This is a genomic window from Neolewinella lacunae, from assembly GCF_014349155.1.
Classification (GTDB): Bacteria; Bacteroidota; Bacteroidia; order Chitinophagales; family Saprospiraceae; genus Neolewinella; species Neolewinella lacunae.
Genome location: NZ_JACSIT010000050.1, coordinates 60172 through 116097, shown reverse-complemented (window position 1 = coordinate 116097; position 55926 = coordinate 60172). Strand labels below are relative to the sequence as shown.

Annotated in this window: 58 protein-coding genes (2 of these 58 cut by a window edge); 45 read left to right on the top strand and 13 right to left on the bottom strand. The window is 58.8% G+C overall.

Annotated features, from left to right (window positions below; all coding sequences use genetic code 11):
• Nucleotides 1-1045: the 5' end (the start) of a caspase family protein gene (locus H9S92_RS02960; protein WP_187465233.1), read on the bottom strand. Its footprint begins 2333 nt before the window's first position; 1045 of the gene's 3378 nt are visible here — the first part of the coding sequence; it begins with the start codon at nucleotides 1043-1045; the stop codon falls past the left edge of the window.
• A 316-nt stretch (nucleotides 1046-1361) separates the two neighbouring features.
• Here H9S92_RS02960 and H9S92_RS02955 point away from each other — a divergent pair, with 316 nt between their 5' ends.
• The 7 genes from H9S92_RS02955 (at nucleotide 1362) to H9S92_RS02925 (ending at nucleotide 10096) form a co-directional block, all read left to right on the top strand.
• Entirely contained in the window at nucleotides 1362-2216 is an 855-nt protein-coding gene (locus tag H9S92_RS02955) for an OmpA family protein (protein WP_187465232.1), read from the top strand.
• A gap of 31 nt (nucleotides 2217-2247) precedes the next feature.
• Nucleotides 2248-3228, top strand: coding sequence for a helix-hairpin-helix domain-containing protein (locus H9S92_RS02950; RefSeq protein ID WP_187465231.1), 981 nt, complete (start codon nucleotides 2248-2250; stop codon nucleotides 3226-3228).
• 202 nt (nucleotides 3229-3430) lie between these two features.
• On the top strand, nucleotides 3431-4222 hold the full coding sequence (locus H9S92_RS02945) for an alpha/beta hydrolase (protein ID WP_187465230.1): 792 nt from the start codon (nucleotides 3431-3433) through the stop codon (nucleotides 4220-4222).
• A gap of 204 nt (nucleotides 4223-4426) precedes the next feature.
• On the top strand, nucleotides 4427-6310 hold the full coding sequence (gene yidC, locus H9S92_RS02940) for a membrane protein insertase YidC (RefSeq protein WP_187465229.1): 1884 nt from the start codon (nucleotides 4427-4429) through the stop codon (nucleotides 6308-6310).
• A gap of 238 nt (nucleotides 6311-6548) precedes the next feature.
• Complete coding sequence (locus H9S92_RS02935) at nucleotides 6549-7307, top strand: DUF6438 domain-containing protein (protein ID WP_187465228.1); 759 nt, start codon at nucleotides 6549-6551, stop codon at nucleotides 7305-7307.
• 773 nt (nucleotides 7308-8080) lie between these two features.
• Nucleotides 8081-9016, top strand: coding sequence for a fasciclin domain-containing protein (locus H9S92_RS02930; RefSeq protein WP_187465227.1), 936 nt, complete (start codon nucleotides 8081-8083; stop codon nucleotides 9014-9016).
• A 285-nt stretch (nucleotides 9017-9301) separates the two neighbouring features.
• A complete protein-coding gene (locus H9S92_RS02925) occupies nucleotides 9302-10096 on the top strand; it encodes a glucosaminidase domain-containing protein (RefSeq protein WP_187465226.1) in 795 nt (264 codons plus the stop codon).
• Between the two features lie 204 nt (nucleotides 10097-10300).
• Here the strand turns inward: H9S92_RS02925 and fbp are convergent, their stop codons facing one another.
• The 3 genes from fbp to rfaD form a co-directional block, all read right to left on the bottom strand.
• Nucleotides 10301-11311, bottom strand: coding sequence for a class 1 fructose-bisphosphatase (fbp, locus tag H9S92_RS02920; RefSeq protein ID WP_187465225.1), 1011 nt, complete (start codon nucleotides 11309-11311; stop codon nucleotides 10301-10303).
• A 178-nt stretch (nucleotides 11312-11489) separates the two neighbouring features.
• The gene (locus H9S92_RS02915) at nucleotides 11490-11870 is read right to left on the bottom strand and encodes a DUF3703 domain-containing protein (protein WP_187465224.1); all 381 of its coding nucleotides are present in this window, start codon (nucleotides 11868-11870) and stop codon (nucleotides 11490-11492) included.
• A gap of 191 nt (nucleotides 11871-12061) precedes the next feature.
• Complete coding sequence (rfaD, locus tag H9S92_RS02910) at nucleotides 12062-13033, bottom strand: ADP-glyceromanno-heptose 6-epimerase (protein ID WP_187465223.1); 972 nt, start codon at nucleotides 13031-13033, stop codon at nucleotides 12062-12064.
• A 252-nt stretch (nucleotides 13034-13285) separates the two neighbouring features.
• Between rfaD and H9S92_RS02905 the strand changes: the two genes are divergently transcribed.
• Nucleotides 13286-13924, top strand: a complete 639-nt coding sequence (locus tag H9S92_RS02905; protein WP_187465222.1) for a response regulator transcription factor — start codon at nucleotides 13286-13288, stop codon at nucleotides 13922-13924.
• 202 nt (nucleotides 13925-14126) lie between these two features.
• Here H9S92_RS02905 and H9S92_RS02900 read toward each other — a convergent pair whose 3' ends face one another.
• From H9S92_RS02900 to H9S92_RS02880, 5 genes are all read right to left on the bottom strand, one after another.
• Nucleotides 14127-15236, bottom strand: coding sequence for an amidohydrolase family protein (locus tag H9S92_RS02900; protein WP_246463601.1), 1110 nt, complete (start codon nucleotides 15234-15236; stop codon nucleotides 14127-14129).
• Between the two features lie 417 nt (nucleotides 15237-15653).
• The gene (locus H9S92_RS02895; protein WP_187465221.1) at nucleotides 15654-17267 is read right to left on the bottom strand and encodes an ArnT family glycosyltransferase; all 1614 of its coding nucleotides are present in this window, start codon (nucleotides 17265-17267) and stop codon (nucleotides 15654-15656) included.
• Nucleotides 17268-17399: 132 nt separating this feature from the next.
• Complete coding sequence (locus tag H9S92_RS02890) at nucleotides 17400-17762, bottom strand: hypothetical protein (RefSeq protein WP_187465220.1); 363 nt, start codon at nucleotides 17760-17762, stop codon at nucleotides 17400-17402.
• A 248-nt stretch (nucleotides 17763-18010) separates the two neighbouring features.
• Nucleotides 18011-18670, bottom strand: a complete 660-nt coding sequence (fsa, locus tag H9S92_RS02885; RefSeq protein WP_187465219.1) for a fructose-6-phosphate aldolase — start codon at nucleotides 18668-18670, stop codon at nucleotides 18011-18013.
• Nucleotides 18671-18767: 97 nt separating this feature from the next.
• On the bottom strand, nucleotides 18768-19781 hold the full coding sequence (locus H9S92_RS02880; RefSeq protein ID WP_187465218.1) for an NHL repeat-containing protein: 1014 nt from the start codon (nucleotides 19779-19781) through the stop codon (nucleotides 18768-18770).
• Nucleotides 19782-20218: 437 nt separating this feature from the next.
• Between H9S92_RS02880 and rpsP the strand changes: the two genes are divergently transcribed.
• Nucleotides 20219-20863: a 30S ribosomal protein S16 gene (rpsP, locus tag H9S92_RS22770; protein WP_187465217.1), complete on the top strand. Its 645-nt coding sequence runs from the start codon at nucleotides 20219-20221 to the stop codon at nucleotides 20861-20863.
• Nucleotides 20864-20938: 75 nt separating this feature from the next.
• Here the strand turns inward: rpsP and H9S92_RS02870 are convergent, their stop codons facing one another.
• Entirely contained in the window at nucleotides 20939-22024 is a 1086-nt protein-coding gene (locus H9S92_RS02870) for an NAD(P)/FAD-dependent oxidoreductase (protein ID WP_290283585.1), read from the bottom strand.
• Between the two features lie 264 nt (nucleotides 22025-22288).
• On the opposite strand from H9S92_RS02870, the gene H9S92_RS02865 reads away from it, so the two are divergent.
• A complete protein-coding gene (locus H9S92_RS02865) occupies nucleotides 22289-23473 on the top strand; it encodes a class I SAM-dependent rRNA methyltransferase (protein WP_187465216.1) in 1185 nt (394 codons plus the stop codon).
• A 168-nt stretch (nucleotides 23474-23641) separates the two neighbouring features.
• On the opposite strand, the gene H9S92_RS02860 is transcribed toward H9S92_RS02865, so the two are convergent.
• Complete coding sequence (locus tag H9S92_RS02860; RefSeq protein ID WP_187465215.1) at nucleotides 23642-26665, bottom strand: DNA polymerase III subunit alpha; 3024 nt, start codon at nucleotides 26663-26665, stop codon at nucleotides 23642-23644.
• Nucleotides 26666-27173: 508 nt separating this feature from the next.
• Between H9S92_RS02860 and H9S92_RS02855 the strand changes: the two genes are divergently transcribed.
• The 30 genes from H9S92_RS02855 to H9S92_RS02710 all read left to right on the top strand — a co-directional run bounded on the left by H9S92_RS02855 (nucleotide 27174) and on the right by H9S92_RS02710 (nucleotide 47709).
• Nucleotides 27174-28193, top strand: coding sequence for a hypothetical protein (locus tag H9S92_RS02855; RefSeq protein WP_187465214.1), 1020 nt, complete (start codon nucleotides 27174-27176; stop codon nucleotides 28191-28193).
• Between the two features lie 310 nt (nucleotides 28194-28503).
• Nucleotides 28504-28740, top strand: coding sequence for a hypothetical protein (locus H9S92_RS02850; RefSeq protein WP_187465213.1), 237 nt, complete (start codon nucleotides 28504-28506; stop codon nucleotides 28738-28740).
• A 28-nt stretch (nucleotides 28741-28768) separates the two neighbouring features.
• A complete protein-coding gene (locus H9S92_RS02845) occupies nucleotides 28769-28906 on the top strand; it encodes a hypothetical protein (protein ID WP_187465212.1) in 138 nt (45 codons plus the stop codon).
• A gap of 78 nt (nucleotides 28907-28984) precedes the next feature.
• Nucleotides 28985-30130 (top strand): Gfo/Idh/MocA family protein, encoded by a 1146-nt coding sequence (locus H9S92_RS02840; RefSeq protein ID WP_187465211.1) that lies wholly within the window; start codon nucleotides 28985-28987, stop codon nucleotides 30128-30130.
• A gap of 310 nt (nucleotides 30131-30440) precedes the next feature.
• Nucleotides 30441-30815: a 30S ribosomal protein S12 gene (gene rpsL / locus H9S92_RS02835; protein ID WP_187465210.1), complete on the top strand. Its 375-nt coding sequence runs from the start codon at nucleotides 30441-30443 to the stop codon at nucleotides 30813-30815.
• A gap of 72 nt (nucleotides 30816-30887) precedes the next feature.
• Nucleotides 30888-31364, top strand: coding sequence for a 30S ribosomal protein S7 (gene rpsG / locus H9S92_RS02830; RefSeq protein WP_187465209.1), 477 nt, complete (start codon nucleotides 30888-30890; stop codon nucleotides 31362-31364).
• Between the two features lie 58 nt (nucleotides 31365-31422).
• Complete coding sequence (fusA, locus tag H9S92_RS02825) at nucleotides 31423-33555, top strand: elongation factor G (protein ID WP_187465208.1); 2133 nt, start codon at nucleotides 31423-31425, stop codon at nucleotides 33553-33555.
• 117 nt (nucleotides 33556-33672) lie between these two features.
• On the top strand, nucleotides 33673-33981 hold the full coding sequence (rpsJ, locus tag H9S92_RS02820) for a 30S ribosomal protein S10 (RefSeq protein ID WP_068216020.1): 309 nt from the start codon (nucleotides 33673-33675) through the stop codon (nucleotides 33979-33981).
• 165 nt (nucleotides 33982-34146) lie between these two features.
• Nucleotides 34147-34767 (top strand): 50S ribosomal protein L3, encoded by a 621-nt coding sequence (gene rplC, locus H9S92_RS02815; protein WP_187465207.1) that lies wholly within the window; start codon nucleotides 34147-34149, stop codon nucleotides 34765-34767.
• A 66-nt stretch (nucleotides 34768-34833) separates the two neighbouring features.
• A complete protein-coding gene (gene rplD, locus H9S92_RS02810; protein WP_187465206.1) occupies nucleotides 34834-35457 on the top strand; it encodes a 50S ribosomal protein L4 in 624 nt (207 codons plus the stop codon).
• 12 nt (nucleotides 35458-35469) lie between these two features.
• Nucleotides 35470-35766, top strand: a complete 297-nt coding sequence (rplW, locus tag H9S92_RS02805; protein WP_187465205.1) for a 50S ribosomal protein L23 — start codon at nucleotides 35470-35472, stop codon at nucleotides 35764-35766.
• A gap of 90 nt (nucleotides 35767-35856) precedes the next feature.
• A complete protein-coding gene (gene rplB / locus H9S92_RS02800) occupies nucleotides 35857-36693 on the top strand; it encodes a 50S ribosomal protein L2 (RefSeq protein WP_187465204.1) in 837 nt (278 codons plus the stop codon).
• Between the two features lie 3 nt (nucleotides 36694-36696).
• On the top strand, nucleotides 36697-36969 hold the full coding sequence (gene rpsS / locus H9S92_RS02795) for a 30S ribosomal protein S19 (RefSeq protein WP_187465203.1): 273 nt from the start codon (nucleotides 36697-36699) through the stop codon (nucleotides 36967-36969).
• A 355-nt stretch (nucleotides 36970-37324) separates the two neighbouring features.
• Complete coding sequence (rplV, locus tag H9S92_RS02790; protein WP_187465202.1) at nucleotides 37325-37714, top strand: 50S ribosomal protein L22; 390 nt, start codon at nucleotides 37325-37327, stop codon at nucleotides 37712-37714.
• A 2-nt stretch (nucleotides 37715-37716) separates the two neighbouring features.
• Nucleotides 37717-38541, top strand: a complete 825-nt coding sequence (gene rpsC / locus H9S92_RS02785) for a 30S ribosomal protein S3 (RefSeq protein ID WP_187465201.1) — start codon at nucleotides 37717-37719, stop codon at nucleotides 38539-38541.
• A 402-nt stretch (nucleotides 38542-38943) separates the two neighbouring features.
• Nucleotides 38944-39363, top strand: coding sequence for a 50S ribosomal protein L16 (gene rplP, locus H9S92_RS02780; RefSeq protein WP_187465200.1), 420 nt, complete (start codon nucleotides 38944-38946; stop codon nucleotides 39361-39363).
• A gap of 68 nt (nucleotides 39364-39431) precedes the next feature.
• A complete protein-coding gene (gene rpmC, locus H9S92_RS02775) occupies nucleotides 39432-39692 on the top strand; it encodes a 50S ribosomal protein L29 (protein WP_187465199.1) in 261 nt (86 codons plus the stop codon).
• 7 nt (nucleotides 39693-39699) lie between these two features.
• Nucleotides 39700-40086: a 30S ribosomal protein S17 gene (rpsQ, locus tag H9S92_RS22765; protein WP_187465198.1), complete on the top strand. Its 387-nt coding sequence runs from the start codon at nucleotides 39700-39702 to the stop codon at nucleotides 40084-40086.
• Between the two features lie 24 nt (nucleotides 40087-40110).
• Complete coding sequence (gene rplN / locus H9S92_RS02765) at nucleotides 40111-40479, top strand: 50S ribosomal protein L14 (protein WP_187465197.1); 369 nt, start codon at nucleotides 40111-40113, stop codon at nucleotides 40477-40479.
• 88 nt (nucleotides 40480-40567) lie between these two features.
• Nucleotides 40568-40927, top strand: coding sequence for a 50S ribosomal protein L24 (gene rplX, locus H9S92_RS02760; RefSeq protein ID WP_187465196.1), 360 nt, complete (start codon nucleotides 40568-40570; stop codon nucleotides 40925-40927).
• Nucleotides 40927-41490, top strand: a complete 564-nt coding sequence (rplE, locus tag H9S92_RS02755; RefSeq protein ID WP_187465195.1) for a 50S ribosomal protein L5 — start codon at nucleotides 40927-40929, stop codon at nucleotides 41488-41490. The genes rplX and rplE overlap by 1 nt, the downstream gene beginning before the upstream one ends.
• A 1-nt stretch (nucleotide 41491) precedes the next feature.
• Nucleotides 41492-41761: a 30S ribosomal protein S14 gene (rpsN, locus tag H9S92_RS02750; protein ID WP_187465194.1), complete on the top strand. Its 270-nt coding sequence runs from the start codon at nucleotides 41492-41494 to the stop codon at nucleotides 41759-41761.
• 163 nt (nucleotides 41762-41924) lie between these two features.
• A complete protein-coding gene (gene rpsH / locus H9S92_RS02745; protein ID WP_187465193.1) occupies nucleotides 41925-42335 on the top strand; it encodes a 30S ribosomal protein S8 in 411 nt (136 codons plus the stop codon).
• A gap of 87 nt (nucleotides 42336-42422) precedes the next feature.
• Complete coding sequence (gene rplF / locus H9S92_RS02740; RefSeq protein ID WP_187465192.1) at nucleotides 42423-42980, top strand: 50S ribosomal protein L6; 558 nt, start codon at nucleotides 42423-42425, stop codon at nucleotides 42978-42980.
• 38 nt (nucleotides 42981-43018) lie between these two features.
• Entirely contained in the window at nucleotides 43019-43372 is a 354-nt protein-coding gene (rplR, locus tag H9S92_RS02735; RefSeq protein ID WP_187465191.1) for a 50S ribosomal protein L18, read from the top strand.
• Between the two features lie 11 nt (nucleotides 43373-43383).
• Nucleotides 43384-43989 (top strand): 30S ribosomal protein S5, encoded by a 606-nt coding sequence (gene rpsE, locus H9S92_RS02730; protein ID WP_187465190.1) that lies wholly within the window; start codon nucleotides 43384-43386, stop codon nucleotides 43987-43989.
• A gap of 32 nt (nucleotides 43990-44021) precedes the next feature.
• A complete protein-coding gene (gene rpmD, locus H9S92_RS02725) occupies nucleotides 44022-44201 on the top strand; it encodes a 50S ribosomal protein L30 (RefSeq protein ID WP_187465189.1) in 180 nt (59 codons plus the stop codon).
• A 141-nt stretch (nucleotides 44202-44342) separates the two neighbouring features.
• The gene (gene rplO, locus H9S92_RS02720; protein ID WP_187465188.1) at nucleotides 44343-44789 is read left to right on the top strand and encodes a 50S ribosomal protein L15; all 447 of its coding nucleotides are present in this window, start codon (nucleotides 44343-44345) and stop codon (nucleotides 44787-44789) included.
• Nucleotides 44790-44801: 12 nt separating this feature from the next.
• Nucleotides 44802-46172 carry a preprotein translocase subunit SecY gene (gene secY / locus H9S92_RS02715; RefSeq protein ID WP_187465187.1) on the top strand — a complete coding sequence of 457 codons (1371 nt, stop codon included), beginning with the start codon at nucleotides 44802-44804 and terminating at the stop codon, nucleotides 46170-46172.
• A 148-nt stretch (nucleotides 46173-46320) separates the two neighbouring features.
• Entirely contained in the window at nucleotides 46321-47709 is a 1389-nt protein-coding gene (locus H9S92_RS02710; RefSeq protein ID WP_187465186.1) for an MATE family efflux transporter, read from the top strand.
• 112 nt (nucleotides 47710-47821) lie between these two features.
• Here H9S92_RS02710 and trxA read toward each other — a convergent pair whose 3' ends face one another.
• Entirely contained in the window at nucleotides 47822-48148 is a 327-nt protein-coding gene (gene trxA / locus H9S92_RS02705) for a thioredoxin (RefSeq protein ID WP_187465185.1), read from the bottom strand.
• 92 nt (nucleotides 48149-48240) lie between these two features.
• On the opposite strand from trxA, the gene H9S92_RS02700 reads away from it, so the two are divergent.
• Nucleotides 48241-49341 (top strand): DUF3810 family protein, encoded by a 1101-nt coding sequence (locus tag H9S92_RS02700; protein WP_187465184.1) that lies wholly within the window; start codon nucleotides 48241-48243, stop codon nucleotides 49339-49341.
• A gap of 183 nt (nucleotides 49342-49524) precedes the next feature.
• Here H9S92_RS02700 and H9S92_RS02695 read toward each other — a convergent pair whose 3' ends face one another.
• Nucleotides 49525-52968: a DEAD/DEAH box helicase gene (locus tag H9S92_RS02695; RefSeq protein ID WP_187465183.1), complete on the bottom strand. Its 3444-nt coding sequence runs from the start codon at nucleotides 52966-52968 to the stop codon at nucleotides 49525-49527.
• 201 nt (nucleotides 52969-53169) lie between these two features.
• Here H9S92_RS02695 and H9S92_RS02690 point away from each other — a divergent pair, with 201 nt between their 5' ends.
• The 4 genes from H9S92_RS02690 to H9S92_RS02675 all read left to right on the top strand — a co-directional run.
• On the top strand, nucleotides 53170-53391 hold the full coding sequence (locus H9S92_RS02690; protein WP_187465182.1) for a CcmD family protein: 222 nt from the start codon (nucleotides 53170-53172) through the stop codon (nucleotides 53389-53391).
• A complete protein-coding gene (locus H9S92_RS02685; RefSeq protein WP_187465181.1) occupies nucleotides 53384-54808 on the top strand; it encodes a Glu/Leu/Phe/Val family dehydrogenase in 1425 nt (474 codons plus the stop codon). Before H9S92_RS02690 ends, H9S92_RS02685 begins: the two co-directional genes overlap by 8 nt.
• A gap of 96 nt (nucleotides 54809-54904) precedes the next feature.
• A complete protein-coding gene (locus H9S92_RS02680) occupies nucleotides 54905-55393 on the top strand; it encodes an Lrp/AsnC family transcriptional regulator (protein ID WP_187465180.1) in 489 nt (162 codons plus the stop codon).
• A gap of 57 nt (nucleotides 55394-55450) precedes the next feature.
• A protein-coding gene (locus H9S92_RS02675; protein ID WP_187465179.1) for a carbon-nitrogen hydrolase crosses the window boundary here: on the top strand, nucleotides 55451-55926 show its 5' portion. Its footprint extends 415 nt past the window's final position; only the first 476 of its 891 coding nucleotides appear in the window; the start codon lies at nucleotides 55451-55453; its stop codon lies off the right edge, out of view.

Here is a 55926-nt window from a genome sequence, read left to right as displayed (position 1 = left end):
GGCGGGGACCGAGCTGGCCCACCACGCGGTGGTCGCGGCGACTGAGGCGCGAAATGCCCGTGTCTTCGTCCAGTCCGCCCAGCAGCAGCGTCTCGCCGTCGGCCACCGCCACGGCAAAGGGCTTTTCGATGCTTTCCACCCGGCCGCTGCGCAACAGTATGCCGGTGGCGGTTTGGAGCTCCGTCAGGAATTTGCTGCCAACGCTGATGAAAACCGAGGTGGCATCCGCGCTGATCATGCCCTGGTAACCGGTCAGAAAGATCGTTTCGCCGTAGTCGGCCGTCCGTTCCCAGACGAGGCTGCCCTGCGGGGTTTTGGCGGCGAAGTGCAGGGCGGTGGCCGAACTGGCCTGGCAGTAGAGGATGTTGCCGTTGGGGAGGAACTTTCGGGCACCCGTGAGCAGCTGGGCCGGGGCGGTGCTGCTGAGGTCAAACAACAGGGCTTGCTTTTGGGTGCCGGCCACGAGCAGGTACTTGCCGTCCGGGGAAAGGCTCATCAGATCAACCGAGCCGAAGTTGCCTACGTCAACCAGAATATTGCGGTGGACCAGAATTTTGGGCGAGGGCATCAGGTAGTCGAGGTAGCGCAGGCGGATGGTGTCGTTGCCCCGGGGCGCTCCGGTTTGGCAGGTGGCCATTTGCGCAAGGTAGAGGCGGTCTTCGGTGGGGCTGAAGGCCAGGCGCTCGGCCTTGGTGTAGTCGATGGCCCAGGCCACGGTGCCTTTTTCGGCGTTGATGAGGCCGAATTGCTGGTGGGTGAGGTAGGCCAGAAAGCGGTCGTTGCGGGCAAAATCGATGTCCTTGAATTGTCGCTGGACGGGAAGGTTGAGCAGTTCCTTACCAGCGGGGTAGGTGCGGAGTTTGAGCAGGTAATCATTGCCGGCGGTAGCGACGATTTTGCCGGCCGGCGAGAGCAGCACCTCCCGGACGGGTAGGCCGTGGCCGGAGGGAATGACCAGCGTGGCTCCTTGTCCAAACCCCGGCACCTGCGCCAGCGCCCAGACAAAAAAAAGCAGCAACGGAAGACGAAAGCCGGAGAGTTTCATGGTAAATCAAATTACGGGATGCGGGACCGGCGGCGAAGATAAGGCGGAAGCGGGACGGGGGCGGTGGCACCGGAGAAGTTCGGGTGGCGGGGACCGGAAGCGGAAAGTGAACGAAAACCCACCCAACACCCTAAAAAAAGGGCGCTTACGCTTGCAAATTCCCGCCATATGACTAAATTGGCGGGGACAATGGCCGCTCTTTTCGCCCGCTGCCACCTGCGGGCGTTCATGCCGGACTGGCCGGTCCTCAGCGTCATCCACCGAACGCGGTAGGTTGGTACACCCATCGAGTCATTTAACAACCACACTATACTGTATGTCCAATATCATGAAATTTTTCGTGATGGCGTTGGCGTGGTTGCTCTTTTTCCTGATCACCTTCTATACGTGCGTGAAACCCACGTGTTGTCCGGAAGGTGGTGGGGATGGTGCCGTGGCACCGACGGAGCAACCTGCGACACCCGCCGTCACCAATGATTACGCCATTGCCTCCACGCTCGGGGATGCTACGGTGCTGACCGGGGACCTGTGGCCAGCCCTGCGGGATTCGCTGGTGCGGGCCTACGGGGCCAGTCCTGACCAGCTCCTCAACGTCTACGGCTACTACTACGGCAGCGAACCGGCACCCCCTGGTTTTGAAAACATGGGCCTGATGCGGGCCCAGGCGATCAAAGACCTGGTGGTGCGCGAAACGGATATTCCGGCCGACCGCATCCTCACCCTGGCTGAGCGCCTCGACGGAGAACCGGCGGCTTCGCCCTGGATTGCCGGCCAGTTTGGACTCCGGGCCGCCCCCAAAACGGAAGATGCCCCCGAGATTGTCCAGCTCGACAAGGATGAGATCGACGTCCTTTTCCCCTTCAACAGTGCCCAGAAAGACATTGACCCCGCCATCGATGCCTATCTGGAGAAACTCGCCGAGCGCCTGAAGCAGACCAACGAAAGGGTGGTGTTAACGGGCCATACCGACAACGTGGACACCGACGAGTTTAACCTCAAACTCGGGCAGCGCCGGGCCGACTTCGTCAAGGACATTCTGGTGCGCAACGGGGCTCCGGCCGATCGCATTACGACCCGCTCCGAAGGGGAATCCAACCCCCGCGCCAGCAACGCCACGCCCGATGGTCGCCGACAAAACCGCCGCACCAACGTCAAGCTCAGTGCCCAGTAACCACATCCATCTAACGTAACATTCCATTATCATGACTTATATCCTTCTCGACGCCGGCGACCACTTTTTCTGGGCCCATTGCCCCTGGTACTGGCTCTGGACCCTGGGCGCCTTCCTGCTGGGCTCCCTTTTGACCTGGCTGCTGACCCGCGGCGGAGACACCAAAGTGGACGTTGAAGCCATTGAACGCGACCGCGACCGCTACCACGCGGCGGCCACCAAGTGGGAAACCGACTACCAGAGCCTGAAGTACCAACTCGACGAAAGCCACAAGCTGGAAGCCGACCTGCGGACCTCCCTGCAACGCTGCGAAGCCGATAAGCAAACCCTCAAATTTGCCGCCGAGCAGGCCGCCGAAGCAACGGCCCTGGGCATTGCCGCGATGGGCGCAGGCGGGGATGGCAGCGCCACCGGCTCCCTCTACGCTGGCTTGTTCGAGCCCGATAACTTCCAGATCATCGAAGGCGTTGGCCCGAAGGTTAACGACGTTCTCCTCGCGGCGGGTTACCGCAACTGGTCTGAACTGGCCGTCGCCGACCCCAACGACCTGCGGGCCCACCTTGACGCGGCGGGCAAGAACTTCGCCATCTGCGACCCCACCAGCTGGCCCCACCAGGCCAGCCTCGCCGCCGCCGGCGAGTGGGAGGAACTCATCCGCTACCAGAAATTTACCGACGCGGGTCGGGAGACGGTGGGCGACTTTGAGACCGACTCCAAGTTCGAAAAGCTGGCCGCCCGCAAGCTGGGCTTCGGCAGCTCTAACCCCAACGACCTGAAGGTGATCGAAGGCATCGGGCCCAAGATCGAAGGACTGCTCAAAGCCGATGGCATCAACACCTGGTCGGAGCTGGCCGTGGCCGACGTAGCCCGCATCCAGGCGATCCTGGACGGTGCCGGCCCCCACTTCAAGCTCGCCGACCCCAGCACCTGGCCCCAGCAGGCCGCGCTGGCCGCCTCCGGCGAATGGGCCGCGCTCAAAGCCCTCCAGGATAGCCTGGACGGCGGAAGATAGATTGCTGAGGTTGACCTGATTGACCTCAAGGTTTTCCGGCCCCGCTTCCCTCCTGGGAGGTGGGGCTGATTTTTTTGGGCTTCCATGCTTGGGGTACGCACGGCCCTGCTTTCCTTTTTCTTAACGTTGCTTCCCGCAAACCGCCTGGTCTCCAGCGCGTTACTATGGGCCTGCCCTCAGGGAAGGAAAGCGCGCAATGCTTATGAAATGGATCCGTCGGTTATTGATTGTTGGCCTGGGGCTGTACCTTCTCGTGGGGGTGGGCCTGTATTTCTGGCAGGAATCCTTGCTCTTTCATCCCCGGGTACTGGCAGCGGACGCTACCTACGGGGAGCACCCTGAAACCTGGGTGGAGCTCCCCGACGGCCAGCGCATCCACGCCCTGCACCTGCGTTCCGCGCCCTCCAAAGGCGTCTTCCTCTACCTGCACGGCAACGTAGGCAACAACGGCCGCAGCCTGCACCAGACGCGCAGCATCCAGCAACTGGGCTATGACCTGTTCCTCGTGGATTACCGGGGCTTTGGCAAAAGCAGCGGCCAAATCGCGGAGGAGCGGCACCTGACGGAAGATCTGCAAGCCGTCTACGACCACCTGAAAAGCCAGTACGCCGAAGACCGGATCTTCCTCCTCGGCTATTCCCTGGGCACGGGGCCGGCCAGCTATTTGGCGGCCAATAACGCGCCCGGCGGCGTGGTGCTGGTAGCGCCCTACACCAGCCTGCGGGCCATGAAAAACGAATTTTTTCCCTTTTTTCCGGACTTCCTGATGAAATACGACCTCGACAATGCCCGCCACCTGGCCGCATCCCGCGCGCCGGTGACGATCCTGCACGGTGGAGAAGACGAACTCATTCCCCTGGCCATGGGCCAGCAACTCGCGGCCATTGACCCCGCCAGAATCCGCCTCGTGGAACTGCCCGGCGTGGGGCACCGGCGGGCCATCCTCGACGAGCGCTTCGGGGCCGCCGTGCGGGAAATGATCGGGCGCGAATGAGGATACTTTCCCGCCCAATAGATCGTAGTGACTCCGCTGGCCCTGGAAAGTCCTTTAGATTGGTCGAAGGAAAACGTTTGCCAGTCGAGACAGATGAATTAACATCTCCGGGGCTTGCGTACCTTTGCGGCGCGGAGCGCTGCCCTGCGCGGTGTACCAGTGGTGCCGGTGTGGTACCGAACAAATAGATAAAGTGAGATAGTTATGGAAATGGACAGAAAGAGCATCGTCGGTTTGGTGCTGATTCTCATCATTTTTGCCGTCTGGCAGGTGGTGATTGCCCCGAGCCCCGAAGAGCTTGCTGCCCAGCAGCATTACCAGGATTCCATCCGCGCCGCCAACCAGGTGGAAATGACGGAGGCTTCCATCGTGGAAGACCCCTTCACTCCCGGTGAAGTGGAGGGCATGACGGATTCCGCCCGGCTGGCGCGCTTCGCCACCGCCTTCGGTGGTTTCGCTACCGCCGCCGCCGGAACGGCCGAAGAGGTCACTCTGGCCAATGACCTGATGACGGTCACCTTCAACACCAAAGGCGGCACCATCAAACGCGTGGAACTTTCCAACTACGCTAAAGTAGTGGAAGACCCCAAGGGCAACGAAATCCACCTGCCCCTCTACCTCCTGGAAGACGCCAAAAACCGCTTTGAGTACATCCTGCCCGTCAATGGCGTCAGCGGGGAGGGCATCCGGACGGGCGACCTCTACTTCACCCCCCAGGTGCAGGGCAATACCCTCGTGCTGCGGGCCCCCACCAGCGGCGGCGGCTACTTCGAGCAACGCTACACCCTGAGCGAAGACAATTACCTGCTCGACTACGACATCCGCTTCGAGGGCCTCAACCAGGTGCTGACCAACCAGGGCGCCGGCGTGAAACTGGTGTGGGACAACTACATGGATAAGATCGAGAAGAACAGCCAGTACGAGGCGAATTACTCGACCCTCTACTTCAAACCCGTCGATGAAAGCACCGATTACTGCTCCTGCACCAGCTCCGATACGGAAACCCTGGGCGAAGAGCGGCTGAAGTGGGTGGCCGGCTCGCAGCAGTTCTTTACGGCTGCGCTCATTGCTGACGAAAGCTTCGCCCCCGGCAGCGTCCTGGCCACCGAGACCTTCGGCGACGTTGACGCCGCCGAAGACCTCAAGAAAGTATCGGCAACCCTGAACATCCCCCTCGGCGGCTCCAGCTCCGAAACGGTAGGAATGCAGTTTTACGTCGGTCCCAATGATTTTGACCGCCTCCGGGCCGTGGGGCACGAGCTGAGCGACGTCATTTCCTTCGGCAACTCCATCTTCGGGGCCATCAACCGCTGGGTGATCCGCCCGATGTTCAAATTCCTCTCCGGCTTCATCAGCAACATGGGTATTGCCATTCTGGTCCTTACCCTCATCGTTAAGTTGCTCCTGTATCCCCTGACCTACAAAATGCTGGTGAGCAACATGAAAATGCAGGTCCTGAAGCCCGAATTGGAAAAGATGAAGGCCAGGTTCAAAGACGATCCCCAGGCCCAGCAAATGGAGCAGATGAAAATGTACCAGGAGTACGGGGCCAGTCCGCTGGGCGGCTGTCTGCCGATGCTTTTGCAGATGCCAATCTGGTTTGCCCTCTACCGTTTCTTCCCGGCCTCGATCGAGTTCCGGCAGGAAAACTTCCTCTGGGCCAACGACCTGAGTACCTACGACGTGCTGACAAAAATCCCCGAATGGATTCCCTTCATGCAGGGCCACATCAGCCTCTTCGCCGTGCTCTGGGCCATCACCACCGTCATCTACGCCTACTACAACAGCCGGCACATGGACTACAGCGCCCAGCCCATGATGAAGTACTTCCAGTACGTGATGCCCATCCTCTTCCTCGGCTTTTTCAACAGCTTCGCCTCCGGCCTTACGGCCTACCTGTTCTTCTCCAACACGCTCAATATCCTGCAGACGATCGTGACCAAGAACTTCCTGATCGACGAAGACAAGCTGCTGGCCAAACTCCAGGAAAACAAGAAGAAACCCAAGAAAAAAAGTGGCTTCACCGCCCGCTTCCAGGAGGCTTTGGCCGAACAGCAGCGGCAGCAGGCTAAGAAGGGACAGAAATAAGGGGCGCGGCCGCAGGTGCTCCCCCCCGACCCCCCGAAGGGGGGAGTTGGGACATTGAGCAATGGGAAGGACCATGCCAGCGCTGGTTTAACCCGCTTCCGTCGGAAAAACTACCGGCCTTGTCTGCCCCTCGACCGAAGAGTGGGCGTTACTTCCCGACGCAAACAGCGTCAAATGCGTAATTTTGCCTCTCCGTGACTTGTTTCTGCGGCGACAAGTCTCAAAATACCCCTATCCGATGCGTTACTTCTTTGTGTTGCTTCTCCTTGTATTTCTTTGCTTCTCCTGCAACCGCGATCTGACCGACGGTAGCGGGACCGCCGGACCGGCTTTTGCCCAGCCGACGCCCAATACCACGGCGGGCCTGCGCGCCGGGCAAAAGACGCCCGAGGCATTGGCCGGGAGCCCCGAACGGGAAATGACCGAAACACCCGCCGCCGCCTCCCCCGAAGAACTGCCCGACCCCGCCGAAGCCAAACGCATGGGCCCCGGCCGCACCACCCCCGTTGTCCGTGACCGCAGTGCCACCACTGCTCCCCAGGCAGGGCAGAAAAGCAACACCGGAACCGCTCCGGTCGGCGGTGGAGCCGTTGTCGTCAGCAAAATCCAGGCCCCCCAGGTCTTCGAAGTGTACACCACCCCCTGCTACGGCAACTGCCCCGAGTATACCCTTCGCCTGTTTGAAGGAGGCCTGCTGGTGCTCGACGCCAAAAAGGGCCTGCGCCAACAAGGCTTGCATACCCAGCAATTGCAGTTTTTTCAGTACAGCGACCTGGTAGAGCAATTCAACCGCCTGGCAGCCGCAGATCTGGCTCCGGTTTATCCCACCACGGAAATCCCGACCGATATCCCCGCCACCGTACTGCGCTACACCGACGCCAAAGGCAAGGAGCAAAAAATCAAAGTCTACGTCGACGCCCCCGAAGCATTGGCCAGTTTTCTGGCCGAAGTAACCCAACTGCCTAAGGAAGGGATCTGGGATCCCGCCAAGGAATAATCCCCGACCAGGCTGCCTCGGGCGGGGGGGGCGAACAGGGAATTATTACTGAACTGGAGCGATTTGCGTTGCAGTAGTTCGTGCACCCCGTTTAGTCATTTCGAGGGTATCACCTTGCTATAACCAAGGGGAAACCCTCCTCTCCTGGCTCCGGAAGCTAACCTGGCAAAATAAAATTTTGCTTTTTACCGAAATTTAGAGCGTGTCTAAAATTTTTAAGAACTGATAATCAATGACTTATGGTTCTGGCTAGACAAAAAATTGCGCGCATAGTGGACTACGTAAGCCATTTTTTGTGACGCCAGGTTCATAGCACGAAGTACTGCGTAGCAAACTGCTTGGTTATCAGGAAGTAAAAATTTTGACACGCTCTTAACTCGAAAGGTCATCCCTCTCCCTTGGAGAGGGACCGAGGGAGAGGGATTAAAGACTAAACTGAGAATCACTATTGACCTGGCTTTTGGAGTACTTTCAGCAAGACGCTCCGTCGGGTTCAGTGGCAGCGGCCCTCTGCCGCAGAATGGTTTTGGCCAATTTTTTTCAACGAATATTTGCTCTGTCGCAACGGGGACGTCTCTGCTGCGCTGGTCGATTTGTGCGGGTACTGTCCGCTAAAAGCCCCGCTCGAGCGCCCCTTTGTTGCAAATAAAACGTAAGGATTTGGTCATTTAACGGTCGTAGGCAAGGCTGCGGACCTAGCAGGCTTTTGGGTTCAACCTAGTGGTACGGACTTGAGTTAGGGCGGAAGTCTTCACCAACTAAAACCATTCATTATGTTCCGAAAACCATTCTTTTATCTCTTCGTCTGCATCACCTTTTTGGGCATTTCCGCCTGTGACGACGACGACGACAACGTCATCCCCACGACCGAGCAAACCATTGCCCAGATAGTTGCCGGGGACGCCCAGTTCTCCATCCTGCTGGAAGCCCTCGAACTGGCCGATCTGGACGCTACCCTGGCGGGTACTGGTCCCTTCACCGTTTTTGCCCCCACCAACGCGGCCTTCACCGCTGCGGGCATCAACCTGAGCACGATTTCCCAGGCTGACCTGCGCGAAGTGCTCCTTTACCACGTCATCGGTGGTGCCGCGCTGCAGTCCACCGACCTGGCGGAGGGACAAACCTACGCCACCACGGCGGCCACCACGGGCCCGGGCAACGCCCAGCTCTCCGTGCTGGTAGAGCGCACGGGCAACAACGTTACAGTCAATGGCAACAGCAACGTTACCCAGGCCAACATTGTCGCCAACAACGGTGTCATTCACGTGGTCAACACGGTGCTGACGCCGCTGGATATTGTAGGCCACGCCCAGGCCAACAGCAACTTCACCAGCCTGGTCGGCGCGCTGGGTGCGGCCGATGGCGGGCTGGTCTCAGTGCTGCAAGGGGATGGCCCCTTCACCGTCTTCGCCCCGCTGAACAGCGCGTTTACGGCCATTCAAAGCACCGTTGACGGACTTACGACGGAACAGCTGTCTAAGGTTTTGCTCTACCACGTAGTTTCCGGTGCCAATGTCCGTTCATCTACGCTGGCGGTTGGTCCGGTCACCACTGCTAACGCTGGTACCACCTTCCAGGTAAACTCCATCAGCCCACCCCAGATTACGGACGCTTCCGGCAACCAGATCGACATCGTCCTGACCGACGTCCAAGCCACCAACGGCGTAATCCACGTGGTAAGCGAGGTGCTGGTTCCCAATAACCTCTAGCCCGCAATTTGCGCTGAACCAAATTAGACAATGGCCTCCGGACCCGTAGTGGTTCGGGGGCCATTGTCTTTTGTGGACTTCCTTAACCTTCGCTACGGTTGGGGGGGGCTCAATGCCGTCGCTGGTGCGGGATACCGTTTTACCGGCACGACACCGGCCTACACGAGGACTCGTGGCGAGAAATGTTTGAAGAAAAAAATAAAACAAAAACTTGTTTTTAATTTTAAAGATGCCTACTTTTGTTTCATCTGCCGTTGCTGGCAGCTGGTTGCAAAAGTTACGTCTATGTCCTCCACAAAATCCAAACCCGCCGCCCGGCGCGGCAATGACCGGGTACTTACCATCGATTGGTCGCTTCTCTGGCGGCGTGCCAGAATCCGGATCGGGCAACTCTTCACTTCCCTGCGCCATCGGGCCGGCCGTACCGAATACATTCCCCCGGCCTGGCTGGGGCGTTTTCGCTTCAGCTGGTTCCGCTTGGGGTTGATGGCTTTGGCCTTGTTCATCTTTACCCAGCGGCAGGTGGACTTTACCGTCAGCGTGGGCCGCGAAGGACTGGCAATGGGTACCTCGCAGGGCCGGCACATGGCGGTCAGGGGCGATGGCGCGGCGGCCACTAAATCAACTGCGCATACCATGAGTCTTTTACCACTGGCCGAGGCCGGTGCGCACCCGGTGCAGCCTTCCTGGAGTGTGGAAGCACTTGATCCCCAGGCGGTGCGGCAGTACATTGGCCGCTTTGAGAAAGTTGCCAAGGGCGAAGAGGAGAAGTACAGCATTCCTGCCCCCGCGAGCATGGCCCTGGCCATCCTCTTCAGCGACGCCGGACAGAGTCCCCAGGCCAAGCGCAGCAACAACCACTTTGCCCTGGCTGGAGACGACACCTACTACGACAATGCCTGGATGAACTGGCGGGCCCACAGCGACTTGATCCGCAAGCACTATCCCCAGCTGGCCCACGAATCCGTCAACTACCAACAGTGGATCGCCGCCCTGGCCAAAACCAACTACAGCAGCGATAAGCAGCTGGCCGGTAAGGTGATGGACATCGTTGAGAAATTCGGACTGGAACGGCTCTGAGGCAACGGCAATCTCCCTGCTCTTTCCTGCCACCCATCTCTGATCAATCCCCGGAACAACCCATAGCCCCAAGCGTGGTCGCTGGCACGGCCAGTTGCTGTCACGCAAAAATATTTTTTCTCTAAGTGGTTTTCTCAGCCGCTCTGCTACGGTGGGGCGGCGTTTTTTTTTATGGGTGCTGCCGGGCCGGTGGGGCGGCTAAATCTATCCTTCGGTCGCCAGGAAAGCCTCTGCCTTTTTCACCATCTCAACGCTGCCCCCGAAGAAAGGCGTCCGTTGGTGAATTTCGGTGGGCTTGAGGTCCAGAATGCGCTGGAAGCCATCCGTCGCGCGTCCACCGGCTTGTTCCAGTAGAAAGGCCACGGGGTTGCTTTCGTAGAGCAGGCGAAGCTTGCCCGCCTCCCGTCCGGAGCTTTTGGGGTACATGTAGATGCCGCCCTGCAATAAGGTCCGGTGGATATCAGCCACCATGCTGCCTACGTAGCGGCTGGTGTAGGGGCGGTCCCCTTCCTCGGCCTGGCAGTATTTAATGTAGCGCTTGACGCCCTCGGGGAAGTGCACGTAGCCGCCCTCATTCACGCTGTAGATGCGGCCCGTCTCCGGCACTTGAATGTTGGGGTGGGAGAGGTAGTAGGTGCCGATGGCAGGGTTGAGCGTGAAGCCATTGACGCCGTTGCCCGTGGTGTAGACCATGATGGTAGACGTACCGTAGGCGATGTAGCCCGCCGCTACCTGCATATTGCCGGGTTGGAGAAAATCCTCCAGCGTAACGGGCGTACCGATGGGCGAAACCCGGTGGTAGATCCCGAAAATGGTGCCGACGGTGATGTTGACGTCGATATTGGAACTGCCGTCCAAAGGATCCATCACCACCACGTACTTGTTGCGGTTGCGGTTGTCAGCCCCACTGATGTGAATGGGGGCATCGTTTTCTTCGGAGACGATGCCGCAGACGATGTCGCGGTTGGTCAGGGTATTGATGAAGGCCTCGTTGGCAAAGACGTCAAGCTTCTTTTGTTCCTCGCCCTGCACGTTGGTCGTGCCCATGGTGCCGGTGATGTCTACCAGCCCGGCCCGGTTGATTTCGTGCCCCACTACCTTGCCGGCCAGGCGGATGGCGTTGAGCAGGCGGCCGAGTTCCGCATTTTCGTATTCGAAGTCGCCGGGCCGGCCGATAAGAAATTCGCCGAGGGTGAGGGTACGCTGTGTCGCCATGTTACGCCGTGATTGAGGAATTTGGGAGTCGGTGAGGCGGGCAACCCAAATGCGCTCGTTAGCGGGGCGGCCTGCTTCTCGCCAAAGGTACGGAGGCCGGGGCAAAGGCGTGCGGCCGAGACCCCGTACCCTCCGGTGGGGCCGACGCAAAGGCTCATTAAGTAAGCACCAACGACCACTAGGCTCCTAATCCAACCCCCGCTTGGGCAAAAATATCCTGCAATTCTTTTTCAATGGGAAAGGGCTGAAGCGGGGGAACGTTCGCTCCTCCAGGATTACCAATCGGCACTGTGCCCACGAAAGATTTAACGCCCCCGAAAAGCAAGCGGGGGATTTGCCCCAAAATCTCTTTCCCGCTTTTTATCCCGAACCCGAATTGCAGCATTTTCCAATGGACGAAAGTATGCGCGAAGGGATACCGTTGGCCGAGGATGTGGGCCCTTTCCAGGTGCTTCCAGGCTACTTGTAAGCTCCCCTGCCCGTAGGCCGTGCGGTACTGTTCCAGTTCTTTCCGGTAAAAGGGTTGCAGGCTTTCCGGAAGGCGGGTGTAGAATTTCATGACTGTTTGAAGCTGGGTATTTGCCCATGCCGGGCGGTTTAAAAGTCTACCAAAGCTACCTCGCCGGGGCCGAAAAAGCAAGGCCTCCCGGCGGTGGCTCTCCGTGCCAGGTGTCTACCTTCGGTGGGGTACTTCCCTTGCTTCATATCCGGGAGCATGCACCTGCGACTGCGCCCAGTTATACTGAAGGCTTACCAGTAATTCCCCGGTAAAAGGTATTCCCGCACGTATTCCCCGACCCCTTCTTCAAGACTGGCAAAGGGGGCGGTATAGCCCGCGCGGCGAAGTTTTCCCATGTCGGCCTCCGTAAAGTACTGGTATTTATCGCGGATATCGGCCGGCGTATCGATGAAACTGATGGCGGGCGTGTGGCCCATCGCGGCGAAAGTAGCCGTGGCCAGATCGAGGAAAGTCCGGGCCTGCCCCGTGCCCAAATTGTACAGCCCGCTGGGTTCGGGCAGTTGCGTTAGCAGCCAGTGGTTGACGCGGCAGAGGTCTTTGACGTAGATGAAGTCGCGGCTTTGGTGCCCGTCGGCAATCCCGGGGTGATGGCTGCGGAACAACTGCATTTTTCCGCTGGCTTTCACCTGCCGGAAGGTGTGCCAGATGACGCTGGCCATGCGGCCTTTGTGGTACTCGTTGGGGCCGTAAACGTTGAAAAACTTAAGCCCGTACCAGTGGGGTGGGGCACTTGTTTGGGCCAGCGCCCAGGCGTCGAAATCGTTTTTGCTGCGGCCGTATTCGTTCAGCGGCGTAAGTTGGGAGACGATGTCGTGGCGGTCTGCGTAGCCCAGTTCGCCCAGGCCGTAGGTGGCGCCGCTGCTGGCGTACACCAGTGGAATGCCGAAGCGGGTGCAACGCTCCCACACTTCCTTAGAATAGCTGCGGTTCAGGCGGTCAAAAATGGCCGTGTCCTCCAGCGCCGTATCCGTCCGGGCGCCCAGGTGGAAAACGCCGCGCAGAGGCCACTGCTCCGCGTCCCACACCGCAAACAGGGCGTCGCGCTCCACCTTGCGGAGGAATTTTTTACCCTCCAGATTTGGCGTTTTATCCTGGTAGTGTAAGAAGTCGTCCACCAAAATCAGGTCTTCTATCCCGTTTTCGTTGAGGTGGGCGGTCAGGGCGCTGCCGATGAATCCGGCGGCTCCGGTAATGATGTACATGGCGCTGGGCGATAGATTGGGGGGTAAAGGTAGGGTTTTGCCGCAGGAGTTGCGGGCGGCTAATGACGCAGGGCTGCCGGCAAGGCCAGAAGCCCCGAAAGGGGAAGCAGGGATACGGAGCAGGTTTCCCCCAGCTAGAGAAAGCGGCCGCTCTTACCGGAATAAAATGGCCATCTTTAAGCCGTTTGAACGCCCGCCCGCCAACGAGCGTTGCACTTGGGCCGCAACTCCCCATTTCAATCCCCCCCAACCATGATCCACCTCGGTATTATCGAAGACGAACCCATCATGCTGGCCAGCATCGAAGAATGTTTTGAAGCTTCGCGCGACGTCCGCGTGGAACTCGCCGTCACCAGCGTCGAACGCTTTCTGGAAAACATCCCCGCCGGTAACCCCCTCAACACACTCTTGCTCGACATCATGCTGCCGGGCATGAATGGCATCGTCGGTATCCCCCGCCTGCTGGATCGCTTCCCGGAGTTGGACATCATCATGCTTACCAATTCCGATGATTCCGATAACATCTTCCGCGCCCTCCAGGCCGGTGCCGTAGGGTACATTTCCAAAAAAAGGATAAACCCCAACATCATCCGCGATGCCGTCTACACCGTCCACCGCGGCGGCTCCTACATGAGCCCCAGCATCGCCCGGCAGGTCGTTGCCTTCCACAACCAGCAACGCAAAAAAAGCGTCGACCCGGCCGATGAACTCACCACCCGCCAACTCGACATCGTCCAGGGCCTGGTCGATAACCTCAGCTACCGGGAAATCGGCGAACGGCTCGACATCAGCATCGAAACCGTCCGCGACCACATCAAAAACATCTACCGCAAGCTCCGCGTCAACTCCAAAATGGAGGTGGTAAGCAAGAAACTCAAGGGAGAGATTTGAACCTGATTTCAGCAGGGAAGGGGGCAACGCAAATATTCGCTGATTTTCAGGTGGTCAGTTCCCAATGGTTTTGTGGTCCGCAAGCAAGGCATTTTCCACTATCGAACTACCGAACTACAGAACTACCGAACTACCGAACTACCGAACTATCTCCCAAAAAACATTGAGCCCCAACCAGCTATAATTACTGCCAGGGCTCAACCTACTCCATCTTCAGCCCCGGCACGATACGCTGGGCGTTTTTGTAGTAGAGTTTTTCCAGGATGGGCTTGGGCAAATCCAGGCCGTACATCCGCCAGAAGGCGTGGTAGCGCTTGTAGTAGGGGAAGTACTCGTCGTCCGTCTCCAGCACGCGAAAGTAGGTGGCGTATTCGGCTGGCACGTAGGAGTCTTTGCCAAACAGCACCCGGTCCTGGTAACGCGTAAAAAAGCGTTGGGCGGCGCGGGGCTGGCGACCGAGTTCGGCGATGACGGCCCCGATTTCGACGTTGACGTTGGGGTATTTATCGAGGAAGGTGCCGAGGTATTCCAGGTCATTGGCAAACCAGGCCATGTGGGCGGCGATGAAGGTAGTGTTGGGGTTGCTGGCGAAGAGGTCGTGCGCCTCGGCGGCAATGGTTTCCCAGGGGGCCGGGTTATCGGCGTCGCGTTTGCGGCCGGGGCGGAGTTTCAGCTCCAGCCAGCGCTCGTTGTTGGCATCGTGGGGTTGCCAGAATTGTTTGGGGTCGGCGTAGTGGATCAACACCGGCCACTTGAACTCGCCCGCGAGGGCAAAAATGGGCTGCAGGCGCTTGTCATTGATGGCAATGCGGTTGCCGGCTTTGTCCTTGTTGTCCATGCCTTGCGACTTGTAAATCTTCAGTCCCCGCGCCCCGATGGAGTGGTCGTAACGCAACTGTTCGAGCGTAGCGCTGAGGAAGTCCGGGTCGTCAATGCTCTGGATATTGATGTTGGTGAAGCACAGGATGCGGTCCTGGTAACCGTGCTTATTGATGTTGTCCATCATGCCTTTCAGCGCCGCGCCGCCCCGGCCACTGAGGTTTACGACCACGCGCATGTTGAGGCTGTCCATTTCGCGGATGAGCTTATCGAGGTCCTGCTCGGCCATGCGCCAGTGGTGGCTGTGGATGTCTACGAAGGGAATACTGGCCGCCGTCAGCGGGTGCTCCGGAACCACCAGGCTGCTGGGCGGGTCGTAGTCTTCAAAACTGATGGTCAGGCTGGAGTCGATCGGGGTGCGTTGGCCATTCGCCAAGCTGCTCACCAGAAGCAAGGCCAGCAGGGGCAGGGAGCGGAACATGATTTTTTGCATGGCCCTAAGGTCGGTTTTATTTCGGAATTGGTAAGGGGCGCGGCCGCAGGTGCAGAGCGGGGATAAGGAGCTGGTGGGCCAACCAGTGAGTATCGTTACATTAAGTCGACGTCAGCGCCGCGCTGGCTAGACCTGGGAGGAACAGGACTAGCTGCCTGTCCTACTAGGCCTAGGGGGGCTAATCTAAGGGATTTAACCCGTACGCGCTTTAGGGGCCTGCCTAGGTTGAGACCCTCAGGGTCGATCCAACTAAGCACAGTGGCGTATTCTCCTACGACCCAGAGGGTCTCGACCTATTAAGCGCTTGAGCCTTCCCCGGTTGATCTGGAATTGAGCCCCCAACGAACGGGCCAAATTGAGTACGGCTGCGGCCTAGCTAATTAGACAGCCTACCACCAGGCCCGCGTCCGGCCACCGCTACTCCTCCTGCGGTTTCGCGGGCACCTTGAGGTTATAAATGCCAATGGTGAGGTTGCCACTGGGGCGGAGTTCCACGGCGGGGTAGGCGTAGTGGTCTATCCGGTCGCGGACGTAGTAGCGCGTCCCCGGCCAAATGAAGTGCGTAGCCAGGTAGTCCGCCAGGTGCCACTTGTCTTCCCACACCAGTTTTTTGCGGGCTTCCGGGGGGAGGGCCAGCAGGTTGTCCTTGCACGGCCAGGTTTCGCATTTGATGCGCCTGACTTCCCCCTCCGGCACCTGCCGGGCAAGCTGAAGAAAGGCGTCGCGGAAGCCCACGCCCCAGTAATCCATGTCGAAGCGCACGTTCAATGGCTCCCCCTGGATGGCGGCGTTGAAGTAGACGTGCTGGTGCGGATGGTCGTACACCATCTGCACGGCCGTCAGGGCCATCCCTGCTCCCAGTACCCAGCTTTGCACCTGCGGCCGCGCCCAATGTTGCCTGCCGTACTCCACCCCCACCATCAGGAGAAAGACGAGGCTGGGGTACACAAAATGCAGGTGGCGCCAGCCGTTGTACAGCGTGGAACCCAGCAAGATGACCACCAGAATGGGCCCCACCGCCAAGCCCAGCTGCGCAAAATCCAGTAAGCCCGGGCCATCCTGCCACAACCGCCCCTTCTTCAAGGCTCCCACCGTACGGCGGAGCGCCGCGTAGCCCCCCACGAACAGAAAAAGGAGATAAATGATGGGCGTAGTGATCAGGATCCAGGCCGGAATGTAGTAGGCCGGCACGTCGAGCGCAAAGAGCTGCTGGCCAAAAAGCCAGACGTAGTCTTCCCAGGCAAAGTCCGACATCTCCGAGAACGCCGCCCAGAGCCGCCGGAAAGTATCCTCCCACAAGTAAGGGAAAAAAGGCACCAGAAAGACCACCGAAAGCGGCAGATAAGCGCCGATCCACCACAAATTCTGCCGGGAAAACGGCCGCTCCCGCAGCATCTCCCAGCTCAGAATCAGCACGGTAGTGAGGGGCACAATCAGTGCGGGCAGGCGGGTATTGAGCGCCAGCCCCGTCGCCAGGGCATGCCAGAACAGGTTGGACCAGCTCCGACGGTCCAGAAAACGGAGCAGGGTGTAAACGTTGATGAGGTAAAAGACCAGCAGGATGTGGTCTTTAGGATTGAAAAAAGCGTGGGCAAAGATGCGCGGACTCAATACCAACACCAGCGTACCGACCAACGGATACCAGTCGCGCGCCGGGAAGCGCAGACGCAGGGTCCGGTAGAAAAAATAACAGGCCAGCCAGAACAGGAAAAAATTGAGGTAGTGCCGCAGGCGGTAGTACTGGTAAGGGTCGTCTTGCCAGCCGAACTGGAGTTCCAGTAGGTTGGCCGTCAGCTGGTAGAGCATCCCGTAATTCGCCCACTGGTAGTCTTCCAGGTGCCAATCGGGCTCCAGGGCCGGAGGGGGCAGCCCCAGCTTTTCCGCCGCGTAATCAATGGACACCCGGCCGTGCCGACGCTGGATGGCTTCGTCCCAGCTAATGCCATAGTCGTCCACCACCCACAAACCCACCAGCAACAGGAGCCCAAAGAACAGGCGCGGATACCAGGGAGAAAAAGTAGGAACGGACATTGGCTAGAAACTTACTGCGCTAGAGGAGGCCGTCTCCCCGCAATGCATGTACCGCACTACAGCAGGCAGGCTACTGTGGGTTACGGACCCGGGGTGCGGTAGACGACACGAAGGCGAGGGAGAAAACGCCCGCTAGTCTTCGTCTTCGCCGCCAACGTCGTCGTCGGCAATTTCGTCGGGGTCGATGTCGGCTGCGTCGAAGTCATCGTCGTCGTCATACTTGCCGGCGTACTCTTCCCGCACTTCGTCCAGCAGGTTGCCATCCTCGTCGTAGTCGTCGTCGTCGGCAATAATTTCGACTGCCTCCGACTTGGTCATCCGGATGAGGTAATATTTTTCTTCGGTTTCGAAGGGCAAGGCACTGGAAAGGCGGCCGTTCACGTCGGTAAAACGGATCAGGTGGCTGGCGAATCCTTCCGGATACTTTAACTTGATCTGCTCAAGTAGTGCCTCATCGACCTTTTCGTAGTTCTTGATTACGCGTGGTTTGGACATGGGAGATAATATGTGTCAGGTATAGACGCCAAATATGAGGTAATAGGTACCAGAAAAGCACCCGCTGTTGAAAAAAAATGCAAAGTCGCCCCCCGGAATTGGCAGCCGGTGGGCGCATTTGGCTGGAAAACCCGGCGAAAGGCCACACCCAAGCCCCCCATTCCACTGGGGGAGCGGGGGCTTGGGCGTGGCTTTACGGGGTAAAGGGAAGGGGGCGTCCGCAGGACTTTCGCTCTCCCGCAGGTCCTTTATTTTCCGCTTCCCATGGCGTGGTCGGCCAGGAATTTCTCCAGGCCAATGTCCGTCAGCGGGTGCTTGAAGAGGCTCTCAAAGCTGCTCAGGGGGCAGGTCACCACGTCGGCACCGGCTTTGGCGGCGTCGACGATGTGCTTGCCGGAGCGGACGGAAGCGGCCAGGATTTCGGTTTCGTAGCCCTGGATGGCGTAGATCTCCGCGATGTCGCTGATCAGGGACATGCCGTCCCAGCCAATGTCGTCGATCCGGCCGATGAAGGGGCTCACGTAGGTCGCACCCGCCTTAGCCGCCAGGATGGCCTGGCCGGCGCTGAAGACCAAAGTGCAGTTGGTCCGGATGCCCTGCGAAGTGGCCCAGGCCAGGGCCTTGACGCCTTCCCGGATCATGGGGATTTTCACGACGATGTTGTCCGCAATCTTAATCAGCTCGCTGGCTTCGCGCTTCATGCCTTCCAGGTCGGTGCTGATCACCTCGGCACTCACGTCTCCGTCCGTGAGATCACAAATTCTCTTGTAGTGCTCGAGTACGGCCTTTTCGCCACTGATTTTTTCTTTAAACATCAGGCTGGGGTTGGTCGTAACCCCGTCCAGAATGCCGAGGGAGGCGGCTTCGGCGATGTCCTGAAGATTGGCGGTGTCGATGAAAAACTTCATGTCGGGTGGTTTTTTGAGTGGAAAGAAGGCCGAGCCTGGCCTCCGTGCTGCAAACATACGAACTGCCGGGATGTTTGCCATTGCTTCCGCCTTTGCGCTATACCCGCCGGAGCCGGATGGGGTAGGTTTTTCCGCTGTACCACTGGGGTACGTAAAAATTGCCGTCGGCGTCGGGGCAAACGTCGTGGGGGTTCATAAAGGTCTGGTTGTCGTACACCACGTCTTCAAAGTGCTGCTGGTTGGTTGGCGCGCTGCCCCCCGGCAGAGAAACAACGTCGAAATTGCGGTCCAGAACTGCCAGCATACCGTCGTAAGACCACCAGCTTTTGGTCACCAGAACAGCGAAGAGGGTGAAGTCCCCGTAAACGACGGGCCGGCAAATCTGCAGGCCGGGCAATTTGCGGGTGCTCAGGTACTTGCCATCCGTCGTCCAGCGCTGGAATTCCTGGTCGGCCCGGCTGGTGATGAGCAATTCCTCCCGGCCGTTGCGGCCGTCGATGGCAATGCCGTGGCAGCAGTTGAAGTATCGTTTGCCGCCAAAGACGTTTTTCAGCTGGCCCTTTCCGTCGAACTGAAAGATTTTGTTGGTGCCGTAACCGTCGGCCACGTAGATGTCGCCATTCCTGGCCACGGCCGTTTCGGTGGGCTTGAAGGCTTCGCCCGCCGGAATCTGGTCGGGCGGCACTTGCAACTCGCGGATGATCCGCCCGTCGAGATCGAGGTTGACCACCCTCCCCCCGGCGGCGTCGGTGAGCCAGAAGGTCTGGGCACGGCCCTCGCCGGAGGTGCTCAGGCCGTGGGGTTCCAGCAGGCGGTGCTGAAAAGTATTGAGCACTTTGCCATCCTTATTATAGGCAATGAGGCTGAATTTGTCGCTCACCACCGAGCACACGAGCCGCCCCCGGCTGTCGAGCACCATTTCGTGGCAGTGCTGGAGGCCCTGCTTGCGGGGGTCCAGGTTGCCCCAGTTCTTGTCCACCTTGAAACGAAAGTCGCCGTGACCAATAATCATACCGTCTTCCTGGGTGGGGGCGGTGCGGCCCCTCGACCAGGGGAGGGCGCTCAGGGCGGCTGCACTGGCCAGTTGAAAAAATTGTCGTCGCTTCGTCATTGCGGGGTGTTTGCGGGTTCCGGAGGGCGGCGCAGCCGGGTAAGCGGCACCACCTGCGCCGGGTAAGGTAGGTGTCGGCCGGGGCAGCGGTACGCCGTTCTTGCCGCTCCAAAGATACGCGCCCGCCGTGATGGCGGTTTTCGTCGGGTGGGCCCACCAGACTGCCCGGGAATAAGGTTTTGCCTCCGGCGGTGGGCGCGGCCGCAGGTGCTCCCCCCCGGCCCCCCGAAGGGGGGAGAAAGGATGGGGAGCAAGGGAAGTCTCCACGCCCGGTCAGCTGCCCGGGTTACAGGCCTCCTAATGCCAAAATTCTTTTTTGCCGCCCGGGGGTCTTGCATCATTTAAAAGGCCACCGTACCTTTGCGCGCCTTAGACGAAACCGGCCGTCCCTTTCCGGGAGGAAACCGGTACTTTAGTAACCAAGATAATTTGTCATTATGCCAGTCCGTATCCGCCTCCAGCGCCACGGCCGCCGCAAGCGCCCCTTCTACCACATCGTTGCCGCTGATGCCCGTTCGCCCCGCGACGGCCGCTTCATCGAGAAACTCGGTACCTACAACCCCATGACCGTGCCCGCTACCATTGAGCTGGACCGCATGGCCGCCTACCAGTGGCTCGTCAAAGGTGCCCAGCCCTCCGATACGGTAAATGCCATTCTCCGCTTCAAAGGCGTCCTTTACTTTAAGCACCTCATGCGTGGGGTCAGCAAAGGTGCCCTGACGCAGGAACAAGCCAGCGAGAAGTGGGAAGCCTTTATCGAAAGCAAAGAAGGAAAAGTAGCCGCCCGCCGCGAAGCTGAAGCCCAGCGCATCGCCAACTACCACGTCGCCGTCTCCGGTACCGCTCCCGCCAAGCCCGAGCCCGTAGTGGAAGAAGAAGTCGTTGAAGAAGCAGCTCCGGCCGTCGAAGCTACCGAAGAGGCAGCAGAAGTGGGCAGCACGGAAGAAAGCCGCGCCGAAGCTGCTGACGTAGCCGGTGAAGCCATCGCCGAAGCGGAAGCCGCCGCTGCCGCCGGCGAAGCCCTCGAAGCCGCCGCCGAAGAGACCCCAGAAGGCGCCTCCGACGTAGAAAAGGAGGCTTAATCCCCTCCGCGCACTGCGCAACCATAACGTAAATCCGGAAGCCCCGCTGACCATCCAGTCAGCGGGGCTTCTTCGTTAAGGGGCAAAACGCTGGATGTCAACCTCCGCCGGCAAGGGTGCCCCGGCCAGCAGGTAATCCGCCAGCCAGCGGGAAGCCAGCGGGGCCAAGGATGCACCCTTGGTCCCCAGGCCGTTGAAAATCAGCAGTTCCGGCCAGGACGGGTGACTGCCCAGCAGCAGGCGCCGGTCGCGGACGGTAGGGCGCACCGCCGCCCGGTGCCCAATGATCGTGTAGGGTACGGTCAGGAGCTCCTCCAGGCGGTCGGACAAAAATTGGTAGTTGGCGGGGCTGGGCGCATCGTCCGCAAAACGGTTGTCGCTCGTAGCTCCCACCCAGTAGGTGCCGTCGGACTGCGGCACCAGGAAAATGCGGTGCTTGAACATGCGCTCCAACGGCGGGGCAGTGGTGCGCACCAGCAATACGTCGCCCTTCATTCCCCCGTGGGGCAGGTAGGCGAAGTAGGGGTTGAAACGCGCCCGCCAGCCTTCGCAACAGATGATGCGGTCGTAAGGAGCGGCGCTGGCCGGGGCGGCCCCTGCTCCTTCACCCGGGCGGGCACCTGCGTTCAGCGCCCCATCAGCGGGCTGTTTGCCCAGTAGCGCAGGCAGGGTGGCGTAATCGAAGGCCTGGGCCCGGAAGCGTCCTGCACCGCTGCTGGCGCTACGGTGGGCGGCCACGAGCGTAGCCAGGTCTACCCGCGCCGTATGTCGCACGCCCGCGTAGGCGAATACCGGCACGGTTTGCTCGGGGATGCGGCCCGGGTCGGGGTGGTCATCCAGGTACTCCGCGTAGCCAGGGTCGGCGGAGCGCACCTCCCAGTCGTTGCGGTCGCCGCGGTTGAAGAGGCTGCGCACGAGGGGCAGGTCGTACCAGATTTTCACCCCGTAGGTCCGTTCCAGTTCCTGGTAAAGGTCGCGTGCGGCGGGCAGGAGTTCATCGATGCGCCAGCTTTTGACGAAACGCCGGCCGGTGATGGGGTTGATGATGCCCGCCGCTACGTCGCTGGCCGCCGTCTGCTCCGGGGCGTCGACGTAATCGACGTGGCAGCCCGCCCGCTCCAGCCGGTAGCCGAGCAGCGTGCCCGCCAGGCCCTGTCCGATGATCAGTATTTTGATGGCAAAAGCATTGGTGGCACCCGCTGCACGGCGGGGCCGGATGAGGCGGCCAAAGATACAGCGACCCGGGGGAGGCTCCGCCAGGGAGATTCGCCGCTTTTCAGATGCTTAGATCGCAATGGTTTTGTGGTTCGGCAGTGGGGTATTTTCCGCTACCGAACTACCTTCAAAAGGCCGTTGAAGACCAGTTATTTGTGATTATTGCAAGGGCTAAACCTCACGTTACTATAGTATGGCTACCTTCGCGGCATGAAGAAAGTGACGCTGCTCAAAGGCAAAGACGGAGCCATCCGCCGCCGCAACCCCTGGGTGTTTTCCGGGGCCATCCGCAACGAAGACGAAGGCCTGCTGGATGGTGACCTGGTGGTGGTTGAAGACAGTACGGGCGAGCGCCTCGGGCTGGGGCATTACCAAAACGGGGGCATCCGGGTGCGCATGCTGCACTTTGGTGCCGGGGAGATCAGCATTGCGGACTTGTTGCGCGACAAACTGGCCGCCGCGCTGGCCCTGCGCCAGCAACTCGGCCTGGCCGCTGACCCACTGACGAATGCTTACCGCCTGGTCCACGCCGAAGGCGACGGCTTGCCAGGACTGATCGTCGATCGCTACGCCTCCGTCGTGGTGCTGCAGTGCCACAGCATCGGGATGTACCGCCTCCGCCAGGAAATTGCCACCGCCCTGCGCACGCTGTTGGGAGAAGAAGTACGTACCATTTACGACAAGAGCGCTGCCTCCCTCCCCGAACGCCAGGAGGCGAGCGACGGGGTATTGCTCGGGGAGACCGTCACCGAGGTGGTGGTGTTGGAAAACGGCCGGCGCTTTTTGGTCGACGTGGCGGGTGGGCAAAAAACCGGCTTTTTCCTCGATCAGCGCGAAAACCGCTGGCTGTTGGGCAGCTACGCCCAGGGCAAATCCGTACTCAACGCCTTTTGCTACACCGGGGGCTTCTCCGTCTACGCACTTTTGGGCGACGCAGCGCAGGTGCATAGTGTGGACCTGAGCAGCAATGCGATTGACCTGGCCGACGGCAACGTGGCCCGCAACGGGGATTTTACCGAACGCCACCGCAGCTACGCCGCCGATGTGATGGAATGGCTGCGGGACCAGGCCGACGCCGGGGGCTACGACCTGGTCATCATCGATCCGCCCGCCTTCGCCAAAAACAAGCACAAACGCCACCAGGCAGTGCAGGCTTACAAACGCCTCAACGCCCGGGCCATGCAGGCGCTGAAACCCGGCGGCCTGCTGTTCACCTTCAGCTGCAGCCGGGTGGTGGAACGCCAACTCTTTTACGACACCGTAGTTGCGGCGGGCCTGGAAGCGGGCCGTGATTGCCGCGTACTGCACCACCTCAGTCAGGGGCCAGACCACCCGGTGAGCCTCTACCACCCGGAAGGGGAGTACCTCAAAGGTTTGGTTTTGCGGGTGGATTAAGTAACGTTAGGTTGGGGGTCTGCAACGTAGCTATCCGCCGCTTTCCAGGTGCTTAGATCGCAATGGTTTTTAGTTCGGTAGTTTAGTAGTTCGGTAGTGGACAATACCGAACTACAAAACTACCGAACTACAGGCCGTTGAAAACCAGTAGCTGGGCTCAACCCCACGTTAGGTAAACCGCAAATCCGGCAGGTAGGGCAGTCGTTCCAGCGTGAAGACTTCGAGGGAGGGGAAGCCGAAGTCGCGGGTTACGCGGCCCGCCAGCCGGTAGACGCCGCGGCCGGCGAAGGGGAATTGCCGGAGGCTGGCGGGGAAGTGGACGGTATCAAAATGGTGCCCGTCTTCATCCAGCCAGCAGCCAAAGCTCATGCGCTCGCCCTTGACGGTGGGCACCAGCTTATCGCACACGAAATAGGCCAGGAGCTGAAGCTGCCCGTGGTCGGCAACGGCATCCAGGCGCTTTGTCCGGCCGGGAGATCCCCAGCGGTTGACGTGGCCGGGGTAGGGAAGGGGTACTCCGGCGGCGGGCGTTGCTACGAGCAAGAAAGGCGAGCAAAGGGGGAAGCCGAGCAGTTCGAGCTCGTCAAAAGCCTGGTCGAGTTGGGCGGCGCTCAAGGGGTGGCCGGTCCGGTGATTGGGCGAAAGATCGAGGTGGAAATACTGCTGGGGGGCGGAGCGGGGGAAGAGTTCGGGCGTAGCCTCCCAGTGGGCCTGGGGATTGAAGACCGCATTTTTCTCCCACAACAATTCCGCTTTGCTGCGGCCCGTGCCCCGGAAGGCCCCCACCCGGATGAGCAACTCCAGCTGGCTGCTTTCCACCTCCAGCCGCTGGCAGAAGTCGGTGAGCGACTGAAAACCCCCGCCCCGCTCCCGCTCCAGCAGTACGCGGAGGATGAGCTGCTCAGAAATGCCTTTGACGTGGACAAAGCCCAGGAAGAGGTCGGTCCCCCGCAAGTCCGTCAGGTAGCGGGAGCGGTTGATGCAGGGGGCGTGGATGGCGGCGCCGGCCATGCGGGCTTCGTGGACGTAAAACTCGGTAGCGTAGAAACCTCCGAAGTTGTTGATTACCCCAACGATGAATTCCAGCGGATAGTAGGCTTTCAGGTAGAGGCTCTGGAAACTCTCCACGGCGAAGCTGGCCGAGTGGGCCTTGCAGAAGCTGTACCCGGAAAAGCTCTCGATCTGTCGCCAGACTTCCTCTGCTGTCGCCAGGTCATGCCCCCGCACCTGCGCCCCCGCAAAAAACTTCTCCCGCAGGCGCTCGAAGGTGTCTCCGTCGTACTTTTTACCGCTCATGATGCGCCGCAGCACGTCGCTTTCGTCCAGCTCCAGGCCCGCGAAGTGATGGACGATTTTCATGACGTCTTCCTGGTAGACCATCACGCCGAAGGTTTCCGCCAGCTGCTCTTCGAACACGGGCGCCAGGTAGCGAAAGCTGTGGGGGAAATGAAAACGGTGGATGTATTCCTTCATCATCCCCGACTGGGCCACGCCCGGGCGGATGATGCTGCTGGCGGCCACGAGGTGAACGTAATTGTCGCAGCGCAGCTTGGTCAGCAGCGCGCGCATGGCCGGGCTTTCGATGTAAAAACAGCCCAGGGCCCGCCCTTCGCGGAGCATTTGCTTGACCCGCTCGTCGGTTTTGATTCGATCCAGATCGTAGAGGTCTACCGCTTTGCCCTGGTTGCGGCGGATGAGGTGGACGGCCGACTTGAGGTGGCCCAGTCCCCGCTGGCTCAGGACGTCGTACTTGTGCAGACCGAGGTCTTCGGCGTGGTACATATCGCAGTGGGCAACGGGAAAGCCCTTGGGCATCAGGCGCTGGGCCGTGTAGTAATGGATGGGTTTTTCGGTGATGACGATGCCACCGGCGTGGATGCTCAGGTGGTTGGGCAAGCCGATGATGCCAGCGGCAATTTTAAGCACTGCGGCGGCTTTGGGGTCGGCGGCGGCCCGGCCGTGGGGATCGTGCACCAACTCGTCGATTTCTTCTTTGGGCAGGCCGTGCACTTTGGCCACTTCGCGCAAGGCCGCCCGCCCCCGGAAAGTGGAGTAGGTGGCCAGCAGCGCCGTGTGGTCTTGGCCGTAGCGCTTGAAGACGTAGTCGATCACGTCATCCCGCTCATCCCAGCTGAAGTCGATGTCAAAATCGGGCGGACTGGCCCGAAAGGGATTGATGAAGCGTTCGAAGTAGAGGTCGAGTTCGAGCGGGTCGACGTCCGAAATGCCGATGCAGAAGGCGACGATGGAATTGGCCCCCGAGCCCCGGCCGACGTGCTGGTAGCCAGCTGCGCGGGCGTAGCGGACAATATCGTGGGTAATGAGAAAATAGGAGCAGAAGTCTTGTTGTCGGATCACGGCCAGTTCCCGTTCGGTGCGCAGGCGGGCCTTCTGGAAGCGGCTACCGGGCGGATAGCGGCGGGTGACGCCGGCCAGGGCCAGCTTTTCCAGGAGGGCAAAGTCGCCGTCTTTGCTCCCCGTAAAGGTTTGGCGGTTGATGCTGAGGCCGGTTTCCAGCTCGGCGGTGCAAGCATCGATGATCCGCTGGGTATTGGCCAGAATGGCGGGGTAAGACTTGTAGAACTGGGCCAGGGTGGCGGGGGGCAGCAGGCGGTCTCCGGGCTGGGCCAGGTCGCGGGGCGTAAGCTTGGTATGGACCGTGCCCAGGTCAATGGCCCGGAGGGTTTTGTGGCGGGCGTAGTCTTCGTCGTTGATGGCCACCACGGGGGCCAGCACCACGAGTTTTTCCTGGTGGTGGCGCAGCTCATGGCTGAACAGGCGGTTGACGTGCTGGGGGCGAATGCCGAGCAACTCGTTGGGGCCGAAGTCGGCAATGGGCTTACAAAGACGAGGGTAGATGATCCAGGTATCCGGCAGCGGCGGGGGCACGGCGGGCAGCGCGCGCCCGGCCAGGGAGTGTTGGCTCAGGAAAGCGCAGAGGCTCCGCCAGCCCTCGGCGTTGTGGGCCAGGCCAGTGTAGAGCCACTGCCCCTCCCGCCAGAAGGAAACTCCCAGAATGGGCTTGATGCCCGCCCGCCGGCAACGGGCGACGAACTCGACGGCACAACTCGTATTGTTGGCGTCGGCCAAGGCCAGTGTACTTACCCCCCAGGCGGCAGCCTTAGCCACCAGGGCCTCGGGCGTAAGTACCCCGTAACGCAGGCTGAAGGCCGTATGGCAGTTGAGGTGCATCAGCGCATTTTTTGTCGGCCACCCCACGCTAAGGCACTTTTGCGGCGGCTGAGCCCACGCATACCACCCCGCATCGCCCGCGATTTACCCAACAGAAAAGCATTTTTTTGCGCCCGATTTGCCCAGCCTGGCCTGGCTGGACGAAGAAAATAATTGGCTGAAGCTGGCATGGAGTGAGACTTTTGGGGCGATACTGTTACCTGTGAGGAGTACCGTAGAACATGTAAACTACTTGTAACCAAGTGTTTGTCTGCAAATATTACGCTGCAAGATAATATGATTTTTAATTTAAAAACAAATAGTTTGTTTTTTAAAGGGTGGCCATCTTTTTTTATTCCGGGCGGCGGACTAACTTTACCGGATGCCTGTGACGCTGTTCACGGTCCGTCGTCTTCTTAATGAAAAATAAACCATCGAACGGGTGAAAGCCTGGTTTTTTGCTGTTGGCAATTCACTTGCCCGCGCTTAAACCGTGATTGACGACCGACTTTTGTGAATAGCATTGACCATGACCGCATCCCAAAACCGCTTCCAACGTGCATTTTTTGAACGATTGAGCGAAAAATTCCCCTCCCGCAGTGATATGGTGGTAAGCCTGGGAGAAGTCTTACACGTTGGCCGCGACGCCGTTTACCGCCGGATGCGGGGAGAGACTGTCCTCAGTGCCGATGAGCTCATGCTGCTTTCCGAAACGTTTGGGGTAGAAGCGATGCCCAACGGTAAGCGCCCCAGTCTGCCCACTATGAGCTATTTCCAGAGCGAGGACCGGGAAACTTCGGAACAAACTTACTTCATCGACCTGCGCAAACAGTCCGATCTGTTTCTTGCCCTGCCCGGCATCAACGTTGATTACGCCAGTCCTGAGCTCCTCATTCACTACGAGTTGATGTTTCCCGTGCTGCGGAGTTTTAAAATCTTTATGTACGGCATTACCACCTGGGGGCTGCATAAGTGGAAAGATCAGCGCTTTTCTTCCGACTTAATCCCCCCCGCAACCCACGCGTTGATAGACGGGATTGTACGCGACGCTTACCGCGTACCGGGGCGCGAGTTGTGGTCCATCGGTATTCTGGACGTCACCCTACGGCAAATCAGTTACATGTACCAGGTTGGTCGCTTCGCCCACCCCCAAGACCTCGAAACCATCTTCGCGGAACTCGAAGCTATTCTCGATCACCTCGAAGCCATGGCCCGCAGCGGCAAAAGATTTTACCCCGGTGAGACGCCAAACGAGGACAGCCCGACGTTCAGGGTCTACCACAACGAACTTTCCAATACCAACAATACCATCATCATTCACTCCAATACCAAAAATTATCTCTTTTCCACCCTCGTAAATCCCAGTTTCCTGGCCAGCCGCGACCCCCGCATTCTCTCCGACGTGGTACGCTGGTTTGATAACCTGGTGGAACATGCCAATTCCCTCAACGCAGAATCCGGTAAGTACAACACCCAGTACTTTGGCAAGCTCCGCCAGCAACTTCGGGCTACCCGCGAGACCATCCGTTTCGGGTCCGGTATCTTTTGAGGGGAGAGCGGAAAAAGCATGTACTGATATTCAATAAAAATAGATGTTTATAGTAGCTATATTCGCTTGCAAATAATTGTACATACGATCTTACCTTTGCAGGGTAAACAAGAAACAACTGAACTAAGCTCCCCGGAGCTGCGTTTATAAGAATAGGTTTATTTTTCATGAGAGACGCTGTGGACAGCACAGTCGTATAATCAGGCCCGGGCGCGATACGTCCGGGCCTTTTTTATGTCCGGTCGCACTGGGTGCAAAGAGCCGGGGGCGGGATTTTGTCTCATCCTGCTCCGTGTCGTACCTTTGGTTTATGGATGCCCCTTCTTCCCATTCTTCTCCACCGCCGTGGTTGGGTCTGCTCAACTGGGTCCCGGTACTGGCTTACTTTCTGATCAAGTACCTGGTCATTGGCCGCGACCAAATCACCCGCCAGCAAAACTGGATGCTGATCGGGGCCGTCATCCTGGCGGAGATTGCCCTGTGGCAATACCGTAAACAATTCCGTAAACCCCAGCCCCCCGCCGATAATGGAACCCCTCAGGAATGACAAACCTTCCCCCTGGCTGTTTCTCGTAATGTCGGCCACCTACTTTGGTGCCTACTTTGGCCTCAAGTACGGGGTCTTCGGCGGAAGCTTGCCCTGGTACCTCAATGCGCTGCTCATCCTGAGCTGCCTGCTGCTGGCCTTTGCCCTTCGCAGGCGCGTAGGCTAAGCCCTTTCTCCTTTAACGGGTACCTTGCCTGCCCGCCGCGTTTTTGCCCCGAGACAATTCCATTCTAACCCCAAAGCCATGCATCACCTCCTGCACCGCCGTCGCCAATTCCTCCGCCAATCCATTTCCGCCGCCACCGGTCTGTTGCTGGCACCCGGCCTGTTGGCCTGTGGTGCCAAAACTCCGGCATCCGGCAAAGAAGGGCGGGAAGAGAACGCCACGGACCCTTCGGCTTCCCGCAAAATCGGGGTGGCCATCCTTGGGCTCGGCGGCTACGCTAAGGGGCAAATCGCTCCCGCTCTCCAACTGACGGAGCACTGCGAACTGCGCGGTCTCATCACCGGAAGCCCCGAAAAACTACCGGAGTGGCAGGCCAAGTACGCCATCAAGGACGAAAACGTCTACACCTACGACACTATGGAGGACATTGCCAGCAACTCCGCCATTGACGTCATCTACGTCATCACCCCCACGGCCACGCACCGCGATTTTGTCATCCGCGCAGCCAATGCGGGCAAACATGTCTGGTGCGAAAAGCCTATGGCGATGCGCCCCGAAGACTGCCAGCAGATGATCACTGCCTGCCAACAGAACGGCGTTAAACTCAGCATCGGCTACCGCATGCTCCACGAGCCCAACACCCAAAAGCTGATTGAACTGACCAGGACCCAGGCCTACGGACCCATCACCGGAGCGACCTCCCTGGCGGGCTACGCCGGGAGCCTGCCGGCCCTCGATTACTGGCGCGGGCAGCGGGCAATGGGCGGGGGCGCCCTCTACGACATGGGCGTCTATACCATTAATGGCCTCCGCTACGGCACCCAGCTTATGCCCCTGGCCGTCGTCTCCGCCACCCAGGAACGGCCCGAAGACGTCGACGTGACCACCACCTACCAGCTCGAATTCCCCAACGGCATCCTGGCCAATGGCAAAACCAGCGTAGTGGAGTCCTACAACAAACTGCGCATCGAGGCCACCAACGGCTGGTATGAACTGGACCCCATGCAGCCCTACGAGGGCGTTCAGGGCAGCACCAGCGACGGCAAGATCCTCGGCCCGCCCGTCCCCAACCAACAATCGCTCCAGATGGATGCCGACGCGCTGGCCATCCTCAACAACCAGCCCGTCCGCGCCCCCGGCGAAGAGGGGCTCAAAGACATCCTCATCATCCGCGCCATCATCGAAAGCGCCGAAACCGGCAAACGGGTGCCCATCGTATTCTGATCGCGGGCCGCCCCGGGGAGAATAAGCAGGAGAGGAAGCAGCATTTTTGCGCTTACGCAGGTGCACAGGAAGTCGCGCTGAACAGCAGGGTAGGGTAGGGCAACCCTCGCCTTTTACCGCCGTTTTGGCCGTAACGCAGGCCCTTTACCCACCCGTCCCGCCCGCCGAAAGCGGCTACTGCACACAAAAATTTATCCTAAGCCACTGAAGGTTAGGAATTCTGAAGATAAGTACTTACCTTTGCGCTCGCTTTTTAAGGAGGTAGGCCTCTGGTAAATAAAAAAAAGCGCATTTCAAAGCAAAGAAACGTATGCCTACAATCAACCAACTTGTGCGTAAAGGGCGCAAGCAAATCGTCGAAACCAGTAACTCCCGGGCCCTGGACGCCTGTCCGCAGAAGCGTGGCGTCTGCACCCGTGTTTATACTACCACCCCCAAGAAGCCCAACTCGGCCCTGCGTAAAGTCGCCAAGGTGCGTCTGACCAACGGCATCGAGGTGATCGCTTACATCCCCGGTGAAGGCCATAACCTCCAGGAACACTCCATCGTGCTCATCCGCGGTGGACGGGTAAAGGACTTGCCCGGTGTACGTTACACCATCGTGCGGGGTGCCCTCGATACGGCCGGCGTGGCCAACCGCCGCCAGGCCCGTTCCAAGTACGGCGCAAAACGCCCCAAAAAGTAATAAAAGACGAGGCATGCCTTGTCCGCTCCCCTTTCTATTCCTAAGCAAGGCAATGCGCAAAAACTACATCTAATGCGTAAAAGAAAACCAAAAGTCCGGGTCATCGCTCCCGATCCCCGTTACGGCGATCCGATGGTAACCCAATTCGTCAACAACATGATGTTGGCCGGTAAGAAATCTACCGCCTTCAAAGTGTTCTACGACGCGATGGACATGATCAAAGAACGTGTTTCTGCCGAAGAAATCGACGAATACGAGGTGTGGAAACGCGCCCTCAACAACGCGATGCCCCAGGTAGAAGTACGCAGCCGCCGCATCGGTGGTGCTACTTTCCAGATCCCCACCGAAATCCGCGCCAAGCGCAAGATGAGCATCGGCATGAAGTGGGTCATCCGCTTCGCCCGTGCCCGTTCCGGTAAGGGAATGGCCGAAAAGCTCTCCGCCGAGCTGCTCGCCGCCAGCCGCAACGAAGGCATGGCCGTTAAGCGTAAGGAAGAGACCCACAAGATGGCCGAATCCAACCGCGCTTTCGCCCACTACGGCCGCTAGCCAAACCACCGCCTGACCCTATCCACATTTATCCTTTCGCAATTCCAATCCTTTCCCCATGGCAACGGATCTTAGATTTACCCGCAACATCGGTATTGCCGCGCACATCGACGCAGGTAAGACCACCACGACCGAGCGTATCCTTTACTACACCGGTATCAGCCACAAGATCGGCGAAGTACACGATGGTGCCGCTACCATGGACTGGATGGAGCAGGAGCAGGAACGGGGCATCACCATTACCTCGGCCGCTACCCACACCAGCTGGAATTGGCAAGACCAAAAGTATACCTTCAACATCATCGATACCCCAGGGCACGTGGATTTTACCGTTGAGGTAAACCGCTCCCTCCGCGTACTCGATGGTCTGGTCTTCCTGTTCTGCGCCGTCTCTGGCGTAGAGCCCCAGTCTGAAACCAACTGGCGCCTGGCCGATAACTACAAAGTGCCCCGCATCGGCTTCGTCAATAAGATGGACCGCTCCGGTGCCGACTTCTTCTCCGTCGTGCGCGACGTCGAGGAAAAACTCGGCTCTAAGTCTATTCCCCTCCAGGTACCCATCGGTGCGGAAGAGACTTTTAAAGGCGTTGTTGACCTGATCACCATGCAGGCCATCGTGTGGAACGAGCACGACCAGGGCATGACCTTCGAGACGATCGACATCCCCGCCGACCTCGTCTCCACCGTCAACGAATGGCGCGAGAAACTTCTCGAAGCCGTTGCCGAATACGATGAGTCGCTGCTGGACAAGTTCTTTGATGACCCAGACTCTATCACCGTGGAGGAAGTACGCAAAGCCGTACGCGACGCCGTTACCGACGCCGCCTTCGTTCCCATGATGTGTGGTTCTGCCTTCAAGAACAAAGGTGTTCAGGCCGTACTCGATGCCGTTTGTGCATACCTGCCCAGCCCCGTTGATATTCCCGCCGTTAAGGGTACCCACCCCGACGACGAGGAGAAAATCCTCGAGCGCAAGCCCTCCGTTACCGAGCCCTTCGCCGCACTCGCTTTCAAGATCGCTACGGACCCCTTCGTAGGTCGCCTGGCCTTCATGCGCGTGTACTCCGGCTTCCTGGATGCTGGTTCTTACGTCCGCAACACCCGCTCCGGCAACAAGGAACGGATCTCCCGCCTCTACCAGATGCACGCCAACCAACAGCAGGCCATCGACCGCGTAGAAGCTGGTGACATCGCCGCTGCCGTAGGTTTCAAAGACATCCGTACCGGTGATACCCTCTGCGACGAGGCCCACCCCATCGTCCTCGAATCCATGGTCTTCCCCGATCCCGTTATCGGTGTAGCCGTTGAGCCGAAGACCCAGAAAGACCTCGAAAAGCTCGGTATGGCCCTCGCCAAACTGGCCGAAGAGGACCCGACCTTCACTGTCAAGTACGACGAAGACACCGCCCAGACCGTCATCGCCGGTATGGGAGAGCTTCACCTGGAAATCATCGTTGACCGCCTCCGCCGCGAATTCAAAGTGGAAGCCAACGTAGGTGCCCCCATGGTAAACTACAAAGAAGCGCTCTTCACCACCGTCGAACACCGCGAACGCCTCAAAAAGCAGTCCGGTGGTTCTGGTCTCTTCGCCGATATGGCCTTCACCCTCGGACCCGCCGACGAAGAGTTCCTCCAGAGCGAGGACTTCAAGAGCGGCAAGGAAGCCCTCCAGTTCGAATGGGCCATCGTTGGTGGTGCCATCGACAAGAACTACCAGAAGCCCATTCGTGATGGATTCAAATCCATGATGAAGAACGGCATCCTGGCCGGTTACAACATCGACAGCATGAAGGTGAAAGTCATCGACGGTGGTATGCACTCCGTTGACTCCAAGCCCCTGGCGTTCGAACTCTGTGCTAAGGAAGGCTTCAAAGCCGCCGCTAAACTCTGCAACCCCAAGTTGCTTGAGCCCATCATGGAAGTGGTAGTTGTAACGCCCGAAGAGTACACCGGTAACGTAATCGGTGACCTCAACCGCCGCCGCGGCCTGCCCAAAGGCCAGGAAACGATGACGGGAGGTGCCATCCGCATTACCGCCGACGTTCCCCTGAGCGAAATGTTCGGGTACGTAACCGACCTGCGTACGATCACCTCCGGCCGCGCCAACTCGAGCATGACCTTCAGCCACTACACGGAAGCACCTTCCGGCATCGCGAAGGAAATCATCGAAAAAGCCAAAGGCGTCGCTTAATCAACCAAACGATTTCCCGGCCTTGGGTGCCTGAACTGCATCCCAAGGCCGGGAATCTTTCCCAAAAAGGCCGCTGGAAAGCCACGTGGCCATCTTTATTGAAAATACCAAACTGGCATGAATCAGAAAATTCGCATCAAACTGCGTTCTTATGATCACAACCTCGTAGACAAGTCTACCGAGAAGATCGTCAAGACCGTAAAGAACAGTGGGGCCATCGTTACCGGCCCGATTCCGCTGCCCACCGAAAAGGATATCTACACGGTCCTGCGTTCACCGCACGTCAATAAGAAATCCCGGGAGCAGTTTCAGTTGCGCACCCACAAGCGCCTGATCGAAATCTACACCCCCAACCAGAAAACGGTAGACGCGCTTTCCAAGCTCGAACTGCCCAGTGGTGTAGATATTCAGGTGAAGTTGACCTAATCCCCCAGGCCCAACTCACCCTTCAGTAAACCCCTTGCTTACCCCTTCACCGTGGTAAGGAGGATCATTTGTTAACTGTTCCCGTTCCGCCCAGCAGCGCGGAGCCGGAATATTTGTTGCCCAGCCGAGCACCTCCGCCCGGCAGCAACGGATAAACCAAGACCAATGAAAGGAATTATTGGTAAAAAAGTCGGGATGACCTCCATCTTCGACGAAATGGGCCGCAACGTGGCCTGCACCGTTATCGAAGCCGGTCCTTGCGTCATTACGCAGGTCAAGACCGACGATACGGACAATTACAACGCTATTCAGCTGGCTTACGGCGAGCAGAAGGAGAAGAAGACCAGCAAGCAGTTGCTCGGCCACTTCGGAGCCGCAGGCACCACGCCCAAGGCCGAAGTCGTCGAGTTCCGCGATATGGTTGCCGACAAGGCCCTGGGCGACACCGTCACCGTGGGTGATGTCTTCGCCGAAGGTGACCTGCTGGCCGCCGTTGGTACCTCCAAAGGCAAAGGCTTCCAGGGCGTAGTCAAGCGCCACGGCTTCGCCGGTGTGAACGATGCTACCCACGGTCAGCACAACCGCCAGCGTGCCCCCGGTTCGATCGGTGCGGCTTCTTACCCCGCCAAGGTTTTCAAGGGAATGCGCATGGCCGGCCGCGACGGTGGCAGCCGCGTAACGGTAAAGGGCCTCAAAGTCCTCCGCATTTTCCCCGATCGCAACCTGATCCTGGTAAAAGGTGCCGTACCTGGCCCCAAAGGTGGAACCGTAATCCTGCAGAAATAATTAAGCCAGCCGATCCCGCTCTTTCCCGCCCCCGGGCCGGAATGAATGGATTGTAAAACTATAAACATGAAACTCCAAGTTCAAAGCGCACAGGGTACCAATGTTGGCCGCGAAGTGGAACTGCCCGAAAACATCTTCGGCGTAGCCCCCAACGAGCACGCGGTTTACCTAGCGGTTAAGGCCCACCTGGCCGCTCAGCGCCAGGGCACGCACAAGTCCAAAGGACGCAGCGAAGTAGCCGGCTCAACGAAGAAACTGCACAAGCAGAAAGGCACCGGCGGCAGCCGTAAGGGCGACATCAAGAGCCCCCTTTACCGCAGCGGTGGCCGCATCTTCGGCCCCCAGCCCCACCTCTACAACATCAAGCTCAACAAGAAGGTCAAGCAACTCGCCCGCGCCTCCGCCCTGTCCCAAAAAGCCAGCGCCGGTAGCATCAAGGTAGTCGAAGACCTCCAGTTCAGCGCCCCCCGAACGAAAGACTACGTCGCCTTCCTCAACGCCCTCGGCGCCCAGGGAAAAGTACTGCTCATCACCGCAGAAACTGACCAGTTCGTCTACCGCTCCGGCCGTAACATCCCCAACAGTACCATCGTAAGTGCCAGCGAGCTGAACACCTACGACGTAATGAAGGCCTCCACGGTCCTTCTTTCCGAAGGTGCCATTGCAAAACTTCAAGAGCAGTTCGCTTAAAAAACCACCACCATGGCCAAGAGTATCCTCATCAAGCCGGTCGTTTCCGAGAAGGCCGAACTGCTTTCTGAAAAACGGACCCAGTACACCTTCGTGGTGACCAAAACGGCAAACAAAATCGAAATTCGCAAAGCCGTTGAAGAACGGTACGGCGTATCGGTAGACCGCGTAAACACCGTAGTCGTGCCGGGCAAGACCAAAAACAGATCGACCAAGTCCGGAATCATCCGCGGTCGGGTAGCTGCCTTCAAGAAGGCCGTCGTTACCCTCACCGAAGGCGAGACCATCGACTTGTACAACGAAATCTAATTCATCGCCGGTGGGTGGGGAGCCGCGGTCTATGGTCGATCGTAGTACCGCGCTTTCGCTCCGAGATTCACCGGATCAACCAGTGCAATAATGCCAATTAAGAAGTTTAAGCCGGTCTCTCCGGGCTCCCGCTTCCACGTCGGAAACAAATTCGACGAGCTGACGGGCGATAAGCCAGAGAAAAGCCTGCTGGCCCCCATCAAGCGTACGGGGGGCCGTAACGGTACGGGCAAAATGACCGTTCGCCAGCGTGGCGGCGGACACAAGCGCCGCTACCGGATCATCGATTTCCGCCGCAACAACGACGGTGTACAGGCCGAAGTGAAGACGATCGAGTACGATCCGAACCGCACCGCCTTCATCGCTCTGGTGGAATACACCGACGGAACCAAGTCTTACATCCTCGCCCCACAGGGCCTGAAAGTAGGGGATAAGCTCATGTCTGGCGAAGGTGCTGAGCCCACGGTGGGCAACACCCTTTTCCTGGGCGACGTCCCCCTGGGTTCCCCCATCCACGCCATCGAGCTCCAGCCCGGTAAAGGTGCCGCAATGGCCCGCTCCGCTGGCACGAACGGCATCCTGATGGGCAAAGAAGGTCGCTTCGTTTCCGTCAAACTCCCTTCGGGTGAAGTTCGCCGCATCCTCAAGACCTGCCGCGCTACGATTGGTGCCACCTCCAACCCCGACCACGGCCTGACCGTAGCGGGCAAGGCCGGTCGCAACCGCTGGGCCGGCCGTCGTCCGCGCGTTCGTGGTGTCGCCATGAACCCCGTCGATCACCCCATGGGTGGTGGTGAAGGCCGCGCTTCTGGTGGTCACCCACGCTCTCGCACGGGCATTATGGCCAAGGGCCAGAAGACGCGCAGCGTCAAAAAGGCTAGCAACAAAATGATCATCACCCGTCGGAAGACGAAGAACAAGAAATAATCCATGGCACGTTCGCTCAAGAAAGGCCCGTACGTATTTCACCGCCTTTACGATAAGATCGTTAAGGCCCAGGAAGGTGGTAACCGTAAGGGCATGATCAAGACCTGGTCTCGCGCCTCCATGATCATCCCCGATATGGTAGGCCTCACCATCGCCGTCCACAACGGTAAGACCCACGTTCCCGTCTACGTTACGGAAAACATGGTTGGCCACAAGCTCGGTGAATTCGCCCCCACGCGCTCCTTCCGGGGCCACGGCGGCAAAAAAGGCAAGTAACCGGTAGGTGCCGCAGCAAACCGCCAACGGGCAGTTCGCATTCCGGCACCCATTACCCTTACTACCAAAAATAATTATCAGGGCGCTTGCGCAGGTGCCGGGTAAGTCTTTTTAACAGCGGTGAACGTCCTCCTCCCAGGCCGCCTCCGCTTTCAGAAAGCCAGACCCTGCACCTGCGTCCGCGCCCCAAATTGAGTGAAGGTAGAGCAAGACCTCGTGGTACGTAAAGTAGCCGAAGCCGCCGACCTCCCCCCAGGTTGTGCCTGAAAACGCAGCCCCCGCCGGGGAAGACCGCCAATCGACTGCCATCCGTTCCACCCGTTTTGCTAACCCGTTCCCTCGAAAATCTCCAATAATGGAAGCAGTAGCAAGTTTAAATAGCATCCCGATGTCGGTCCGCAAGATGCGGCTCGTCGTCAACCTTATCCGCGGAAAGCAGGTGGATCAGGCGCTGAGCATCCTGGAATACAGCAAGCAGGAAGCCGCAATCTGGCTGAAGAAAGACCTTCTTTCGGCCATCGATAACTGGCAGCAAAAAACCGGAGGTACGGAAAGCGCTGCGGAGTACGACCTGGTCGTCTCCACCGCTTACGCCGACGCCGGTGCCCAGATCAAGCGTTTCCGCCCCGCGCCCCACGGCCGGGCGCACCGCATTCGCAAGCACAGCTGCCACATCACCATCAAAGTAAGCAACACCAAGCCCCTCCCTTCCGAGGTCGGTGCTGAAACCTCAACCGCTAAGTAAGCATGGGACAAAAGACTAATCCAATCGGTAACCGCCTCGGTTACATTCGCGGCTGGGACAGCAACTGGTTTGCCGACAAAGACTACGCCGCCAACGTCATTGAAGACGAGAAGCTGCGCACCTACCTCGGTTCACGCATCGAGAAAGGCGGCATTGCCCGCGTCATCATCGAGCGTACCCTCAAGCGGGTTACCCTGACCATCCACACGAGCCGCCCCGGCATCATCATTGGCAAGGGAGGTAGTGAGATCGACCAGATCCGCGAGGAGCTGCGTCGCCTGACCAAGAAAGACGTTCAGATCAACATCATCGAGATCCGCAAGCCGGAGCTCGACGCCTGCATCGTTGCCGAAGGCATCGCCAAGCAGATCGAAGCGCGGATCAACTACCGCCGGGCCATCAAAACGAGCATCGCCTCTACGATGCGCGCCAGTGCTGAAGGGATCAAGATCCGGATTTCCGGCCGTCTGAATGGTTCCGACATGAGCCGTACCGAAGAGTTTAAGGAAGGCCGTACGCCCCTGCATACTTTCCGGGCCGACATCGACTACGCCCACAAGGAGGCCCACACCGTTTACGGACGGATCGGGATCAAAGTGTGGCTCTGCAAAGGTGAGGTACTCGGTAAGCGCGACCTCAACCCCAACGCCGGACTGGTTGCTAAAGGCAACGAGCGCGGTGGTGATGACCGCCGTGGTGGCGATGACCGTCGCGGTGGTGATGACCGCCGTGGTGGTGGAGACCGTCGCGGTGGCGGAGATCGCCGTGGTGGTGGAGACCGCCGTGGTGGTGGCGATCGTCGCGGTGGCGGCGGTGGACGTCGTTAAGATTACCAGGACGGCCCCCAGGCCCCGCCTCTTGAGTACGAAGGGCAGTTTTACCTTTTTGGGGTAGCACTGCCGGGATACTTGCCCTCCCCCCCGACCAAAAGGGTCTGACCCTTTTGGCAAACAGGACTCAACCGCCGCTGGCGAGAGAATGAATGACCAAGGACCATCAAAACGGCGTTTTGCGCTGGTTCTTACCCCTGGAGAGCAGGGCAACGTGCGGTGAAGACCTCGCCGGCGTTGCCTTGCTTTCTCTATTCCGCCAAAAATGGAAAGTTTGCGCTGGTAAACTTTCTAATGTCGGAGAAAAAACTTACCTTTGCCCCGCTCTAACGAGGACCTCGGGGAAATTCGGGGTGTAAGTGACCGATTTTCGGGCATTTACCCACAAAACTTTAAGTAATGTTACAGCCGAAAAGAACGAAATACCGCAAGCAGCAGAAGGGTCGTAACACCGGCCTGGCCCAGCGTGGCAACCAAGTTGACTTTGGTTCCTTTGGCCTCAAAAGCCTGGATGCTGACCGGATTACCAGCCGCCAGATTGAGGCGGCCCGTATTGCCATGACCCGCCACATGAAACGGGAGGGCAAAGTATGGATTCGCATTTTCCCCGATAAGCCCATCACCAGCAAGCCGCTGGAAGTACGTATGGGTAAGGGTAAAGGTGCTTTGGACCACTGGGTCGCCAATGTCCAGCCCGGCCGCATTCTTTTTGAACTGGACGGGGTGACCCGGGAAGTTGCGGAAGAAGCCCTGCGCCTGGCTGCCCAGAAGTTGCCCGTGCAGACCAAGATTGTCACGCGGGTAGACTACGTAGGCTAATCGCATCATCGCTTACAAAATTAGTGAAGAGTCCGCCGGCGTGCCGTGCGGCAAAACCATAAGAACTAATGCCGAGTAATAAATCAATCGAGTTGCGTAGCGTTTCCGACGCTGATCTGCGGGATCAGCTGGGGGAAACTACCGTAAGCCTCGAAAAAATGAGATTCGACCATACCGTTAACGGTATCGAGAACCCCCTGCAACTGCGGGCCGTCCGCCGGGACATTGCGCGGATCAAAACCGAAATTCGTCGTCGCGAGCTCGAAGCCCTCAGCCCTGAGGCGATCGCCCAGCGGGACAACATCAAAAGACGTCGTCGTAAAAAGTAATCGAGCCATGAGCAACGAGGAAAACAAAGAGCTGGAAGGTGTAGCTGCAGCCGCTGCTGCTGAAACCACCCCGGAGGCCGCATCGCCTGCCGCCGCGCCGGTTACCAATTACTTTGCGGCCGAAGAGGCTGCTACGGAGGAAGGTCGTAACGAGCGCAAGACGCGGGTTGGGATCGTCTCCAGCAATAAGATGGACAAAACGATTGCGGTAGTGATTGAGCGCCGTCTTCAGCACCCCATTTACGGCAAGTACGTAAAGAAATCCAAAAAACTCATCGCCCACGATGAGAACAACGAATGCCAGATTGGTGACGTGGTTCGCATTATGGAGACGCGCCCCCTGAGCCGGCGCAAGCGTTGGCGCCTGGTTGCCATCGTCGAGAAGGCCAAGTAACCATAATCGATAAATTAGCAAAACATGATCCAACAGGAATCACGGTTACGCGTAGCCGACAACAGCGGTGCCAAGGAGGTCCTCTGTATTCGCGTACTGGGCGGCTCAAAGCGCCGTTATGCCAGCATCGGCGACCAGATCGTCGTATCGGTTAAGGAAGCTTCTCCGGGTGGCAACGTCAAAAAAGGTGCCGTATCCCGCGCGGTGGTGGTACGGACCCGTAAGGAAATCCGTCGTCGCGACGGCTCTTACATCCGTTTTGACGACAACGCCGTAGTGTTGCTCAACGCCAACGAAGAGCCCCGCGGTACCCGCATCTTCGGCCCCGTTGCCCGCGAGCTGCGCGACCGTAACTATATGAAGATTGTATCACTGGCCCCGGAAGTACTCTAGGGAAAACCGGTCTGGGTGATCATGATGGGGCCCGCCCTATCTCATCTTTAGCAAAGGCAAGGGCGACCTTGTCTCCCAATAAAAAAAAATGGCAAACAATACCTATAAAGACAAGCAGAAGCGCCACGCGCCCAAGCTCAAGATCAAGCAAGGAGACATGGTTGTGGTCATCGCCGGTGCGGATAAGGACCGTACGCAGCCCCGCCAGGTCTTGCAGGTGCTCCCCGATGAGAACCGCGCCATCGTTGAAGGCGTGAACCTCCGCAAGAAGCACCAAAAGCCAACTGAAACCGAATCTGGTGGTATCGTTGAAAAAACGGCCTCCATTCACCTCAGCAATCTGATGCTCGTAGATGCCGACGGCAACCCGACCCGCGTGGGCCGCAAAGCCGACGAAAATGGCAAACTACAGCGCTTTGGAAAGCGTAACGGAAACATCATCAAGTAATGAGCTACACGCCAAGACTTAAGAAAAAGTACGACGAAGAAGTACGGCCGAAGCTGCAGGAGCAGTTCGGTTACTCCAGCCCCATGCAGGTTCCGCGCTTGCTCAAGATTTGCCTCAACCAAGGTGTCGGTAAAGCTACCCAAGACCGCAAGCTCGTAGAGAACGCGGCCAAGGAAATGACCCTGATCGTTGGCCAGCAGGCCGTAATCACCAAGTCTAAGAAGTCAGTCTCTAACTTCCGCCTGCGGGATGGGATGGGCATCGGTGCCAAGGTAACCCTGCGCCGGGAGCGGATGTACGACTTCCTCGACCGCCTGATCGCTACGGCTCTGCCACGCGTTCGTGACTTCCGCGGCATCAACGATAAGAGCTTTGACGGACGTGGAAACTACACCATGGGCGTTCAGGAGCAAATCATCTTTCCGGAGATCAGCCTCGACGAAGTGTCCAACATCACCGGTTACGACATCACCTTCGTAACCAGCGCCGAAACTGACGCCGAGGGCCTGGCCCTGCTGAAGGCTCTGGGCCTTCCATTCAAGAACCAAAACAACGCCGAATAAAATGGCTCGTAAATCACTCATCGCCCGTGAACGCAAGCGGGAACGCCTGGTGGCCAAGCTCGCTGACAAGCGTGCCAAGCTCAAGGCAGAAGGCAACTGGGATGAACTGGATAAGCTCCCCCGGAACTCCAACCCCATCCGTTTGCACAACCGCTGTGGATTGACGGGACGCCCCAAAGGCTACATGCGCAAATTCGGCATCTGCCGCGTTAAATTCCGGGAAATGGCCCTCGATGGTAAAATCCCCGGAGTTCGCAAAGCAAGCTGGTAGCTTTCCTTTTGGGCTGAAGCAGGACGAACCGGATCGCAACAATGCTTTCGCGCTCTCCGCAAACAGCCCCCAGGTATTCCATTATTCTCCATATTTTATAACAGCTCCGTAGGTTCCCGAGCAGAAAAACCGGGAAAACCGCAGGGCGCAATACTCCAAAGGCATGGCCGTTACCGATCCAATCGCCGATTTTCTGACCCGCATTCGCAACGCCCAGATTGCTGGACACCGCGTAGTAGTCATCCCCGCCTCTAAGACCAAGAAGCGGATGACGGAGATCCTCTACGATCAGGGTTACATCCTCAAGTACAAGTTCGACGACGAAGCTGGCAAAGGAAAGCAGGGTGAGATTTCCATCGCACTGAAATACGAGAAAGACACCCGTCGTCCCGTAATCCGCAAACTCATCCGCGTTTCCAAGCCTGGCCTGCGCCAGTACGTGAAGGCCGATTCGCTGCCCCGCGTAATCAATGGCCTGGGGATTGCCATCGTTTCCACTTCCCATGGCCTGATGACTGAAAAGCAGGCCCGCCAGGAAAACGTTGGCGGCGAAGTACTTTGCTACGTTTACTAATTTCAACCAACAATAGAACCGAGCCTGCAGATGGCGGAGCGACCGTGTAACGGTTCCCACTTTCGTAAGGCGATTAAATCAAAGGATATGTCCAGAATTGGCAAAAATCCCATCAGCGTCCCCGCCGCCGTCAAGGTGGACATCAGCAAAGGGAATCTGGTGACGGTAAAAGGCCCCAAGGGGGAACTTACCCAGCAGGTCAGCCCCGATATGGGAGTCAGCCTGGAAGACGGCACCCTGACGGTGACCCGCCCTTCAAACAGCAAGCGTCACCGTAGTTTCCACGGCCTTTACCGCTCCCTGATTGCCAACATGATCACCGGGGTTACCGAAGGGTACACGCTGGAGATGGAAGTGGTGGGTGTAGGTTACCGTGCTGAAAACAACGGCAGCCTGTTGATCCTTACCCTGGGCTACTCTCACCCCATCTACTTCATGGTTCCCCGTGAGGTGACGGTAGAGACGATCTCCGCCAAGGGTAAAGCCCCGATCATCAAGCTGATGAGCCACGATAAGCAGCTGCTCGGCCAGATTGCCGCCAAAATCCGGGCCTTCCGGAAGCCGGAGCCTTACAAAGGAAAAGGGATCAGATTCGTTGGTGAAGAACTTCGTCGTAAGGCTGGTAAGACCGCCGCTAAGAAGTAAGGCATCCTAACCCCCATTACGGGATTAAAAAAGTAGCAATGCAACTCACAAAAATTAAGCGGAGGAAACGGATTCACAGCCGGGTGCGTAAGAAGATCAGCGGTACGCCGCAGCAGCCTCGCCTGAATGTCTTCCGTTCAAATAAATTCATCTACGCCCAATTGATCGATGACGTCAATGGCGTAACCCTGGCGCAGGCTTCCAGCTTCGAAGCCGCCATTGCCAACGAGGGCAACAAGGCAGAGCAGTCCGCAGCAGTGGGCAAACTGGTTGCCGAACGTGCACTGGCCAAGGGTATCGAAAAAGTTCTCTTCGACCGGGGAGGCTATTTGTTTCACGGACGGGTCAAGGCACTGGCAGACGGTGCCCGCGAAGGTGGCCTCAAATTCTAAATAACACTACAATGGCTGAAAATAGAAATTCAGGTGGTGCAGGAGGCCGCAATCGTCGGGACAACTCCAATAGCTCCGATGGCAAAGAACGCCGTGGCAACAACCGCCGCGACGATCAACAGCAACAGCAGCCCGAAAGCGACCTGCGCGAAAAGATGGTGGCCCTTAACCGGGTAGCCAAAGTAACCAAAGGTGGCCGCACCTTTACCTTTGCCGCCATCGTGGTGGTAGGCGACGGTAAGGGCAAAGTGGGCCAGGGCATGGGTAAGGCACGGGATATCTCCGAGGCCATCCAGAAAGCAACGGACAATGCCCGCAAGAGCATGATCACCGTGCCGCTGCACAAAGGAACCATCCCCCACGAACAACTGGGTAAGTACGGTGCCGGTAAGGTCCTGCTCAAACCCGCTTCGGAGGGTACCGGTGTAATCGCCGGAGGTGCTATGCGTGCCGTTCTAGATATCGCTGGCGTCCACAACGTACTGGCCAAGTCACAGGGTTCTTCCAACCCCCACAACGTGATCAAGGCTACGCTTGACGCACTGACGAAACTCCGTAGCCCAATGGCCATCGCCAAGCAACGGGGAATTTCCATGGAAAAACTGTTCGAAGGGTAACCCCCGGAGCGCCGTTACAAAATAAACCAGCAATGGCTAAGGTTAAAATTACTCAGGTCAAAAGCGTCATCGATCGTCCCCATACCCAAAAGGCAACGATCAAGGCACTCGGCCTCAAACGCGTCAACCAAACCGTGGAGCGGGAAGATACCCCCGTTATCCAGGGAATGATCAAGGCAGTAAGCCACCTCGTAAAAGTAGAGGAAGCTTAAGGCGACAAAACGGCAGTCTCGGCGGAAGGTGTTGGCCCCCAGGGCGCACCTCCCGCCGGTCCTTCCCCGCTGGTACGATAGTTGCACCTCCCCTGCACCTGCGCCAGCGCCCTGAACTTCCTCACCAAAAGAATTTCCGTCATGGAACTGAATAATCTCCAACCAGCCGCCGGCGCTACTAAGTCCGGTAAGCGAATTGCGCGCGGACAGGGTTCCGGCCACGGTGGCACCGCCACGCGCGGCCACAAGGGCGCCAAGTCCCGTAGCGGTTTCAAAAACAAGCGCAATTTTGAAGGTGGCCAGATGCCCCTGCAGATGCGTTTGCCCAAGGTCGGCTTCAACAGCCCCAACCGCACCGAGTACGTTGCCATCAACCTGGACCGTCTGCAGGCCATCAGTGAGAAGTACGGTGTTACCACCATCGATCACGAAGCGCTCTACGCCGCAGGTGTTGTTCGTAAGAACGACCTCGTGAAAATCCTCGCCGGTGGCGAAGTCTCCGCTAAACTGACGGTAGTGGTGCACGCCGCTTCGGCCAGTGCCAAGGAGGCTATTGAAAAAGCAGGTGGTACCCTTACCATCGCCTAAAAAGACGATCCCATGAGGTTTTTTGAAACGCTGAAAAATATTTTTTCGATCGAGGAGCTCCGCAAACGTATCATTTTTACGGTTGCGCTCATCGCCATCTACCGCCTGGGTTCTTACATCGTATTGCCCGGTGCCGACGTAGACGCCCTGCAAAATGCGGTGCAAAACTCTGGGAACTCCAATGACCTCCTGGGCTTGCTTAACCTCTTTACGGGTGGGGCTTTTAACAACGCCTCGATCATGGCCCTGGGGATTATGCCCTACATCACGGCCAGCATCATTGTCCAGCTCCTGGGTTTTGCGGTGCCTTACTTCCAGAAGCTGCAAAGCAAGGAAGGGGAGTCTGGCCGCAAGAAACTGAACCAGATTACGCGGGCCCTCACCGTGGCCATTACCCTGGTACAGGGCGCGGGTTACCTCACCTACATCCGCAGCAACGGAGGGATGAGCGCAGCCGTTGAGCCTTCGGTATTCTGGATTTCCGGTATCGTTATTCTTTCCACGGGTACCATCTTCGCGATGTGGCTCGGGGAGCGGATTACCGACCGCGGCATCGGCAACGGTGTCTCGCTGCTCATCACGGTGGGCATCATCGCTACTTTGCCCAAGGCGCTCGGTTTCGAGTTCCAGTCTAAGTTCTCCAGCGGTGGGCCCCTCATCTTCATCATTGAGATGTTTGCCTACTTCGCCGTTACGATGCTGACGGTGATGGTGGTGACCGGGGTGCGGAAGATTCCGCTGCAATTCGCCAAGCGTTCCGTTGGCCGTGGCGAAGCCGCTGCGCCGACTACGACGAACCGCGATTACATCCCCCTGAAGGTTAACGCCTCCGGTGTAATGCCGATCATCTTTGCGCAGGCGCTCATGCTGTTGCCCGTCAGCCTCGCTGGCTTCGGCAGCTCCGATGCCCAAAGCAGCTGGTTGGTGCAGCAGTTCAACGACTTCACCTCGCCGATCTACAACATCGTCTACTTCCTCCTGGTCGTTGTCTTCACCTACGTCTACACGGCGCTGGTGGTCAACCCCGGCCAGTACACGGAGTACCTCCGCCGGCAGAACGCCTTCATTCCTGGCGTGCGCGGTGGCGTAGAGACGGAAGAGTACATCGACTCGATCACCAGCCGGATCACGCTGCCGGGTTCCATCATCCTGGGCCTGATTGCGATCCTGCCCGCGCTGGCGGCTACCCTGGGTGTCAACCAGGCCTTTGCCATCTTCTTCGGGGGTACTTCCCTCATCATCATGGTGGGCGTAGTACTCGATACGCTGCAGCAGATCGAAAGCTACCTGCTGATGAAGAAGTACGACGGACTGGTGAAAGAAGGCCGCATTGAAGGCCGTGGCGGCGGAAGCCGGATGCAGAGCCTCGGTGCCGATTTCTAGTCGAACCAGAGATTTAAAAATACCAGCGCCCCTTCGGAACTTCCGAGGGGGCGCTGGTCGTTAGGGGGCGGAAGTTGGCCTCCCTTGTTGTCGCAGTTTCGTTTTATCCTCCCTTCCCCGGCCGCCCAAGCCAGCCACTCACCACTGTATGCGTAAGAAAATATGGACTTTACTCGGTGCAGCCATCCGGGGGGAGCAGTTTGACCTGACCACCATCGGCATCCCCCGGGCGATTGTGCTGCTGGCCGTCCCGATGATGCTGGAGATGGCCATGGAATCGGTTTTTGCCCTCGTCGATACCTTCTTCGTGGGCCGCGTGGGTACCGAAGCCCTCACCACGGTGGGATTGACGGAGGTGATGATGACCCTGATTTATAGCCTGGCCATTGGCCTGAGTACGGCACCGATGGCGATGGTGGCCCGTTTCGTGGGGGAGAAGCAGCCCGAGAAAGCGGGCAGGGCTGCCGGGCAGGCCATCTTGCTGGGCATTCTCGTCTCGTTGCTGTTGGCCGTGCCGGGGGTGCTGTACGCCGAAGACCTGCTGGCGCTGATGGGGGCCAGCCCGGAGGTGATCCGCCAGGGGGCTGGCTACACCCGCATCATGTTTGCGAGCAATGTGGTGATCATGTTGCTCTTCGTCATCAACGGCATTTTCCGCGGGGCAGGCGAGGCGACCAAGGCGATGCGGGTGCTGTGGATTGCCAACGGCATCAACATCGTGCTCGATCCTATTTTCATTTTCGGGCTCGGCCCCATCCCCGGCCTGGGGGTGGAGGGTGCGGCCATCGCCACTACCATCGGTCGGGGTTGTGGTGTGGTATACCAACTCTATCTCCTCTTCGGCGATCGCTCGGTGGTGAAGATGGGCGAGCGGGCCTGGCGCGTCGATTGGAACATGCAAAAGCGCATCGGGCGCATCGCTTCCACGGGGGCCTTTCAGTACCTGATCGCTTCGGCCAGCTGGGTGTTTCTGATGCGGGTGATTGCCAGTTTTGGCGACGCGGCGGTGGCGGGCTACACGGTTTCCATCCGCCTCATCCTCTTTACGCTCTTACCGGCCTGGGGCCTGGCCAACGCGGCAGCCACTTTCGTGGGTCAGAACCTTGGCGCAGGGCAGCCGGCCCGGGCGGAGCGGGGGGTATGGGTGACCCTGAAGGCAACTTCCCTCTACCTGGGCATCCTTTCGGTGGGCTATTTCATTTTTGCGCGGCCGCTGGTGCAGGCATTTGTTGGGGAAGCGGAGGCCGTCGGGTACGGCATCCAAAGCCTCCGCCTCTTTGCCGTGGGTTACGTACTTTTTGGCCTGGGGATGATCCCCATTCAAGCCTTCAACGGTGCCGGTGATACCCGCACGCCTACGCTGATCAATTTCATCTGTTTCTGGATTCTGGAGATCCCTCTCGGCTATTTCCTCGCCCTCAACCTGGGGCTGGAAGTGCAGGGCGTCGTCTCCGCCGTCGTCATCGCCGAGGGCATACTGGCCGTCTTGGCCCTGTGGCTGTTCTGGCGCGGCAGCTGGAAGACTACCGTTGTGTAATCTTTCTTTGCCAGAATACGGCTTACGCATTACCGCCGGCACCAAAAACGCGAAGCCCCGTCTCTGCCTGATGGCAAAGACGGGGCTCCGTTGATTTATGGAAGACGCGCAACTAGGCCTCGACGAGCTGGGCTTCGAGTTTATCGGCTAGAACCTGTTTGGTAGCAAAGCCGACGTGTTTGTCCACCACTTCTCCGTCTTTGAGGATCAGGATGGTGGGGATGGAACGCACCTGGAAGCGGTTGCTGAGTTCGAAGTTTTCGTCGACGTCAACTTTGGCGATGAGGGCCTTGCCTTCGTAATCACTGGCAAGTTCTTCGATGATGGGGCCGATCGCCTTACAGGGGCCGCACCATGCTGCCCAGAAATCCACCAGCGTGATGCCTTTGGTGTCGAGGACTTTTTCCTGGAAATTGGCGTCGGTTAGTTCGAAAGCCATAACGATAAATATTTAGTTAGGTGCAAATTGCACGGGGATACAACACCTTCGCTTTTCGGATGGTTTAAGCGGGGAATAAATCCTGCTGGCGTGTGACGCAACCCGACAATCGCAGCCTGCCCGGCGTGACTTTCCGCCCCTGGCGCGTACCACTGCTGGCCTTGCTGGCCGTCCTCCTTCGCGTGTCGCTCCCGCCTTCGCTGGTGGAAGCAATCTACAGCCGTGGGCTCTTCGTGTTGTTGCGCACGGGATGGGACCATACGCTGGCCCGATTGCCCGTTCCGCTCTTTTACGTCTTTTGGCTCCTGGTGCTGTTTTTGGCCGGCAGGGCCTTGTATCGCTGGCGGCAGAAAAGACGGCAGGGCCAGGGAGGGAGTTGGCGCGGAGCTGGCCTGGGCCTTCTCCAGATAGTATCCTTACTCGTGCTGGTTTTCCTCCTGGGCTGGGGATTCAACTACGGCCGCGAGACGGTGGAGGAGCGGATGGGCTTTACGGTCTACCAACCTACGCTGGACGAACTGCGGGCCCGGGTATACGCCGAGGCCGATACCCTGGCCCGCCTGCGCCTGGCCGTGACGGCGGACACTTCGGCCATCGGTGCCGCTGCATTCTCTCCCGATCTGGAACAGGAGGTCCGGGAAATGCTGCGCCTGGCGCTGCTCCGCCACGATTACCCCGCCCCGGGGCGGCCGCGGGCACGGCAGCTTTACCCCCGCGGCTTGCTACTCCACCTCAGCACCGCTGGCGTTTACTGGCCCTGGGCTGGCGAGGGCAACATTGATGCCGGCCTTCACCCCCTGCAAAAGCCGCCCGTGATGGCCCACGAACTGGCCCATGCTTACGGGTTCGGCGACGAAGGCACCTGCACTTTCTGGGCCTGGCTGGCGGGCGCTGAATCCACTGACCCCCTGCTGGCCTACGCCTTTCGCCTCGACTACTGGCGACGCCTGGCCGGCCGACTCCGCCAAGCCGAACCGGAGGCCTACTGGGCCTGGCGGGAAGCGAATTTGCTCCCCGGCATACAGAACGATTTGCAGTCCATCTACGACAACGCCGCGCAGTACCAGGACATCGCCCCCGTCTTGCGCGACGTCACCTACGACGCTTACCTGAAAGTGCAGGGCGTGCAGGAAGGGATGCTTAGTTACGGTCGCGTAGTGCGAATGGTGGAGGGCTACCGCAGGAAAGAATGATTGGATGAGTGAATGGGCTAATGAGTGAATAGCTGCCGCACGGGGTAGGTGTTAGGAGTTGGCTACCAACGCAAGAAACTGTTCATCCTTCGGCGTACAATGCCTCAACCAGCCGCTTATTCCTTGCAGCAGCCCATCGGCGGTCAATTATTCATTTATTGGCTACGCGGTAGCATCACTCACTCACTCCTGCCCGGAGATGAAATCCAGCAGGGCGGCGTAGACGGTACTTTGCCGCAGAATAGCGGGGCAGCCGAGCAAAACGAGGTGCTCGCGGGCACGCGTCATGGCCACGTTGAGTTTGCGGTCAACGCCCTCCTCACTGATCTGGGAAAGCATCTGAATCTGCTTGTCTTCGTTCGTGCACAGGGAAATCAGGACGATGCGTTTGGCCCCGCCCTGGTAGCGTTCCACGGTGTCGACCATAAAGTCTTCCGGGGGCAGTCCGGCGGCGCGCAAGGAGCGCCGGATGTGGGCAATCTGGGCGCGGTAGGGCGTGATGATGCCGATGTCGCCCGCCACTACCGGCCGGTCGGTAAGGGCGTAAAGGGAGCGGAATGCGCGGATAAGTTCCACCAATAAATCGGCCTCGTGGCCATTCACTTTGGGGTCCGCCTGCCGGTGGTCCGGCGACGTAGGCAGGAAGAGCAAGCGGTGGGTGCCAAGGGTGTTCAGCAGGGCGGGGGAAGGTCCTTCGGTGGTATTGGGCGCGGCCGCAGGCGATAGTCCCGGAGGAGTTCGGGATGCCAGGGAAAGGGGAAGGAGCTGGGCGCGGTGGTGGGCGATGGTCTCCGGCAGGATGTGCAACTCGCCCCCGTAAAAATGTTGGGCGGGGAAGGCCATGATGTCCTGGTGCATCCGTCCCTGGTGGCGAAGACGGTCGAAAGCCCAGTGCCATCCCTTGCGTTGGGCGGTGAGGAAAAGCCGTTCGAAGAGGCTGGTGGCGAGATTGGTCAGGCCAATTTCCCGCAGGGCAGTATCGTGTACCAGCGTGTCTTCAGGGCCTTGCTGAACTACGGCGGGCAGCTGCCGGTGATCGCCGATCAAGAGGGTCTGCGGGGCCAGCGGCAAGAGGCCCGCCAGCAAAGGTTCCAGGATCTGGCTCGCTTCGTCCACCACCAGGCGGTCGAAGGACTTGAGGGCGAAGAGCTCCCCCTTGCCGCCCACGCTGGCTACGGTGCCAACGAAGATGCGCGTTTGCTCAATGAGGGTCTTGAGCTCCTGGCGGCGGCTGATCTGGCTGCTTTTGACCTGCAAAAGCCGGTCTTCAAAGCGGGCATTGACGCCGTAGCGGCTGCCGATGCGGAGGTAATCCGTAAACGGTTTGCCGTCGGGACCGACGATGCGCTCCAGGCTCTCGCAGATTTCGTCGACCGCCCGGTTGGTGTAGGCGACCAGCAGGATGCACTCTTCGCTGTTGGTCAGGAGGTGGCGTACCAGATGGTGCAGCATCTGGTTGGTTTTTCCCGTGCCGGGAGGCCCCCAGAGGAGGAAATAGTCGGGGGCCGTAATGATGCGTTGCAGGATGCGGTTTTGCTCGGTCGTAAGCTCCGGCGAGATGGCACCGGGGAGAGGAGGCACCTGCCGGGGGGCTTCGGTACCCAGCCAGCGGCGGCGAAAATCCGGCGTGGACTGCGCCCAGGCAAACAAGCCCTGGTAGTGGTTGCGGAAGCTGCTGTCGAGGACGTCCTTTTCAATGCTCCAGTACGCCGGGCGGCGGAAAGCGGTGTCGTTGAGCTGCTGGCTGCGCAGGCGGAGCTGGACGCGCTCGTGGTCGACGGCAATGATGGTGGATTTCAGGATCTGGGAGCGGATCGTATCCTGGGGCTGGGCCGTGTTGGCGGGGGTGGCGTAGAGGGCGATGATGTCGCCCTGGCGGAATTTTACCAGGCGGTCGTCGTCTTCTGGCCGGAGGAGGGTGAGGATGGAGGTGCTGGGGTCGTAGCCCGCGAAAGAGAGGCCATCGAGGAGTTCGAAGCGTTCGATTTTGTCCGCACGGTCATCGAGCCAAAGCGAGGCGAGTCCGTTGATGCTTTCGAGTTTTTGCTGGCCGGTTTTGGCCAGGCGTTGTTCGCGGGCGGTGAAGCCGAGGAAGGCGCCGAAGTAGCGCCGTTCCAGGTCCGAAAGCTGGCCAAAGACGGTGAGGACCAGTTCGTGGTCTTTGACGGAGAAAGTGCCGAGGGTCGGGATTTTGGCGGGCTGCAGCCGGTTGAGGAGGTGGCTGGTGGCGGCCGCGAGGTCCTGGTCTGGCGGTACGCCCAGCTGGCCGAGCAAAAGTTCCACGCCCATCAGCTGGTTGCGGGCGGCGATGGCTTCGAGTTTCTGGAGGTACTCGGGCGGGGCGTACTTGAGGCCGTTGCCGTAGTCGGCGCTGTAGAGGATGTAACTGCGTACGTTGGCTCCTTCTCCGAGGGCCTCGTTGATCATCAGGTCGTAGAGCAGGGTTTGGATGTAGTTCGTCTGATTGATGCCGTGGCGGTTGGGGTGCCAGTACTTGCTGGTTTTCAACTCCACGATGGTGGTAGGGTCGTTGGGACTTTCGGCGGTTTGGAGTAAGTCGAGGCGACCCTGTACGCCGTAGGTGGGGCAGAGGAAGGTGGGTTCGAGGAGAATCTTTTCGCGGTCGACGTCGATGCCCGCCAGATCCTGACGCACGAATTTCTGGAGGGTGACGAAGTGGGTGCGGAGCTGGTCGATCAGGTCTTTGATCTGGTTGTCGTCAAAAAGGCAGAGCGCCAGTGGCTGGGTTTGGAAGATGCTGCCGATGAGGGTTTGGAATTCCACCTCGGGCGCTTCGACCAGCCGGTCGAGGAAGTAGTTGACCAGGTTGCCGCGTAGGAGGGGGATTTCCTGGCGGTAGGGCACGAGCTTCTGGGCGATGCTCGTCCAGGGCTGGTAGGAATGGGTACCGTCGAAACTCTCGGCCACGGCGGTGACGTCGATGAGGTAATCGGGTTCAACGATGATCTGGGCTGGGTAGAGCTGGCCATCGTCGCGCAGTTCCGCCCCGATGAGGTTGAGCATGAGGGGCAGGCCGCTGATCTTGCGAACGATGGCGATGGCCTGGGCGACGAGGCTGTTGCTCACCTCGTTTTCGCCGTAGGGGATGGCGAAGGTTCTTTCGGCCTGGGCTTCTTCACGGACGTAGAGCAGTTGCTCTTCGGCGTCGTCTTCTACGGCCAGTACCCGCAGGGTGGGGAAGCGTTCGTGGACCTCGGGCTTGACGTAGGGGAAAGGGTAGGGGAAGGTGAGGAAGCGCACCCATTCGTCGGGGACGGCCCCGCCGAAGGTGGCCCGGATGAGTTCGGTGGCCAGGCGGTAGCCGGTGGCGACGTGTTTGCCCAGTTCTTCGGTGCTGAGCTGGGCTGGCCGGCGGGTGCGGAAGTGGCGTTCCTGGTGGATGTGGACGTTGGGGATGCCGTACTTGTGGGCGGCGTAGCTGATGCGGGCGAAGCTGGTGGAGAAGTGCAGCTTATCCTGCTCGGTGGCTCGTTCAAAGATTTCGGCGATGAGTTGGCGCAGGGCCTGGGCGCGGTCGGCTTCGGTAAGCACACCGTTGCCCGCGATCTTATCCAGCTGGCGGTAAAAGTATTTGCGGAAGGCATCGTTACGCTGGGGGGATTCCATGAAAGGCGAAGATAAGGAGTGGAGGGGAAGTTCGCCCGCGTGGGGGAGACTTGCCTTGCTCCATCGTCACCGGCCCTGCACCTGCGGCCGCGCCCCAGGTGCCTTGATTTTCCACAAATGGGTAAAATCGGCGGGGGAAAGTGCCTGAACTGCTATTCCCGAATTACATTTGCCATTACCTAACCAAAGCCTTTTGAGGGAATGACCCGTTTCACCACCACCTTTCTATTGTTGGCCTTTTCGCTGGGCAGTCTGTTGGCACAATCTGCGGCCGAGCCACCCGCCGATTTCCTGCGGAGCATCGGGAAGATTTACGTAGTGGTTGCCGTGATTGTAGTCGTTTTTCTCGGGCTAGTCTTTTATCTGTGGTCGCTTGACCGCAAGCTGACCGTATTAGAAAAGCAAATTGAAGATCATGTCTAACAGTACTGTTTCCTTTCTTGACAGCGTCAACCATTACTTCGACGCTGCCGCCCCCCACACCGGATTGCCGGAGGGATTGCTCAAGCAGATCCGGGTCTGCAACAGCGTCTACCAGATCCACTTTCCAGTAAAAATTGACGGCGAGGTGCGCGTCATCGAGGCCTACCGGGCCCAGCACAGCCACCACCGCAGCCCCACCAAGGGCGGCATCCGCTACTCCAACCACGTGAACCAAGACGAGGTAGTGGCCCTGGCTACGCTCATGTCCTACAAGTGTGCCATTGTTGACGTACCCTTTGGCGGGGCGAAGGGCGGCGTAAAGATCAACCCCTGGGAATACAGTGAGGCCGACCTGGAAAAGATTACCCGCCGCTACACCACCGAGTTGATCCGCCGCAAGTTCATCGGTCCGGCCGTGGACGTTCCCGCGCCCGACTACGGCACCGGCCCCCGCGAGATGGCCTGGATCTACGATACTTACCGCTCTTTCCACCCCGACGACATCAACGCGGCGGGTTGTGTGACGGGAAAACCCGTCAGCCAGAACGGCGTACAGGGCCGCACCGAAGCCACCGGCCGCGGGGTATTTTACGGCATCCGTGAAGCCTGTAACCAGAAAGACCTGATGGACCAGCTGGGCCTGACCCTCGGCATCAGGGGCAAAACGATGGTGGTGCAGGGCCTGGGCAACGTAGGTTCCTACACGGCCACCATCAGCCAGGATGAAGGTGGAGTGATCATCGTCGGCGTCTCCGAAGTGGAGGGGGCCATTTACCGCAAGGCGGGGCTAGACATCCACGATGTCATCCGCCACCGCCGCGAGCACGGTACGATCCTGACTTACCCCGACGTAGAGGTCTTCGGCAAAGAAGACCGGCGTACCGTCATGGAATTTGAGTGTGACATTTTGGTGCCAGCCGCACTGGAAAACCAGATCACGGCGGAGAACGCCCGCGACGTCAACGCCAAAATCATTGCCGAAGCGGCCAACGGACCGGTAACGGCGGGCGGTGACGAAATCCTGGCCGAGCGCGGCATCGTAGTCATTCCCGATATTTACCTCAACGCCGGCGGGGTAACGGTGTCCTACTTCGAATGGTTGAAGAACCTGAGCCACATGCGATTTGGCCGCCTGGAAAAGCGTTTCGATGAAGGGGCCTACCGCCGCATCCTGGAGCAAATCGAAGCCACCACGGGCAAGGCCATCAATGAAAAAGTCAAAGACCAGATTGCCCGCGGGGCGGATGAGATTGACCTGGTCCGTTCCGGCCTGGAAGAGACAATGATTACCGGCTTCCAGGGCATTTACAAGCTCTACCGGGAAAAAGAAGGAATTAAAGACCTGCGTACGGCCGCCTTTGCCTTGGCCATCAGTAAAATTTCCAGTGATTACATTGCCCTCGGTATTTGGCCGTAGGGGGATGATGGAAGAATTTTATACTTTTTTCACGAAGATTATGAAATAAATGTTGGTGCGGTTATCTTCGCCGCACCAACATTTTGCGCCCATACCATGTCCGAAAAACTCGATAAGATTGATCTCAACATCCTGAAGATTCTTCAGGAAAACAGTAAGATAACCAACCTGGACCTCTCCAAGCGCATCGGGCTGAGCCCCGCACCCACGCTGGAGCGGGTCAAGAAACTGGAGCACAACGAGGTCATCCGCAGCTACCACGCCCAAGTCAACCCCGAAGCCATTGGCCTGATGGTGAAAACCTTCGTGTTGGTTTCGCTGGATTGGCGGAAGGACCAGGCCCGCGAAAATTTCCTTTCCCAGGTGGAAGGTATTGATGAGATCACCGAATGTTACATCATAACCGGGGAGGCGGACTTCCTCATCAAGATTGTCTGTAAAGACATCCCCACCTACGAGCGGCTGTTGTTCAAAACGCTGCAGCAGATCGATGAGATCGAGCGCCTCAAAACGCTCATGACCCTTTCCACGGTGAAAGACTCGAAGTTGTTGCCTTACGAGTACGACGCCAGCGAGGAGGATTAATCTTTAGGCCCCAGACCGGGTGCATTCCCTCCTCCGGAGGGCAAAAAGCAGAAAAACATGGCTGCCAAGCCTTTACACGTCGGCCTGGTCCAACAGGCCAATACCGAAGACCGCGATAAGAACCTGGCCAACAGCACGGCCGCAGCGCGCCGTTGCAAAGCGGCGGGGGCGGAGCTCATCGTTTTTCAGGAACTGCATACGGGCCTGTACTTCTGCCAGACGGAAGCTACCGAAGTATTTGAACAGGCGGAGCCCATTCCCGGGCCGAGTACGGATTACTTTGGGGAATTGGCCCGGGAATTGGACGTAGTGTTGGTGGTTTCCCTTTTTGAGCAGCGGGCACCGGGGCTTTGCCACAATACGGCGGTGGTCATAGAACGCGACGGCACCATCCTGGGGCGGTACCGCAAGATGCACATCCCGGACGACCCGGCCTACTACGAAAAATTTTACTTCACGCCGGGTGATATGGGCTTCCAGCCCATCCAAAGCAGCGTGGGTAAACTGGGGGTGCTCGTCTGCTGGGACCAGTG

Excerpts from the sequence above, each read along its gene's own strand:
- H9S92_RS02955 (WP_187465232.1), top strand. The coding sequence starts at position 1,362 with ATGTCCAATATCATGAAATTTTTCGTGATGGCGTTGGCGTGGTTGCTC.
- H9S92_RS02950 (WP_187465231.1), top strand. The coding sequence starts at position 2,248 with ATGACTTATATCCTTCTCGACGCCGGCGACCACTTTTTCTGGGCCCAT.
- H9S92_RS02945 (WP_187465230.1), top strand. The coding sequence starts at position 3,431 with ATGAAATGGATCCGTCGGTTATTGATTGTTGGCCTGGGGCTGTACCTT.
- yidC (WP_187465229.1), top strand. The coding sequence starts at position 4,427 with ATGGAAATGGACAGAAAGAGCATCGTCGGTTTGGTGCTGATTCTCATC.
- H9S92_RS02935 (WP_187465228.1), top strand. The coding sequence starts at position 6,549 with ATGCGTTACTTCTTTGTGTTGCTTCTCCTTGTATTTCTTTGCTTCTCC.
- H9S92_RS02930 (WP_187465227.1), top strand. The coding sequence starts at position 8,081 with ATGTTCCGAAAACCATTCTTTTATCTCTTCGTCTGCATCACCTTTTTG.
- H9S92_RS02925 (WP_187465226.1), top strand. The coding sequence starts at position 9,302 with ATGTCCTCCACAAAATCCAAACCCGCCGCCCGGCGCGGCAATGACCGG.
- fbp (WP_187465225.1), bottom strand. The coding sequence starts at position 11,311 with ATGGCGACACAGCGTACCCTCACCCTCGGCGAATTTCTTATCGGCCGG.
- H9S92_RS02915 (WP_187465224.1), bottom strand. The coding sequence starts at position 11,870 with ATGAAATTCTACACCCGCCTTCCGGAAAGCCTGCAACCCTTTTACCGG.
- rfaD (WP_187465223.1), bottom strand. The coding sequence starts at position 13,033 with ATGTACATCATTACCGGAGCCGCCGGATTCATCGGCAGCGCCCTGACC.
- H9S92_RS02905 (WP_187465222.1), top strand. The coding sequence starts at position 13,286 with ATGATCCACCTCGGTATTATCGAAGACGAACCCATCATGCTGGCCAGC.
- H9S92_RS02900 (WP_246463601.1), bottom strand. The coding sequence starts at position 15,236 with ATGCAAAAAATCATGTTCCGCTCCCTGCCCCTGCTGGCCTTGCTTCTG.
- H9S92_RS02895 (WP_187465221.1), bottom strand. The coding sequence starts at position 17,267 with ATGTCCGTTCCTACTTTTTCTCCCTGGTATCCGCGCCTGTTCTTTGGG.
- H9S92_RS02890 (WP_187465220.1), bottom strand. The coding sequence starts at position 17,762 with ATGTCCAAACCACGCGTAATCAAGAACTACGAAAAGGTCGATGAGGCA.
- fsa (WP_187465219.1), bottom strand. The coding sequence starts at position 18,670 with ATGAAGTTTTTCATCGACACCGCCAATCTTCAGGACATCGCCGAAGCC.
- H9S92_RS02880 (WP_187465218.1), bottom strand. The coding sequence starts at position 19,781 with ATGACGAAGCGACGACAATTTTTTCAACTGGCCAGTGCAGCCGCCCTG.
- rpsP (WP_187465217.1), top strand. The coding sequence starts at position 20,219 with ATGCCAGTCCGTATCCGCCTCCAGCGCCACGGCCGCCGCAAGCGCCCC.
- H9S92_RS02865 (WP_187465216.1), top strand. The coding sequence starts at position 22,289 with ATGAAGAAAGTGACGCTGCTCAAAGGCAAAGACGGAGCCATCCGCCGC.
- H9S92_RS02860 (WP_187465215.1), bottom strand. The coding sequence starts at position 26,665 with ATGCACCTCAACTGCCATACGGCCTTCAGCCTGCGTTACGGGGTACTT.
- H9S92_RS02855 (WP_187465214.1), top strand. The coding sequence starts at position 27,174 with ATGACCGCATCCCAAAACCGCTTCCAACGTGCATTTTTTGAACGATTG.
- H9S92_RS02850 (WP_187465213.1), top strand. The coding sequence starts at position 28,504 with ATGGATGCCCCTTCTTCCCATTCTTCTCCACCGCCGTGGTTGGGTCTG.
- H9S92_RS02845 (WP_187465212.1), top strand. The coding sequence starts at position 28,769 with ATGTCGGCCACCTACTTTGGTGCCTACTTTGGCCTCAAGTACGGGGTC.
- H9S92_RS02840 (WP_187465211.1), top strand. The coding sequence starts at position 28,985 with ATGCATCACCTCCTGCACCGCCGTCGCCAATTCCTCCGCCAATCCATT.
- rpsL (WP_187465210.1), top strand. The coding sequence starts at position 30,441 with ATGCCTACAATCAACCAACTTGTGCGTAAAGGGCGCAAGCAAATCGTC.
- rpsG (WP_187465209.1), top strand. The coding sequence starts at position 30,888 with ATGCGTAAAAGAAAACCAAAAGTCCGGGTCATCGCTCCCGATCCCCGT.
- fusA (WP_187465208.1), top strand. The coding sequence starts at position 31,423 with ATGGCAACGGATCTTAGATTTACCCGCAACATCGGTATTGCCGCGCAC.
- rpsJ (WP_068216020.1), top strand. The coding sequence starts at position 33,673 with ATGAATCAGAAAATTCGCATCAAACTGCGTTCTTATGATCACAACCTC.
- rplC (WP_187465207.1), top strand. The coding sequence starts at position 34,147 with ATGAAAGGAATTATTGGTAAAAAAGTCGGGATGACCTCCATCTTCGAC.
- rplD (WP_187465206.1), top strand. The coding sequence starts at position 34,834 with ATGAAACTCCAAGTTCAAAGCGCACAGGGTACCAATGTTGGCCGCGAA.
- rplW (WP_187465205.1), top strand. The coding sequence starts at position 35,470 with ATGGCCAAGAGTATCCTCATCAAGCCGGTCGTTTCCGAGAAGGCCGAA.
- rplB (WP_187465204.1), top strand. The coding sequence starts at position 35,857 with ATGCCAATTAAGAAGTTTAAGCCGGTCTCTCCGGGCTCCCGCTTCCAC.
- rpsS (WP_187465203.1), top strand. The coding sequence starts at position 36,697 with ATGGCACGTTCGCTCAAGAAAGGCCCGTACGTATTTCACCGCCTTTAC.
- rplV (WP_187465202.1), top strand. The coding sequence starts at position 37,325 with ATGGAAGCAGTAGCAAGTTTAAATAGCATCCCGATGTCGGTCCGCAAG.
- rpsC (WP_187465201.1), top strand. The coding sequence starts at position 37,717 with ATGGGACAAAAGACTAATCCAATCGGTAACCGCCTCGGTTACATTCGC.
- rplP (WP_187465200.1), top strand. The coding sequence starts at position 38,944 with ATGTTACAGCCGAAAAGAACGAAATACCGCAAGCAGCAGAAGGGTCGT.
- rpmC (WP_187465199.1), top strand. The coding sequence starts at position 39,432 with ATGCCGAGTAATAAATCAATCGAGTTGCGTAGCGTTTCCGACGCTGAT.
- rpsQ (WP_187465198.1), top strand. The coding sequence starts at position 39,700 with ATGAGCAACGAGGAAAACAAAGAGCTGGAAGGTGTAGCTGCAGCCGCT.
- rplN (WP_187465197.1), top strand. The coding sequence starts at position 40,111 with ATGATCCAACAGGAATCACGGTTACGCGTAGCCGACAACAGCGGTGCC.
- rplX (WP_187465196.1), top strand. The coding sequence starts at position 40,568 with ATGGCAAACAATACCTATAAAGACAAGCAGAAGCGCCACGCGCCCAAG.
- rplE (WP_187465195.1), top strand. The coding sequence starts at position 40,927 with ATGAGCTACACGCCAAGACTTAAGAAAAAGTACGACGAAGAAGTACGG.
- rpsN (WP_187465194.1), top strand. The coding sequence starts at position 41,492 with ATGGCTCGTAAATCACTCATCGCCCGTGAACGCAAGCGGGAACGCCTG.
- rpsH (WP_187465193.1), top strand. The coding sequence starts at position 41,925 with ATGGCCGTTACCGATCCAATCGCCGATTTTCTGACCCGCATTCGCAAC.
- rplF (WP_187465192.1), top strand. The coding sequence starts at position 42,423 with ATGTCCAGAATTGGCAAAAATCCCATCAGCGTCCCCGCCGCCGTCAAG.
- rplR (WP_187465191.1), top strand. The coding sequence starts at position 43,019 with ATGCAACTCACAAAAATTAAGCGGAGGAAACGGATTCACAGCCGGGTG.
- rpsE (WP_187465190.1), top strand. The coding sequence starts at position 43,384 with ATGGCTGAAAATAGAAATTCAGGTGGTGCAGGAGGCCGCAATCGTCGG.
- rpmD (WP_187465189.1), top strand. The coding sequence starts at position 44,022 with ATGGCTAAGGTTAAAATTACTCAGGTCAAAAGCGTCATCGATCGTCCC.
- rplO (WP_187465188.1), top strand. The coding sequence starts at position 44,343 with ATGGAACTGAATAATCTCCAACCAGCCGCCGGCGCTACTAAGTCCGGT.
- secY (WP_187465187.1), top strand. The coding sequence starts at position 44,802 with ATGAGGTTTTTTGAAACGCTGAAAAATATTTTTTCGATCGAGGAGCTC.
- H9S92_RS02710 (WP_187465186.1), top strand. The coding sequence starts at position 46,321 with ATGCGTAAGAAAATATGGACTTTACTCGGTGCAGCCATCCGGGGGGAG.
- trxA (WP_187465185.1), bottom strand. The coding sequence starts at position 48,148 with ATGGCTTTCGAACTAACCGACGCCAATTTCCAGGAAAAAGTCCTCGAC.
- H9S92_RS02695 (WP_187465183.1), bottom strand. The coding sequence starts at position 52,968 with ATGGAATCCCCCCAGCGTAACGATGCCTTCCGCAAATACTTTTACCGC.
- H9S92_RS02690 (WP_187465182.1), top strand. The coding sequence starts at position 53,170 with ATGACCCGTTTCACCACCACCTTTCTATTGTTGGCCTTTTCGCTGGGC.
- H9S92_RS02685 (WP_187465181.1), top strand. The coding sequence starts at position 53,384 with ATGTCTAACAGTACTGTTTCCTTTCTTGACAGCGTCAACCATTACTTC.
- H9S92_RS02680 (WP_187465180.1), top strand. The coding sequence starts at position 54,905 with ATGTCCGAAAAACTCGATAAGATTGATCTCAACATCCTGAAGATTCTT.